This window comes from Thioclava sp. JM3 (assembly GCF_002213185.1).
GTDB classification, from domain to species: Bacteria; Pseudomonadota; Alphaproteobacteria; order Rhodobacterales; family Rhodobacteraceae; genus Thioclava; species Thioclava nitratireducens.
Map to the genome: position 1 here is coordinate 223,316 of NZ_NBOB01000001.1, position 57,671 is coordinate 280,986.

Consider the following 57,671-nt stretch of genomic DNA (forward strand, 5'->3'; position numbering starts at 1 on the left):
TTCGTCCCATGTTCCCTTGCGTCCTTTGGCGAGGAGCGTTCCCGACCATAGGGGAAAATCGCGTTGGACCTAAGACAATTTTCGTCGTCCCGATTCGATGGCCTCATGGAAACAGGAAAAGCGCCGAGCTTGTGGGGGTGTCGGCGAGAGATGCGGCGCAGGGGTGTTTGCCGTCTCGCACAGCCTCCTATGAACCGAGCTTCGGCAATGGGTGTGACACGGACCGCGATGCGCGGGCCGAATTGGTCTTAGGGGGCTACCATGACGATCAAACTGGCCGGAGCCGATCTCGATTATCTGCTGCAACAGGCAAATATCCTGAACGATTATTCGCGACTGACGAGCGCGCTCGACCCGAACGGGGTGCGCGAAGTGTCGGGCCACAACAACAACCTCGCGGGCGGCTATACCGTCGATGAGAACGGCAACGTCGTCTGGACCGGCGGTGGCAACGTGCATCCCGATTGGGGGCAGGCCGATACCGAGTTCCTGCGTATGTTCATGACAAACCACCCGACCGAGCCGGAATACGGCACCTCTTATGCGACCGTGCAGAAGATGTGGGTGACGCTGGTGCTGCCCGACAGCGAGGGCCGTCTGCCCGGCGATCTCGATTATGTCCCGACCTCGAAGCCGGTGCTGGTCGACAACCCGATGTCGATGTCGCCCTCGATGTTCGTGGCCGACTCGAACGGCGTGGCACCGGGTGCACCGGGCTACCTGCCAACCGTCAATGCGACGTCGATGATGACCGCGATGTCGGACGCGCAGCCGGAATACCAGTTCACAAGCGATGGCTCGACGCTGGATATCCTCAACAGCTCTGTCGTGGTGGATTCGACGCCGCGCCTGATCTCGCAGCTGATCAGCAGCTCGAATGTCGACATGACCGATCCGAACTACAACCCGGCTGCGGTCGCGGCGATGAACGCGCTTGGCGGCTCGGCAGTGGATGTGTCGAACTCCGTGGTGGGCGATATCACCACCGCATTCATCCCGAATCCCGGCGTGCTGGGCGGGGTGAGCTATAACGAATGGTTCGTGGCCTTCGGTCAGTTCTTCGATCACGGGCTGGATTTCATCCAGAAGACCGGCGGCGTGGTCATGATCCCGCTGAGCCCGAACGATCCGCTCTACGTTGATCCGATGTATGCGCCGAACCCGGATTACGTGGATGCGGCGACCACGCCGAACGTTCCCGAGATGATCGCGACGAACCCGTCTTACATTCCCGGCGTCTCGAACATGATGATGCTGAGCCGCGGGAAACTGTCGAACCCCGATACGGATTTCGACGATCAGGGCAACCTGCTGCCCGGCGTGACGCCGCTCTACAACAACAATACCGGCCTGATGATCGATCAGAGTCAGACCTACGGCTCGCACGAGTCGGTCAACGCGCTGCTGCGGCACTACGATGCGAATGGCGTCGTCACTGGCAGGCTGATCACCGGATCCGAGGACGGGATCGTCCATCGCCAGGATGCGAATGGAAATCTCGTGGCGCTCGACGTTTCGGACGGCTCGGCAATCGCGCCCGATGGTACGGAGGTCACGGGTAAGGAAGAGCTTGCGACCTGGGCCGACATGAAGGTCAACGCGATGCGGATTGGCGTCGAGCTGATCGACACGGATGTGCTCGATTGCCCGTGGATCAACGCCGATGCGATCGGTCGGCTGAACTTCACGCCGCAGCAGGATTTCCACTTCCGTTCGGATCAGAGCATCGCCGATATCGACGAGATGTTCGCGATGACGCCTGACGGCGTCGATATCGACGGCATGACCTACCACTCCTACGCGCAACTGGAAGCCGCGGGCTACGATCCCTTTGTGCGTTGGACGCTGCAGGATGCAATGGACGGCCATTGCGCGGCGGCTGATATCGGCGAAGTGCGCACGACGAACCAGCCGATCCTGATCGATATCGCGCATGGCGCGACGCCGGGCCTCGACTTCCAGGGCAACGAGCTGAACCCGGCCTCGGATCCGAATTCGGGCGCTTTCACCTATGACGACGCGCTTCTGGCCCGTCACAAGGTCTCGGGCGACGGCCGCGTGAACGAGAACATCACGCTCACCTCGGTCCACCACGTCTTCCACGAAGAGCACAACATCCAGGCCCATAACATCATGATGTCGGCGGTCCGCGATGCGATCGAGACCGGTGACCTCAGTGGCCTGAACGGGACCGACGCGGCCAACGAGGGCTGGCTCGCGGTGGATGTCGATCAGGCGACCTTCGACAGCTGGGCCGGGACCGACCTGACCGACGACGTGGCTGTGCAGGCCATCGTGGACAGCCTCACCTGGGATGGCGAACGCGTCTACCAGGCCGCACGTCTGATCACCGAGAGCGAGTACAACCACGTCGCGGTCGATCAATACATGACGACGCTCTACCCGGCGCTGCCGGAATTCGTGTCCTACTCGGCCGATATCAACCTCAATATCAGCCTTGAATTCGCGCAGGCGGTGTTCCGTCTGGGTCACTCGCAGCTGCGCGAAACCGTGCAGATCGCGGTGACTGACGACGCCGGCGTCCATCCGGGCGAGCCGGGCTACGTGCCGACCTATGTCGAAAGGGGTCTCTTCGACGTCTTCCTCAATCCCGATCAGTTCGACGCCTACGGCGCATCCGGGATCGCTGCGGGTCTGCTGTCCCAGCAAGGCAACGAGATGGACGAATTCGTCACCGCGGCCCTGCAGCAATCGCTGGTCGGCGTGCCGCTCGACCTGGCCGCGCTGAATATCGCGCGCGGTCGCGATGTCGGGCTGCCGACGCTGAACGAGCTGCGCCAGCAGGTCTTCGACGGGCTGATGCAGAATACCTCGAACAACGCCAATGGCGCGGGCATCGCGCCCTATCACAGCTGGGAAGATTTCGGCGCGCATCTGCGCACCCCGGAATCGCTGGTGAACTTCATCGCGGCCTATGGCCGGGACGAAGCGGGCACGTTCAAGCTGCAAGAGGCGCGCGACGCCTATCAGGCGGGCACGGGCGAGCTGTGGCAGATCCGCGAGAAGGCGCAGGCGATCATCGATGCGGCGGCGGATGCGTCCGATCCGCGGCATGACGCGGCGCTGATGTTCATGCGCGGCTCGGGCGAGCCCACTTACACTCCGGGCGAGGGCTGGACGCTCTCGGGCGGTTCGGGCGATCAGGGCTTCTGGGATATCGACCTCTGGGTCGGCGGTTTGGCCGAACAGCCGATGTTCGATGGCCCGCTCGGCACGACGTTCAGCTTCATCATGCTGGACTTCACGCAGCGCCTGCAGGATGGCGACCGGTTCTATTACCTCTACCGGATGCCGGTCGGTCACCATCTGGGCGACCAGATCATCGGCGAGCAATTCGCCCACCTGATCATGCGCACCACCGGGCTGGAGCATATCCCGGATGCCTTCGCGACGCCCTCGGCCACCTATGTGCTCGACGGCGAGACCTCGGCGGGCACATTCAACGACAATGCCCGCGATGGTCTGGTGGCGGATGGCACCGACGCCTACCAATACAACGATTACTTCAACGCCACGCTGGAGCGGCTGCCCGACGAGGTGCGCCAGATCGACGTCGGCAATGGCAGTTTCGAAGATCAGGTCATGGGCAATGGTGTCGGCACGACCAACACGAACGGCACCTACCTGAACGGCGCGCCGCAGGGTTGGCAGCTGACCAATGGCGGCACCTGGGCGCCCGAGACCGAAGTGCTCTCGGCCGATCCCAATCCGCCGGTGGACGGCGCGATGCTGACCGGCGATCAGGTCGCCTACCTCGGCGATGCCGCAATCCTGTCGAAGACGGTGCAGACACCGCTCGTCGAGAACGCGACCTATACACTGACCTTCGACGTGATCGACCGTCTCGACCGTGAAGCGACCGGCGGCGAGGCGAAGCTCTTCGACAGCAACGGAAACCTGCTGGGCTCGGTCATCTTCGACCCGCCGACCGTGAACGGTGGCAAGGTGACGGTGACGCTGGTGAGCGACCCGATCCCGGCTTCCTCTGCGGGACTGGACCTGCGCATCGTGATCGAGAAATTCGATCTCGCGGGCTCGATGGACCAGATCCTGATCGACAATGTCCAACTCACCGAGAGCATCCCCGGCGGTCCGGCCAATGACGGCCATATCACGGTGATCGGCCTCTCCGGCGACGACTTCATCGTCGGCGCTCTGGGCGATGACGTGCTCTACGGCGACGAAGGCAACGACCGCATCGAAGGCGCGCAGGGTAACGATCATATCTATGGCGGCGACGGCGACGATTACATCACCGATTACGAGAACGACGACTTCATTCTCGGCGGACTCGGCAACGACACGATCTTCGCCGGTCCTGGCGTGCTCGATACGGCGCATGGCAACGAGGGCGATGACGAGGTCCATGGCGGCGACGGCATCGACGAGGTCTTCGGCGACGACGGCGATGACCGGCTCTATGGCGAGGGCGACACCGACCTGATGATGGGCGGTGACGGCAACGACTACATGGATGGCGGCGACAGCGTCGACGAGATGTTCGGCGGCAACGGCGCGGACTGGATGGTCGGCGGCGTCGGCGACGACAACATCAACGGCGGCTCGGGCAACGACCTGCTAGAAGGCGGCCTCGGCCCGACCGCGAACGATGGCGACCGCCTCAACGGCGACAGCCCCGCGCAGCTCAACCCGGTGATCGAGTTCAACGGCGACGGCACAGAGGGCGACATGGATATCGGCTCCTACGAGGACGCCTATATCAACGTGATCGCGAACCTGCAGACCTCGAACAACGCAGGCACCGGGTCGGTCCTGATGGACCAGTATGCCTTCCTCGAAGGGCTCGTCGGCTCGCAATACAATGACGAGCTGACCGGCGCGGACGAGAACGGCATCGGCTCCAACGGGATGAACAACTATCTCGTGGGCGGCGGCGGCGATGACAAGCTGACCGGTCTGGGCGATGGGGGCGACGAGACCACGGGTCAGGCCGATTTCATCTTCGGCGACAGCGTGGTCGTGGACTCGAACCTCTACTGGATCGGCGACAACCGTCACGACCAGTCGGTGGTCGAGGTCGACCGGATCGAGAACTGGTACGGCACCGGCGACACCCGTGTGGTGTTCTCGGACGGCTCGCTGGGCCACATCCTCGGCGACACCGGGGCGGAGGGCACCGACACCGCGCTCTATACCGGCAACCGCGACGACTACCGCATCGAGCTGATCGCGATGAACGGCCAGCAGGCGGTTCGGATCACCGATCTACGCAGCGGCACCGACAACCAGGGGAACCCGGTCGCGACCGATGGCGTGGATATCCTCGTCGGCGTCGAATTCGCCAAGTTCGCGAATGGCGAGATGCTCTCGCTCGCGGCGGACCCGATGTCCGACATCATGTGGAATGTGGGCGGCGGCGGCGGCGTTCTGGGGACACTCACCGCAGACGTGCCCTTCGATGGACAAGCGAGCTATCAGCTGGTCTCGGCCTCGACCGGGCTCAGCCTGAGCGGAGCCAACAACGCGGGTGTGCAGCTTGACGGCGGGGTGCAGGACAACTTGAACCTGAGCCTCGAAGTCACCGCCACCGATACCGCCGGTACCCAGGTTACCGAGACCTTCGATATCGTCACGGGCGATCAAAGAAGCAATTTGATCGATCTCTCGATGGCGACCAATGACACCGTGATCTACGGGAAGGGCGGCGGAGACACGATCATCGGCGGCGCGGGCAATGATACCATTGTCTGGCGTGCCGGGGACCGGCGCGACCTCGTCGACGGCGGCGCCAATGGCAAGGCGGGCGACCGCTTCGTGATCAATGGCAACAACGGCTCCGAGACCTTCGTGATCTACACGATGGCGGCGGCGATGCTGGCAAACCTCAATGTGCGAAATCCCTCGGCCGAGATCGTCGTGACCCGCAACGGGAATGTGATCGCGGAATTGAACAATGTCGAAGAGATCACCGTCAACACGCTCGACGTGACCGCTGGCAACGTACCCGAAGGCGGCACGACCGGGGGCGACACGGTCCAGATCGTGGGCGATTTCTCGGGCACGAGCCTCGCCTATTCCACGATCACCATCAATGGCGACGCGGGCGACGACACGGTCGACATCTCGGGACTCACCTCGGATCACCGCATCGTCTTCAACGGCGGCGGCGGAGATGACATGGTGGTCGGCAGCGAACGTCCGCAGGACGAAGTTCACGGTGCCCGATATGGCACGCGCTCGGAGAGTTCCGATCAGGACGGCTCGAACAGCGGCAGCGATGGCGGCGCCGACGACAGTTCCGACGACGCGATGTCCGACGGGGTGGTGCTGGTCGGCGACGACACCGCCGAGACCTTCATCGGAATGGAGGGCAATGACGTCATCTTCGCAGGCGGCGGCGCGGACAATGCGCTTGGCAACGGCGGCGACGACATGATCTTCGGCGATGGCGGGGCGGATCGCCTCTTCGGCGGCGACGGTGACGACGTGATCGAAGCCGGCAAGGGGCATGACATGGTCTTCGCCGATGATGGCGACGACACGGTCATCGCGACCGAGGACGACGGGGCCGACAGCTACTGGGGCGGAGAGGGCTCGGATACGCTCGACTACGCCGCGATCCAGGCCTCGGTCGAGGTCGATCTGGGCCACGGCACCAACGGCCACGGCCAGGTGATGATCGGCGAGACCGCCGACCAGATCTACAGCTTCGAGAACGTCATCACCGGCAGCGGCGACGACACGATCATCGCCAACGGCGCGGTCAACGTGATCGATGGCGGCGGCGGCCACGACACCTTCGTGTTCAACTCCGCAGCCGATGCCGACGGCGACCGGATCAACGGCTTCGCACCGGGCGACAAGATCGACCTGAGCGGGATCGACGCAGATCAGGGCGCGGCCGGTTCGCAATCCTTCGTCTTGTTCGCGGCTGGCGATTTCAGCGCCGCGGGCGAACTGCGGGTCTCCTTCGAGATGCGCGACGATGGCGAGCACACCATCATCGCCGGCAATGTCGACGACGATCTGGATGCCGATTTCGAGATCGACCTCACGGGTCATCACATGCTCGACGCCTCTGATTTCAACGGAGTGAACTAAGGGTTGGCGCCCGGCGGAGGGGTCCGTCGGGCGCTTTGTACATAAGTCTCAAGATCTTGGTGGGAGGATCACATGAGCAACGCACGTCGTCGTTTTCAAGCCAGCGAAGAACTCGTTTCCGAGCGTCTGGGCCGTTATCGCGGTCTGATCGTCTTTCTCCTCGGACTGTCCTTCGTGATCAGCCTGCTCGCGCTGACGGGCTCGTTCTACATGCTGCAGATCTATGACCGGGCGCTGACCAGCGGCTCGGTTCCGACGCTGCTTGCACTCTCTGTTCTGGCCATCGCGCTCTATCTGTTTCAGGGGCTGTTCGATGTGCTGCGCAACCAGATCCTCGTGCGGGTCGGTGCGCGGATCGACAACCGCCTCGCGCCGCTCGCGCATCGGGTGGCAATCGAAATGCCCCGCTTCGGCTATTCCACGTCCGAGGCGTTGGAGCGCGGCCGCGACGTCGACACGATCCGCAGCTTCGTCTCGGGGGCAGGGGCCATCGCGCTTCTCGACCTGCCGTGGATGCCGCTGTTTCTGGGCTTCGTCTACATGCTGCATCCGCTATTGGGTCTGCTGACAATCGGCGGTGCCTGCGTGCTGATCACGCTGACCGTCATCACCGAGATGCTGTCGCGCCGTTCGGGCCGGGAGTTGCAGAAGGCCTCCATCGCCCGCGCGATGATCGCCGATACCAACACGCGCAATGCCGACGTGCTGCACGCGATGGGCTTCGGCCGCCGCGCGGTGGAGCGGTTCGGCACCGCCAATGCGGAGCACCTGCGCCTGCATGCGCGCACCAGCGACATCACCGGCACACTGAGCGGGTTGTCGAAGGTCACGCGGATGATGCTGCAATCGGCGCTTCTGGGCCTCGGCGCGTATCTGACCATCGTGGGCGAGCTGTCGCCCGGTGCGATCATCGCCTGTTCGGTCGCAGCCTCGCGCGCACTCGCGCCGGTGGAAATGGCGATCGGCAACTGGAAGGGCTTCACTGCCGCGCGCCGCAGCCATGCGCGTCTGCGCGACACGCTGGCGACGCTCGAGGATGACGACAGCCTGATCGCTCTGCCCGCGCCGACCGAGAGCTTCACGGTCGAGGGGATGACGGTCGTCGCGCCGGGCTCCGGCGCGGTGCTGCTGGGCGATGTCAGTTTCGATCTCAAAGCCGGCGATGCGCTCGGCCTGATCGGGCCGTCTGGCTCGGGCAAGACAACGCTCGCCAAGGGCATCGTCGGGATCTGGCCGCTGCTGCGCGGGCATGTCCGTTTCGACGGGGCCGCGCTCGACCAGTGGCGCGTGGATCTGCTGGGCGATCATATCGGCTACCTGCCGCAGGAGGTTTCGCTGATGGAAGGCACGGTCGCCGAGAATATCGCGCGCTTTGCGCCGGACGCGACGGATGCCGATGTGGTGGCGGCGGCGAAGGCCGCGGGTGCGCATCAGACGATCATCCATCTGCCCGATGGCTACCAGACGCAGCTGGGCCCCTTCGGCACCTCGCTCTCGGCGGGGCAGCGTCAGCGGGTCGGTCTGGCGCGTGCGCTCTACGGCGCGCCGTTCCTTGTGGTACTGGACGAGCCGAACTCGAACCTCGACGCCGATGGCGAAGCGGCACTCAGCGCGGCCATCGCCTCGGTCCGCGCGCGTGGCGGCATCGTGGTGGTGATCGCGCATCGCCCGAAGGCGCTCGAATCCGTGAATCTCGTGGGCTTCGTCCAGGGCGGCAAGCTGGTGGCCTTCGGCCCCAAAGACGAGATCGTGAACCGCTCCGTCGGGCTCAAACCGCTGCCCAAGGGAAAACCCGCGGCACCGGCGGCGGAGCTGGGAGACAGTATCGAGCAGGCGGTGGGCTGAGCCATGGAACAGGACAAGCTCAAGCTCGGTATCCCGGACGACGAAGCGGCCATCGCGCCGATGCAGAAATACCGTGCGCCGGAACGGCGCTCGGTCTGGCCCGGCCGCGCAGCGGTGGGGCTGGTCGCCATTGCCTGGGCTGCGCTCGCGCGCAAGCTCTTCGGCACGGATGCGGCGCAGGCGGAAGGCGTTCAGGATGGACCGGCCCACCCCCCGGCAGATCCCGACGCCCCCGCCGGCCCGCAGACGCCGAACGCGCATCACATCCCCGAAATGGGGCCGAGTGACGTGCTTACGGAGGAAAACACGCCGCCCGATCCGTTGCCCGACAACGTGATCCTGTTCCCAGGCGCCAATCCCGCGCCCTTCTCGCTCTCGCCGCAGCGATGGCACGCTAAGCACAAGGCGACGGTGGAGGCGCAGGGCGATACGCTGTTCTTCCCGGACGCGATCGAGGTCAAGGAACTCGATCTTCCGAAAGTGCCGGTCTTCACCTCGACCCGTGCAGCTGCACGCAAGGCGCGTGAAAGCCGGGGCGCTCCCGATGAAGCCCGTCCTCCGGACGCGGCGACCGAAGCCCCCCGCAACCGTGCGCCGGAGACGAAGGGCCCGGTTCGGCTGTCGCCCGGACGGCGGGATGAGAGCTTCTTCATCGTGGCGGCGGTCCTGCTGACCGGGGCGAGCGACCCCGATGGCGACCCGCTCTCGATCCTGTCGATGCAAGCGCAAGGCGGCGAAGTGATCGCCCATGGCGCGGGCGAATGGCTGATCAAGCCCGATCAGGGCTTCGAGGGCGAGCTGGTGATCACCTACGATCTCAGCGACGGCGAGTTGTCGATCGGACAGACCGCGACCGCGCTGATCCTGCCACCCGAGTATCACGACGTGATCGGCACCGCCGAAGACGATCTGCTGCTCGGTACGCCCGACCGCGACGCGATGCGGGGCGAGGGGGGCGACGACATCCTCTATGGCCGCGAGGGCGACGACATGCTCGACGGCGGAGAGGGCTGCGACGTGCTGATCGGCGGCGCGGGCGCGGACGTGATCTATGGCGGCGCCGGCAACGACACGGTCTTCGCGGGCGCGGGTGACGACATTGTCTTCGGCGAGGCCGGGGCGGACCTGCTGCATGGCGAGGACGGCAATGACTATCTCGACGGTGGCTCCGGCGCGGACAGCCTAGATGGCGGGGCGGGCAACGACACGTTGGTCGGCGGCGAGGGCTCCGATCTGCTCGACGGTGGCGCGGGCGAGGACCTCGTGACCGGCGGCGCGGGCGAGGACCGCATCGTGGTTTCGCAAATCGCGGAGGCTACGGGCGACAGCTACGATGGCGGCGCGGGCTCGGACACGCTCGATCTGCACCGCATCGCGGAGGCGGTCACCGTCGATCTGTCTTCAGGGACAATGACGAGCGAGACCGGCGAAGCGACGCTCGTCAGTATCGAGAACGTCGCTTCCGGCGCCGGAGATGACCAGCTGATCGCGAGTGATGCCTGCAACCTGTTCAGCGGCGGCGAAGGCGAGGACGTGTTCGTCTTCACCTCGGTCTCTGCGATCCGCAACGCGGGCGCGGGCCATGACCGCATCACCGATTTCGAGCCCGGCGACCGGATAGACTTCTCGCATATCGACCCGATGGGCGAAGGCTATGGTGAAATGCGGCTGTTCTACGCCGGTGCCAATGGCGAGGTCGCCGAGGCGCGTGGAGGCGTTTTCGTGGCTTACGAGATCGAAGACGGCGACGAGGGGCACGAATTCACCATCGTGAAAGCCAAGCTCAGCGCGCAGCACGAGGATGGCAGCGTCGAGGATTACGACTTCGAGATCGAACTCGACGGCCATCACACGCTGGAAGAAGCCAATTTTCTGTTTGACTGCGACGCGACCGTCTGACGGGCGCTCGCGAGTTTTTGGTGGGGGGAACCGAAAATGACCAAGACTTACCATGATCCGGCCCTGTTCTCGATCCGTGCGCGGATCCTGTTCGCGACGGCCTTTCTGGGCGCGCTGATCCTCGTCTTCGGCGGATGGGCGGCGCAGGCGAAACTCTCCGGCGCGGTGATTGCGCAGGGGCAGGTTGCAGTGAAATCGCAGCTGAAGGTCGTGCAGCACCCGGACGGCGGCGTGATCCGCGAGATCCGCGTGGAGAACGGCGATCTCGTGCAGGCGGGGGATGTCGTGCTGAGCCTCGACGACACGCAGCTGCGCTCGGAACTGGGGATCGTCGAGACCCAGATCCGCGAGCTTACCGGCCGCCGCGCGCGGCTCCTTGCAGTGCGCGACAGCGCCGTCGAGATCGTGTTCCCGGAGGGGTTCGATACCACCGAGGAAACCGCCGCGATCGCGGATGGCGAGCGCCAGCTTCTGGCCCATGACCGGGCGATGCAGGACTTGCGCCGCGACCAGCTTTTGTCTCAGGTCGACCAGTTCGACGAGGAGATCCGCGCGCTCGAAGCGCAGCGCCACTCGAACGAGATCGAACGGCGTCTGCGCGGCGAAGATCATGCCCGGCTCGAGACGCTCCTGAAGAAGGGGCTGACCGAGAAAGGCGCGATCACCGAGATCGAGCGCGACATGGCGCGGCTCGACGGGGTCTCCGGAGAGATAGAGGCAAATATCGCGCGGGTGCGGGGCCAGATCAGCGAGTCGAACCTGCGCATCTTGGAACTGGATCATCAGGCGCGCACCGCCGCGCAGAAGGAGCTGCGCGACATCGACGCGCAGATGGCCGAACTGCATGAGCGCGCCGTGGCCGCGCGCGACCGGCTCTCGCGCACCGAGATCCGCGCGCCGATCGCAGGGGTGGTGAACGAGTTGGGCGTGCATACGGTGAACGGCGTGATCGCGCCCGGGGAGCGGGTGATGGCGATCGTCCCCGATGGCGAGCTGATCGTGGAGGCGCGGCTGCGCACCACCGATATCGACCAGGTCATGCCGGGGCAGCCGGTGCGGCTGCGTTTCACCGCGTTCAACCAGCGGACGACGCCGGAAGTGGCAGGCGAGGTGCGCGTCGTCGCGGCCTCGGCCACGAAGGACGAGAGCGGCGGTAACTACTATCTCTGCACCGTCGCACTGACCGAGGCGCCGGTGCTGCCTGACGGGCGGGGCCTGCGCCCGGGGATGCCGGTGGAGGTGTTCTTCCAGACGGGGGAGCGCACCGCGATCTCCTACCTGCTCAAGCCGGTCGCCGATCAGGTGCAGCGCACGATGCGCGAGGACTGAGGGCGCGAGGACTGAGATTTGATCCGGGGCGGGCCAATGTCCGTCCCCGTTTCATTATGGATCAGTTGGCCGCTTGCGCCGCGCCCTTCGGCACCAGATGGGTGATCCCCGTCGCCGCTGCCCGCGCCAGTGCCGGATCGAGCGACATCGGGATATATTCGCCCGAACGCCACAGCTCTGACAGGTCGTCGTAATGGCGGCTCAGCGGATGGCCCGATTGCCCGGTCGAGATGATGAAGACCGAGCTGTCCGGATCGGCGAAATCGAGAACTTCGCGATAGCCCGCCGCATGGACATTGGCGAAGCGATCGGGCCCGTCGCCGCCCTTGGTCCGCCCGCGCATCAGGGTGAAATCGCCACCCGACGTCGATTGCCGGATATTCACGAACCATTTCAGCCCCGGCACCTTGCCCAGCACCGGATTGTCCTGCTCGGCGACATGCGCGTCGCCCCAGCGCCAGCTTTCGATATTCGGCCCGTATTTCTTCGACAGGTCCAAGAGCGCCGCGTCGAGCGATTGCCGCGCGATGTCGCTGCAGGTCTCCTTGGGCGCGGATTGGATGATGTCGCACCAATGGCTCGCGCCTTGGGTGTCGCGGAAGACGCGCTCGATGAACAGCGGCTCCAGGTGGTCGAACTTCTTCGCCAGCGGACCCAGCTCGTCGCGGATCAGCCGGTTTTGCAATTCGCGCATCCAGGCGGCGTAGATCAGCGGCTCGGGCAGATGCTCGGACATCTCGCCATCCCAACTCGCCAGCATCTCCAGCGCGCGCTGACGCATCCGCTCGGGCGTGCCGTCAGGCGCGGGATCGCCGGTATACCACAGGTTCGCGCCCACCAGCGGCAGCAGGCCGCGCGCGGCGGGCGAGACGGTATCGAGCTGCGCCGAGATGAAACTGTCGCGCGAATGCACCTCGCGCTCGCCCATCAGTTTCGACAGGCGCTGGATGCGCTGCGTGTCGCCCCAGTGGAACGAGACGTTATAGGGGAAGGGCCGGTCCACCGTCTTGTTGTTGGTGTTCACGACGATGCCACTTTTGGGCTCCACGAATTGCGGATTGTCCTTGAAGGGCAGGGCGCCTTTCCAGCGGTTTTCGGGTTTCCAGCCCGCGTTGGGCATCCGACCCTGCGTGTCATTCGCCCGGTCGCGCAGCGGGATTTTCCCGGCGGTGACCAGCGCCACACCATCCTTGTCGGCCAGCGTGATATTCTGTGCAGGCGCCACGATCTCTTTTGCGGCGTCGAGCGCCTGCGGGATCGATTTCGCCCGCATCAGGTCCATCGCGCCGGTCATCGTGGTGTCTTTCGGATCGAAGGCCGTCCAGCTGAGCGACATCACCGAATGGGGCGGCGTCACCGTCGCCAGATCGAAATGGCTGCCGGGCAGAACCGGGCCGTTATCGGTCCAGCGCAGGGTGAGTGTCACGGGTTTCGCGTCCTTCACCTCGACGATCACCCGCTTGGTCTTGAAATGCTTCCAGCCATCGGGCGTGCGGTATTTCGTCGGATCGTCGGGGTCGATTTCCTCGATATGCAGGTCCTGATCGTCGACATAGGCCGTGGTCAGCCCCCAGCCCAGATCCTTGTTGCGGCCCGACAGCACGAGCGGCATCCCCGGGATCGTGCCGCCGATCACGCCGCCCGATTGCAGTTGCAGCCGCGCGAGATACCAGATCGAGGGCGCGGTGAGCCCCAGATGCGGATCGTTGGCCAGAAGTGCGCCGCCCGCGGCCGAGCGGTCAGGCCCCGCGGCCCATGCGTTGGACGCCCCGGCAGAGCCGCGCTCGGGGAAGGGCGAGAACGCGCCGGGCGCGCCGTTCTCTGCCGTCTGGATGCCTTTTTGCATTGTCGGGAACAGGCTGGCGTAATCGGGCAGCGCGGCGGTCGCCTGTTGCGGATCGTCGGGCATGATGTCGCGCACGAGATCCTTTCCGGCGAGCGAGACGCGGGCGCGCAGCACCTCGTCCTGCAGCTGGTTCGACAGCTGCACCGCCATCAGCTTCATGATCGCGAGCGAATCCGCGGGCGTCCAGTAGGAGATCTTGCTGTCAAAAAGGAAGAATTCCGGCGCACCGCGCCCCATCGCGCCCTCGTTGACGATCTGGATCCACTGGTTGACGCCGCGCGCATAAGCCTGAAGCGCGGCCTTGGTGTAATCGTCCTGCGATGCCACCGAGTCGACCGCCGCCTGATAGAGGCCCAGTCGCCGCATCAGCTCGTCGGTCTTCAGCGTCTCCTGCCCGAACACCTCCGACAGCCGCCCCTGCACCGTGCGGCGCATCAGCGTCATCTGCCAGAGCCGGTCCTGCGCATGCGCCAGACCGAGGGCGAAGAACACGTCCGGGTCATTCCTGCCGAAGATATGCGGCACGTCCTCGGTGGAGCGCACGATCTCGACCGGGGCGGTGAGGCCAGTGACCTTGTAGGTCGCGTCGTAATCGGGCAGCGAGCGCGAGGCGAAGAAATAGATCAGCCCCCCGATGAGCACCACGCCCACGATCGCGGCCATGATCAGCCGAACGCCCCATCGAAATGCCTTGTACATCGAGCCCTCTGCGCGCCTCACCCGGAATCCCTCCGACCGGCGCATGAGTTGACGCGCCGGGATGGCGCGTTACTAGTTGAGCCCGACGCTACAATCAACGCGCTCGCGCTTCACGGGGCGCGGTTTCGTATTCACGCAAGGGAGAGGTCGATGGCGAAAGTTGCATTTCTGGGGCTTGGGGTGATGGGTTATCCGATGGCGGGGCATCTCGCATCGGCGGGCCACGAGGTCACGGTCTATAACCGCACGGTCTCCAAGGCCGAGAAATGGGTGTCCGAACATGGCGGTTCCGCCGCGCCCACGCCGCGCGAAGCGGCCAAGGGCGCCGATTTCGTGATGTCCTGTGTCGGCAACGACGACGATCTGCGCGAGGTCTGCCTTGGTAAGGACGGCGCATTCAAGGGGATGAAAACCGGCGCGGTCTTCGTCGACCACACCACGGTTTCGGCTGCCGTGACCCGCGAATTGGCGGGCGAGGCGGCTGGCCACGGCGTGGCCTTCATCGATGCGCCGATCTCGGGCGGGCAGGCGGGGGCCGAGAACGGTCAGCTGTCGGTGATGTGCGGTGGCGATGCGGCGGCCTATGACAAGGCCGAGCCGGTGATCGACGCCTATGCCAAGATTTGCCGCCGTCTGGGCGAAAGCGGCGCCGGGCAGGTGACTAAGATGTGCAACCAGATCGCGATCGCGGGTCTGGTGCAGGGCCTCGCGGAAAGCCTCCACTTCGCCGAGAAGGCCGATCTCGACATCGCCGCCGTGGTCGAAGTGATCTCTCAGGGCGCGGCCGGCTCGTGGCAGATGGCGAACCGCTACGAGACCATGGCGAAGGACGAATTCGACTTCGGCTTCGCGGTGGACTGGATGCGCAAGGATCTGGGAATCTGCCTGAAGACCGGCGACGAGATCGGGGCCTCGCTGCCCGTCACCGCGCTGGTCGACCAGTTCTACAAGGACGTGCAGGCGATGGGCGGCAACCGCTGGGACACGTCCTCGCTGATCGCCCGTCTGCGCAAGCTGGGCTGAGCGGGCAGGGCGGCGGGCCATCGGGTCCGCGGCCCGCCCTTGCCGCTTCGGCGCTTGGCCCATAAACCTGCGCCATGCGCATCCTCGAGAACATCATCAGCGACCGCGGCTCGAAATACGCGGTTTCGGGCGGGCCCTGCACCTCCGAGGAGGAGGCCAAGGCCTTCGTCAAGGAACTCTGCCGGAAAAAGAAATATGCCAAGGCGACGCATAACACCTGGGCGCTTCTGACGGCAGACGCTCCGGTTAAGAACGACGACGGTGAGGCAGGCGCCGGCATGGTGATCCTGCGGATGCTCGAGCGCGAAGAGCTCTATGACCACATCATCGTCGTCACCCGCTGGTTCGGCGGCAAGCATCTGGGCGGCGACCGATTCCGTCATGTTCAGGAAGCGGTTCGCATTTATCTCGAGGATCTGCGCGCAGGCTGACATGCGCGCTTATCGCAGCGCCAGAACCGGGATCGCCGACGCGTCAGTGCCGGAGATATGGCCGACCGTCTTGGCCCCGCCGCTCTGGCTCAGCGCCTTCACAACGTCAGAGGCCAGCGGCCCCGCCGCCGACCCGTCGCTCGGCACCAGCCCGTCATCGCGAGTGATCGCCCCCATCCAGAGCCGCGCGCCTGACGCATCGGTATAGCGCGTCTGCCACATTCGCAGCCGCGGCAGCTCGTCGGTCGCGTCACCCTCCGGAACGCGGGTGAAGCCAAGCTCGCTCGGCTTGTTGTTCCAGAAAAGCGGTGCGAGGGCTGCTCCGGGGCGTATCGTGTCGCGCACCGCTCCGAAGGCCGCGCCCGCCAGCGTCTTCAGCGTCACCGGATCGGCGCGCTGCCAGCCGATGGATGTCAGCGCCGCGGTAATCTGATCGGTGTTCGCCGCCCACATCCCGAGCGAAAGCGGGAACTGTTGCTCCGCATCGAGCGTCTGCGCCATCAGCGGCGCGTCGCTCAACGCCTGCGGCTCGGCCCCTTGGGCGATCACGATCAGCGGCTGCGCGACGGGCGGCGGGTTCAGCGCCTTGGAGTAGTCGCGCACCCGAACCATCGTGAAGCCCATAAGCGCGAGCGTCACGACTCCGATCACGCCGATCTGCCAGCGAGGTCGCGTGCGCGGCGCCCCGGCCCAACGCGGATAGAGCCACTCGGCCACGGCGATGCCCACGAGCAGGCACAGCGCGCCGAGAAGCCAGCCGCCCATCACGTCGCTCAGGTAATGCTCGACAAGGTAGAGACGGCTCAGCCCGATCAGCCCGGCGAACAGGAACGCCAGGAAGCTCGCGCTGAGTGCTCCGATCCGGGATAGCCGCCAGAGGAGGAAGACCAGCATCCCGTAAAAGGCGACAGAGAGTGTCGCGTGGCCGGAGGGAAAACTGCCCGAGGTTTCGTGGAAATAGCCGAGGATCGAACGCGGCCGCCCGAAGCCGGCCTTCAGGATTATCACCGAAACCAAATCGAGTCCGAGCGAGACCACGAGCCCCGTGGCGAGATCGAAGCGGCGCAGCCACGCGAGCCAGACGAGGGCCAGCACGAGCAGCGCGGCCACGAGCTGCGTATCGCCGAGCGCGGTGATCCAGGTGAAGACCTGTATGAGACCCGGCGTCCAGAACAGCCGCATCAGAGCCGCCAGCCGTGCGTCGATCTGCACGATCGGATCGCTTTGCAGGAAATCGAGCGACAGCCCGACCAGCACGGAGGCGAGGTAGAGGAAGGCCAGTGCGAGAAGGCTCAGCGGCAGTCCGGAGAATTTAGTCCGGTCGAGCCTGCGCGCGATCCAGGCCGCCGTTTTCGGATGGCGCCCTCCCCAGCTGTCGACGCGGGGGTGGCGCGCGATGTCGTCCATCAGACCGCCCGCCATCGCAAGGAGATAGGGCACCGCCCGGTCGAGTCGGCGCAGAATCCAGAAAAGCACCGCGGCGATCACGACAATGCCAAGCACGAACAAGGTGTTGCGCGTCATCATCGGGCTGAGCTGGGCGAATCCCGCGCCAAGCGCATAACCGAAGCCGACATGGAAGACAGCGTAGGGCAAGCCGCTCAGCAGGTTCCAGATCCGGAAGCGTCGCGTCTCCATCCCGGCGACGGCGGCGGCGAAGGGAACGAAGCCCGCGACGGGACCGAGGAAACGCCCCATGACGATCGCCAAGCCGCCATGGCGGGCAAATAGCTTCTCCGCGCGTCGATAGGCGGCCATGCCTTCGACATTCCAACGCCCAAGCATGCCGCGCCGTGCATGACGACCGAGCCAGAAGGTCGCCTCGCCGCCGAGCACCGAGCCGATCGCGACGAACCACAGCAGGTCGAGCAGGTCGAGCATCCCCCGCTGAACCATCACCCCGCCGGCGTCGACGAGAAGCGTTCCCGGCAGGAACAACCCGGTTGGCAGGAAGGCCTCCAACCCCGCCGCGGCCCCGATCACCCAGTAGCCGAAGATCCCCAGAGCGGCGAGATTCGGGAGCACTTGGTGGATGGCGTCTAGCATGTCAGTCCTTTGTCAGCAGGTTGCGCGCACCGCCGGAGATCAAGAGCGCGATCTCGGTCAGCGCGAGATAGGGCGAGGTGCCGGGCGGCAGCGCCACGTAATGCGGCCGCCATTCGGGGCGGAATTTCTGTTTGAACCGGCGCAGCCCCTCGAAATTGTAGAAGCTTCCGCCGTGACGATAAATCAGGTTTCCTACCCGGCTCGTGAGCCGCGCGGAGGCGCGATCGGGCAGCCCCGCCAGCGGTGCGAGGCCGAGGCTCAGCTCGGTCGCGCCGCGATCGCGAAGTGCCTCGATCAGGCCGAGGAACAGGAATTGCATGACGCCGTCGGCGGCTTCCGGGCGATATCGCATCAGGTCGATCGCGAAATGTTGCGCTCCGTTGCCGCCCAGAAGGTTCGCGAAGCCGAGGATCTCTCCCTCGCAGCGGATCAGGGCGATCTCGCAGTGGTTGAGGTAGCGCGGATCGAAGCGTCCGATCGAGAAGCCTTTCTCGCGGCCTTTCTGACCGGCGAGCCACGCATTGGAGATTTCCTGCAGCGTCGACAGCAGCTCGGGCGCATGCGGCGGAGCGGCGAGTTCGAGCGTGTATCCTTCGCGCAGGGCGCGGTTCTGCTCGGCCCGCATCGTTTTGAATTTCGACCCCGAAAGCGAGAACTTCTGCAGGTCGATCACGGCCTCTTCGCCGATCTTGTGCAGCGCGTAGCCCATCTCGATCCAGAGCGGCAGATTGCGCGTCGAGACCTCGTAGAAGACGGGGGTGAGCCCCTCGCTCACGGCGCGTTCGTGAAACTCCCATGCCAGTTGCCGCGCAACGTCCGGCGGGCCGACGGGATCACCAAGGACGACCCGCATCCCGCCGCGCTGCGCATACATCAGGAAAGCGGAGCGGTCGGAGGAGAACATCACGCATTTGTCGCCCGTCAGCGCGAACCAGCCCTGCGGCACGTCCTGCGCGGCGAGGATCGCGGCGACCGAGGCATCCTGCTCGGGATCCACGGAGAAGGCGAAGTGGCGTATCGGGCGCAGCATCAGCCAAAGCAGGAAGCCCAACAGCAGTGCGCTGATCAGAAGACCTGCGCGAAGCGCCCGCGGTGTCGGCGAACGTGCGGTGAAATCGAGCCAGAGCGCGTTCGAATAAGGATGCGCGGCATAGGCGAGGAAGAAGAAAACCGCCGCCGAGGCCACCATCCCCACGATCACAGCCAGCCAGAGCGGGCCGTAGCCCCCTTCGGTGAGCGCGACCTGCCGGTGGAATGCGCGGCGAAACGGCAGAAGCACCAGCGCGGCAAGTGACAGGACGATGGCGTTGTCGATGTCGAGATCGGCCGCCAGCACCGAGATCACACCGAGCACGAGCCCGGCGAGCGCCAGCCAATAGGCGAGCCGCACCCGGCGAACCAGACCATGCGAGAGGACGATCAACAGCACGCCCGCCAAGGCGCAAAGCTGGGTGCCGCCCTCGGCCAGAACCGCCGTGATCAGCCCCGGCTCGCCGCCTTGCTGGCCCAGTACGGGCATCAGCGCGACGATAACCATCCAGAAACCGAGGCCAAGCACCGCGACCCCGGCGATCCTTGGCGCGATACCCTCGATGCCGCTGATCACCGGGCGCATCGGCTCGGATATCTCGCCGAAGACACGGGTGGCCCAGCCGCCTGCGAGACGCGCCTCGTTCAGCGAGACCACCACGAAGGCGATCACGAAGGGCAGCAGGAAATAGATCATCCGGAAGGCCAGCAGGCCCGCCGCGGCATCGCCGAGCGGCACGCCTGCGGGCAGGGCGGCGATCACCACCGTCTCGAACACGCCGACCCCGCCGGGCACGTGACTGAGAATGCCGACCATGCTGGCCGCAGCGTAAATCGCGACGAAGCTCGCGAAAGGTGGCGTGCCTGCGGGCATCAGCACCCAAAGCGCGCCCGCCGCCATCGTCGAGTCGAAGAGCGCCACGCCGAGTTGCCCGACAAGGATACGCGGGGCCGGCATCGCGATCTCGCGGTCGCGGATGCGCAGGGCGCGCCCCGTATAGGAAAGGTAGAAGGCGCCGCCCAGGATCAAGGCCGTCGCGGCCAGCGCGCCGACGCGGATCACTGACTCGGGCGCCGAGATGACGCCGGCGAGCGCAGCAGGATGCACGGAAAGCGCCAGAACGCCCACCATCGTCAGCCCGAGCCCCATCGCGATCGCGATATAGGAGGACAGCGCCGCGACCTCGAACGCGTTCAGCCCGGCGGCGGAGTAAATGCGGTAGCGCACGGCGCCGCCCGAGATCACGCTGATCCCGACCGTGTTGCCGAAGGCGTAGCCAAGGAACCCGCCAAGCGCGACGGTGCGCAGGGGCAGTTTTTTGCCGAGGTAATGCAGCGCCCAGAAATCATAGCCGACAAGCGCCACGTAGCCCAGCGAGGTCGCCCCCACGGCCGCGCCGAGCGTGGGCCACGGCGTCGCCCTGATCTGCGCGATTACCTGGCGCACGTCGATGCTGGCGAGCAGATGATGCAGCGCCCAGAGCCCCATCAGGAACAGCAGCAGCCCCAGCGCGATCGGCCAGAGTATCTTGACGCGCGACGAGGCAGGGGCGGCTTGCGCCGGATCAACGTGAACCATCTTGTATTTCCAAGTTTTTCCAATCTCTGGCGGAACGATCGCAGAAGGAATTTATGTCCTTCTTAAAATTCCGTAAGAAATCGCTTCCGATGGCATCTTATCGACCGAGACGGCGCGGCTGACCAGAGGCAGAACACCGGAATGCGAACGGCGTCGAGAGCAAACGCTCCCGACGCCGTCGCGGGTCCGAGACGTGGCGGCAGGCTGCAATTCGGGGCCCGCGCGCCGCGTTTTTCCGGTTTGGTTAGATCTTCAGCCAGGCGGCGCCGTTCGGGCCGAGCGACAGGGTGCCGTCCTCCAGCGTCGCGGCGAGGCAGGGGCCGACAAGCTCCCCGTCCGCGTCGAGCGTCACCGGATCCGGGCCGAGGTTGAAGTAGCAGGCGAATTTCGTCTCGCCATCGTCGCGGATGAAGCCGAGGATCGGGTCCGGCAGGTCGAGGAAGGTCGACGCGCCCTTGCGCAGCACCGGGTTTTCCTTCCGGAAGGCCAGCACACGACGGTAATAGGCCAGCACAGAGTGCGCGTCGGCCTCCTGCACCGAGACCGCCCGGGCGGCTTGCGGCGGTTTCACCGGCAGCCACGGCTTGGCCTTGGAGAAGCCCGCATTCGTGCTTTCGTCCCAGACCATCGGCGTGCGGCAGCCGTCGCGGCCCTTGTTCTCGGGCCAGAAGCGCAGACCGGGCGGGTCGGTGAGCTCGTGATATTCCATCTCGGTCTCGGTCTGGCCGAGTTCCTCGCCCTGGTAGATACCGATCGTGCCCTGGAACGAGGCGAGCATCGCGATGGCCAGCCGTGCGATGCCGTCCTCGGTGCCGTATTTCGCCCAGCGGGTCACATGGCGCTGCACGTCGTGGTTCGAGAAGGACCAGCTCGGCCAGCCGTCGGGGGCATTCTCGAAGAAGCCTTCGATCTTGCCGCGGAAATGCGCGGGCGAGAATTTCGGTCCCAGCATGTCGAAGCTGTAGGCCATGTGGAGGCGATCGACGCCGCGCGTGTATTCCTCCATGAGCCCGAGCGCGCGATGCGGCGCTTCGCCGACTTCGCCGATCAGAGTCCGGTCTTCGTATTCGTCCATCACCACGCGCATCTTCTTGAGGAAGGTGATGTTCTCGGGGCGGTTCTTGTCGAACTCGTGATCCTGCATGTCGTAGGTCGAGACCGGCGGCCAACGCTCCGGGTCGGGTTCCATCGCCGGGTTGTCGCGCAGCTTGGGGTCGTGGAAGTAGTAGTTCACTGTATCGAGCCTGAAGCCATCGACGCCGCGATCGAGCCAGAAACGGAAAATGTCGAGCAATTCCGCCTGCACCTCGGGATTGTGCAGGTTCAGGTCGGGCTGTTCGATGAGGAAATTGTGCAGGTAATACTGGCCGCGCTCGGGGGCGTATTCCCAGGACGAGCCGCCGAACACCGCCTGCCAGTTGTTGGGCGGGCTGCCGTCGGGCTTGGGATCGGCCCAGACATACCAGTCCTTCTTCGTACCGCCTTTCTTGGAGTCCTTGAACCACGGGTGCTGATCGGAGCTGTGCGAGATCACCTGATCGATCACGACCTTCAGGCCCAGTTCATGCGCCCGCGCGACCAGCGCGTCGAAATCCTCCAGCGTGCCGAATTGCGGATCGATACCGCGATAATCGGACACGTCATAACCCATATCGGCCATTGGCGAGGTGAAGATCGGCGACAGCCAGATCGCATCGACGCCCAGCGAGGCGACATGATCGAGCCTGCGCGTGATCCCCTTGAGATCGCCGATCCCGTCGCCCGAGTCGTCTTGAAAGCTACGCGGATAAATCTGGTAGATAACCGCTCCGCGCCACCAATCCTTCGCCATGAATCGCTCCTCTTTCAGTTTCCTGTTGCCCGTTAACGCGGCAAGGGTAGACTTGTTAGCGCAAACGGCAACAGCTGCTCAGATGGTTTCTACGCCGTCGCTTGACCTTGAACAGGGGGCGGCTCATCAATCAATTGCTATCTGAAGAGATCCGGAGACCTCCCCCTTGAAAGACACCCAATTGCCCAGTGCCGAGACGGTTCGCGAAGAAATTTTGCACCACATCACATTTTCGATGGGCAAGGATCCCGATCACGCCTCGGTCTATGATTGGCGCATGGCACTCAGCCTCGCGATACGCGACCGGGTCGTGGCACCGTGGTTCGCGGCCACCCGCCGCACCTGGGAGGAAAAGCGCAAGCGGGTCTACTATCTCTCGATGGAATTCCTGATCGGGCGGATGCTGGAAGATGCCGCGATCAATCTCGGGCTGCGCGCGATCTGCCGCGAGGCGATCGAAGGGTTGGGGCAGGACTGGGAGACGGTGGTCGAGAACGAGCCGGATGCCGCGCTTGGCAATGGCGGGCTGGGGCGGCTGGCGGCGTGCTACATGGAGAGCATGGCGACGCTGGGCTGCCCGGGCTACGGCTACGGCATCCGCTACGAGCACGGCCTCTTCAAGCAGCGCTTCGAGGGCGGGCGTCAGGTCGAGACGCCGGAGGATTGGCTCAAGCAGCGTCATCCGTGGGAATTCGAGCGTCCCGAGGCGGCCTACGAGATCGGCTTCAAGGGCCATGTCGAGACGCTGGACGGCAAGCCGCATTGGATCCCCGGCGAGACGGTGCTGGCCGAGGCCTATGACATGCCGATCATCGGCTGGGAGGGCAAATGGGCGAACACGCTGCGGCTGTGGTCGGCCAAGCCCACCGAGCTCTTCGACCTCGCGCGGTTCAATCACGGCGATTACGCCGCCGCGGCCGAGCCCGAGGCGCTGGCGCGGACGTTGAGCCGCGTGCTTTACCCGGATGACACGACCTATGCGGGCAAGGAGCTGCGGCTCAAACAGGAGTATTTCCTGACCTCCGCCGCGCTGCAGGACATCATGCGCCGGCATCTGGCTTCGGGCTATACGCTCGAAGAGCTGCCGGACTATGTCGCGATCCAGATGAACGACACGCATCCGGCGATCGCCGGGCCGGAACTGATCCGCATCCTCGTCGATCTGCATGACATGGAGTTCGAGACCGCGCTCGAGATCACGATGCAATGTCTGGGCTATACCAACCACACGCTGCTGCCTGAAGCGCTCGAACGCTGGGCGACCTATCTGATGGGCACGGTGCTGCCGCGCCATATGCAGATCATCGAGAAGATCGACAGTTGGCACCGCCGCACCTATCCGAAACGCGCGCATTTCGTGGGGATCGTGAAGCATCAGGAAGTGCGGATGGGCGAGCTGGCCTTCATCACCTCGCACAAGGTGAACGGCGTCTCGGCGCTGCATACCGAGCTGATCAAGCGCAACCTCTTTCCCGAGCTCGACGCGCTGCATCCGGGGCGGATCATCAACCAGACCAACGGGATCACGCCGCGCCGCTGGCTGCGGATGGCGAACCCGGCGTTGTCCCACCTCATCATCGACGCGATCGGCGAGGGCTGGGAGGCCGATCTCGACAAGCTGCGCACGCTGGAGCCTTACGCCGATGACGCGGGCTTCCGCGAGGCCTTCATGGGCGCGAAACGCCATAACAAGGTGCATCTCGCGGAGTGGGTGCATGAAAGCCAAGGGATCACCATTGACCCCGACGCGATCTTCGACATTCAGGTCAAGCGCATCCATGAATACAAACGCCAGCTGCTGAACATCCTGCAGACCATCGCGGACTGGCATGCGATCCGCGAGAACCCGCAGGCCGATTTCCAGCCGCGCGTGAAATTCTTCGGCGGCAAGGCCGCGCCGGGCTATCACACCGCGAAACAGATCATACGGCTGATCAACGACGTGGCGCGGGTGGTGAACAATGACCCTTACGTCGATGGGCGCCTCAAGATCGTCTATCCGCCGAATTACAACGTCTCCATGGCCGAACGACTGATCCCGGCCGCCGATCTGTCAGAACAGATCTCGACTGCGGGCAAGGAAGCCTCCGGCACCGGCAACATGAAGTTCGCATTGAACGGTGCGCTGACCATCGGCACGCTCGATGGCGCGAATGTGGAAATCCGTGAACAGGTCGGCGCGGAGAACTTCTTCCTCTTCGGCATGACCGCCGACGGGGTGATGGAGCGCCGCCGCGATCCCGAACATGCGCGCAACGCGATCCTTGCAAGCCAGCCTTTGCAGGACGTTTTGCAGATGATCGCCGAGGGACGTTTCTCTCCGGAGGAACCAGAACGCTATCACGATCTTGTTCATAACATGTGGCACAGCGATTATTTCCTCGTTGCCTCCGATTTCGAGGCCTACCGGACCGCCCAGAAAGAGGTGGACACGGCCTTCGCCGATCGCGCAGGCTGGGCGAAGATGGCTGTTTTGAACACCGCGCGGATGGGGTTCTTCTCTTCCGACCGGGCAATCAAGGGCTACATGGACGAGATTTGGACCACGCGATCTGCCCTGTGAACCAAGGAGCGATATGACACTTTCCCGCGACGAGGCCGAAGCGCTGATCGAAGCGCATCATCCCGACCCGTTTTCCGTGCTGGGTCTTCATGACGGGAAAATCGTGGCACTCGTGCCCGGGGCGGACGAGGTCTGGGCGCTCGGGAAAAAGGACGTCGCGCTGGAGCCTGTGGTGCCCGGGGTCTTCGCCGGAAATTGGAGCGAGAAAACCTATTGTCTCCGCGCGCGACGCGACCAGACGACATGGGATTTCGACGACCCTTACAGCTTCGCGCCGGTGCTTGGACCGATCGACGAGTATCTGATCGGGGAGGGGACGCATAAGCGTCTCTGGGAGAAGCTCGGCGCCCATGCGATCACCCACCAAGGCGTCGAAGGCGTCCATTTCGCGGTCTGGGCGCCCAATGCGCGCCGGGTCTCGGTCGTGGGTGAGTTCAATTTCTGGGACGGGCGGCGCCACCAGCTGCGCCGGATCGGTGCGTCCGGTGTGTGGGAGATCTTCGTCCCCGGCATCCATGAAGGCGCGCTCTACAAGTACGAATTGCTCGACGCCGCGGGCACGGTGCTGCCGCTGAAGGCGGACCCGGTCGGCTTCGGCGCGGAGCATCCGCCTGCGCAGGCCTCGATCGTGCGCAAGCTGGGGCTGCACCGCTTCGGTGACAGCGCATGGTGCCAGACCCGGGCCGAGGCGCAGGAACGTCACGCGCCGATCTCGGTCTACGAGGTACATCTAGGTTCGTGGATGCGGATCTGGGACGATGGGGGCAGGCCGCTCTCGTACCACGAGTTGGCCGAGAAGCTGGTCGATTACGTCTGCGACATGGGTTTCACCCATATCGAGTTGCTTCCCATTACCGAACACCCGTTCGACGGCTCCTGGGGCTATCAGCCGATCGGGCTTTACGCCCCGACGATCCGCCACGGCCGCCCCGAAGAATTCGCGGAGTTCGTCGATGCCGCACACCGGAAAGGGCTCGGCGTCATCCTCGACTGGGTGCCGGGCCATTTCCCGACCGACGATCACGGGTTGAGACATTTCGACGGCACGGCGCTTTACGAGCATGCCGACCCGAAAGAGGGCTTCCATCAGGACTGGAATACGCTGATCTACAATTACGGGCGGCGGGAAGTGTCCAACTACCTGCTTGCCAACGCATTGTTCTGGCTGGAGGAATATCACCTCGACGGGCTGCGCGTCGATGCGGTGGCCTCGATGCTCTACCGCGATTACTCACGGTCGGCGGGCGAATGGGTGCCCAACAAATATGGCGGGCGCGAGAATCTCGAGGCGATCGAATTCCTGCAGAACATGAACGCGGCCTCTTACGGCGGCGCGGAAGGCATCATGACGGTGGCCGAGGAAAGTACCGCCTATCCCGGGGTCACGCAGCCCGTGCATGAGGGCGGGCTCGGTTTCGGCTACAAGTGGAACATGGGCTGGATGAATGACAGCCTGCGCTATTTCGCGCGCGATCCGCTATATCGCAAATTTCACCATAACGAGCTGACCTTCGCGAGCTCGTACGTTTACAGCGAGAATTTCATTCTGCCGATCAGCCATGACGAGGTCGTGCACGGCAAAGGCTCGATGCTGGGCAAGATGCCGGGAAGCGAGCCCGAGAAATACGCCAACCTTCGGGCCTTCTACGCCTTCCAATGGGCGCATCCGGGCAAGAAGCTTCTCTTCATGGGGCAGGAATTTGGCCAGTGGTCGGAATGGAGCCACGAGCGCGAACTGGACTGGTATCTTCTGAACGATCCGCGCCACGAGGGGCTGCGCGCGCTGGTGCGTGACCTCAACCGGCTCTACCGCGACACGCCCGCGCTGCATTGGGGCGATTGCGAGCCGCAGGGTTTCGAGTGGATCGCGGCCAACGATTCCGAGGCCTCGGTCTTCATCTTCGAACGCCGCGCGCCCGGCTCCGATCCGGTCGTGGTCGTCGCGAACCTGACCCCGGTCGAACGCAGCTACCGCATCGGTCTGCCCCAGAGCGGCGAATGGTGCGAGATTTTGAACACGGATTCCGAATTCTATGGCGGTGGCAACCGCGGCAATCTCGGCGCGATCGCCGCTGAAGACCACGCCCATGGCCGCTGCGCCCATAGCGCGGAGGTATATTTGCCGCCGCTGTCAGTCGTGATGTTCACGCCCGCATAAGCGGTGCCCAGAGGAGGGGGAGGATTATGAAACCACAGCCCAACACGCGCCTGAGCGCACAGGCCATGGCCTTCGTGCTGGCGGGCGGCCGCGGGAGTCGCCTCAAGGAGCTCACCGACAGGCGCGCGAAACCCGCGGTCTATTTCGGCGGCAAGACCCGGATCATCGATTTCGCTCTGTCGAACGCGCTCAATTCCGGCATCCGCAAGATGGCCATCGCCACGCAATACAAGGCGCATTCGCTGATCCGCCACATCCAGCGCGGCTGGGATTTCTTCCGCGCCGAGCGGAACGAATATCTCGACATCCTGCCCGCAAGCCAGCGCGTAGCCGATAGCCGCTGGTATGCGGGCACCGCCGATGCGGTCGCTCAGAACATCGATATCGTTGAAGATTACGGCGTGAAATACGTCATCATCCTTGCCGGCGACCATATCTACAAGATGGATTACGAGGTGATGCTGCGCCAGCATGTCGAGACCAAGGCCGATGTCACCATCGGCTGCCTGACGGTGCCGCGCATGGAAGCGACCGCCTTTGGCGTGATGGCCATCGACAAGACCGGCCAGGTCACCGATTTCCTCGAAAAGCCCGCCGACCCGCCCGGCATGCCCGGCGATCCCGATCACGCGCTGGCCTCGATGGGAATCTATGTCTTCGACTGGGAATTCCTGCGCGAATTGTTGATCCGCGACATGGAGGATCCGAATTCAAGCCACGATTTCGGTCATGACCTGATCCCGCAGATCGTCAAGCACGGCAAGGCTATGGCGCATAAGTTCTCGGATAGCTGCGTCACGACGGGACTGGAGACCGAGCCTTACTGGCGCGACGTCGGTACGGTCGATGCGTTCTGGCAGGCCAATATCGACCTCACGGATTTTACGCCGAAGCTAGACCTCTATGACACCGAATGGCCGATCTGGACCTATGCCGAGATCGTGCCGCCCGCGAAATTTATCCACGATGAGGACGGACGACGGGGCTCTGCGATCTCCTCGCTGGTTTCTGGCGATTGCATCGTCTCGGGTGCGGAGGTGCGCAATTCGCTGCTTCATACGGGCGTGCGTGCGCATAGTTTCGCAAGCCTCGAGGAGGCGGTGGTGCTGCCTTACGTCGATATCGGGCGACATGCGCGGCTCAGCCAATGCGTGATCGACCGCGGCGTGCAAATCCCCGCAGGCCTTGTCGTGGGCGAGGATCCGGAAGAAGACGAGAAGTGGTTCCGCCGGTCGGAAGGCGGGGTCGTGCTGATTACGCAGGCGATGCTCGACAAACGCGCGGCGGCATTGGACTAACTGGGGTGGATAGCGGGGCGCTGCCCCGCACCCCGGGATATTTGGAAAGAGCGAAGACATGAAACGCGTGCTCTCGGTTGCGTCAGAAGCGGTTCCACTGATCAAGACGGGCGGTCTGGCCGATGTGGCAGGCGCGTTGCCCGCCGCTCTCAAAGGGCAGGGCTGGGAGATGCGGGTGATGATCCCGGCCTATCGCGGAATCCTGAAAAAGCTGAAATCGCCGAAACCAGTATGGGAAAGCGAGAGCCTCTATGGCGGTCCGGCGCGGCTGGTGCTGGGCAAGGCGGGCGGCATGGAGGTTCTGGCGCTGCAGGCCGACCATCTGTTTGACCGTGACGGGGGCCCGTATTCCGAAGACGGGCGCGACTATCCCGACAATGCCGAACGCTTCGCAGCCCTCAGTTTCGTCGCCGCCGAGATCGCGCGCGAGGGCGCGGGCAAATGGCAGCCCGATCTGGTGCATTGCCACGATTGGCAAACCGGGCTCGTGCCATGGTATCTGCGCGGCACCGGGATCCCGACCGTGATGACAATCCACAACATCGCGTTTCAGGGCCGGTTCGGCCGCGACAAGCTGGCAGCCCTCGGGCTGCAGGCGTGGGATTTCACCCGCGAAGGCGTGGAGTTCTGGGGCGACATCTCGACGCTCAAGGCTGGGTTGGTTGCGGCGAGCGCAATCACCACGGTCAGCCCGCGTTATGCCGACGAGTTGATGCGCGGCGAGTTCGGCATGGGTTTGGAAGGTGTCATTCAGGCCCGCGCGGGCGATCTGCACGGTATCCTCAACGGCATCGATCTGGAGGTCTGGAATCCTGAGGCCGATCCGGAGGCGACGTCTTTCTCGGCTACGAAGCTCGGTGGGAAATCTAATAATCGCAAGGCCTTGGAAGCCGAGTTTGAACTGGATGCGCCGGGGCCGCTTGCGATTCTGATTTCGCGCCTGACAGCGCAGAAGGGGATGGATCTGATCGCCCCGGCGCTCGAGCCCTATCTCGAAGCGGGCGGTGGCCTTGCCGTGCTTGGATCGGGCGATGGCTGGGCCGAGGATGCGATGCGCGAGCTTGCTGCGCGCCATCCCGGTCGGGTTGGCGTGAAGATCGGCTATGACGAGGCGCTGAGCCACCGGATGTATGCGGGCGGCGACGCGGTGCTGGTGCCCTCGCGGTTCGAGCCCTGCGGGCTGACGCAGCTTTACGGGCTGCGTTATGGCTGTATCCCGGTGGTCTCTGCCGTCGGCGGTCTGGCCGATACGGTGGTGGGCGCAACGCCCGCGACAGAAGCCGCGGGCGCATCGACCGGCATCGTATTCCATCCCGTCGACGATCTGGCGCTGCGGCAGGCGCTGATGAAGTTGATCGCGCTTTACGGCGATCGAAAAGGCTGGTCCGCGATGCAGCGCCGCGCGATGAAAACCGACTGGGGCTGGGAGCGGTCAGCCGCGCGCTATGCCGCGCTGTATGACGACCTTGTCGCTCGATGAAGATCACCCCAGGGAAACCGGACCCGCTGGGCGCGACGCCCTGCGAAGGTGGCGTGAATTTCGCGCTTGCCTCGGCCCATGCCGAGAGGGTGGAGATATGCCTGTTCAACGGCGAGAAGGAAGAACGCATAGACTTGCCGGGACGGTCGGGGCCGATCTGGCATGGCCTCGTCGCGGGGCTCAATCCGGGCGCACGCTATGGCTACCGCGTGCATGGGCCCTGGGCCCCCGAAGCTGGACATCGCTTCAACCCGGCGAAGCTGCTGATCGACCCTTACGCGCGGCAGATCGACTCGAAGATCAGCTGGCAAGCACCTATGCAATATGGAAAATCCAGGCCAGACCGACGAAACAGTGCGAGCGTTGTGCCGAAGTCGGTCGTGACCGATATCGAGCGGCCCAAATGGGATCGCCCGCGCCACAGCTGGTCGGAAACAGTGATCTACGAGGCCCATCCCAAGGGGCTGACGATGACCCATCCGGACGTGCCCGTGGCGCTGCGCGGCACATGGGCAGGGCTCGCCTCTGATCCGATCCTGTCGCATCTCGCCGATCTTGGGATCACCGCGATCGAGCTGCTGCCGAGCTGCGCCTATCTCGACGACCGCTTCCTGGTCGAGAAGGGGTTGAGCAACTACTGGGGCTACCAGCCGATCGCCAATTTCGCGCCCGAGCCGCGCTATTCCGGGCCAGATCCGCGCGGCGAATTCCGCGACATGGTGCGGCGCTTCCATGGCGCCGGGATCGAGGTGATCCTTGATGTCGTCTACAACCATACGGGTGAGGGCAACGCGGTCGGGCCGATGCTCAGCCTTCGCGGCCTCGACAATGCGAGCTATTACCGCCTGACACGAGACGGCACCTATATCGACGAGACCGGAACGGGCAATACGCTGGACCTGTCGAACCCGCTTTGCCTGCGTCTGGTGATGGATTGCCTGCGCCATTGGGTCGAGGAGATGGGCGTCGATGGCTTCCGCTTCGATCTGGCCGCGACGCTCGCACGCGGATCGTCGGGGGCCGTCGAGGCGCATTCGCAATTTCTCACCGCGATCGAGCAGGATCCCGTCCTGCGGAATGTGAAGCTGATCGCGGAGCCGTGGGATATCGGGCCGGGCGGCTATTACCTCGGTGGCTTCCCGCATCCGTTCACCGAATGGAACGACCGTTTCCGTGACGACGCGCGGCGCTTCTGGCGCGGCGATCGTGGGATGGCGGGCGATCTGGCGCGACGCGTCGCGGGCTCGGCGGAGATCTTCGACCAGATGGGACGGCCCGCGACGGCATCGGTGAATTTCATCACCGCGCATGACGGATTTACGCTGCAAGACCTCGTCTCCTATGGCGAAAAGCAGAACCTCGCGAATGGCGAGGAAAACCGCGATGGCCATGATGCGAACTTCTCTGAGGCGCTCGAGGACCCTGAGGCGCAGGCTTTGCGCAAACGCGCGTTGCTCGCGACGCTGCTGATGAGCCAAGGCGTTCCGATGCTGCTGGCGGGCGACGAGATCGGCAATTCTCAGGGCGGCAACAACAATGCCTATGCGCAGGATAACGAGGTCGGTTGGATCGACTGGAGTGGACCTGACGAGACTTTAACAAAATTCGTCAAACGCTTGATAGAGATACGAAAAAATCACCGCGTCTTGCGACAGAACCGCTATCTGCATTCGCTGATCCGCAAGCAGGACGGGATGCGCGATCTGATCTGGCGGCTCGCCTCGGGGCACGAACCCGAGCCGCATGATTGGAACGATCCCGAACTGCGCTGCATCGGTGTCGAGATCCGTGGCGCCGCCGAGGGGCCGGCAGGCGAGGCCGGGAGCGAAGCGGTCTATGTGATCCTCAACGCAGGGCCCAAACAACAGGTGCGGTTACCTCCCGGTCGCTGGACCTGCTTGATCGATTCCGCGTTTCCTGAACGGGAGGCGGAACAATTGGGCGCCCCTGAGGCTTGCCTTGCCGCACAATCCGTTCAAGTCTTTACCCGCGCAACAGTGCAGGAGAAATCATGACCCGCCACGCGACCCAGCCCATCGACGGCCAGAAACCCGGAACCTCGGGGCTGCGCAAGAAAACCCGCGTTTTCATGCAGCCGAACTATCTCGAGAACTTCGTGCAATCGACCTTCGACGCGATCGGCGGCGTGCGAGGCAAGACTTTGGTTCTTGGCGGAGACGGGCGCTATTTCGGGCGTGAAGCTGCGAGTACGATCCTGAAAATGGCGGCTGCCAATGGGGCCGCGCGGATGATCGTGGGGCAGGGTGCGTGGCTCTCGACGCCCGCCGCCTCGAACCTGATCCGGCAGCGTCAGGCGAACGGCGGCATCATCCTCTCGGCCAGCCACAATCCGGGCGGCCCGGACGAGGATTTTGGCGTCAAATACAATAGCTCCAATGGCGGTCCAGCGCCGGAATCGATCACCTCGGCGATCCACAAACGCACGCAGGAGATCACCGAATATCATCTGCTCGACGCGGCAGACCCGGATCTGGACAGCGTCGGTGAGACGAAACTGGGAGAGATGACCGTCGAAGTCGTCGACCCCGTGACCGCCTATGCCGACCTGATGGAAACGATATTCGATTTCAACGCTTTGCGCGATGTCTTTAAGGCGGGCTTCCGGATGCGGATGGACTCGATGTGCGCCATCACCGGACCTTACGCGGTCGAGATCTTCGAGAACCGTCTCGGTGCGCCGGCGGGGACCGTGACCCATGGCACGCCGTTGCCGGATTTCGGCGGTATGCATCCCGATCCGAACCCGACCTGGGCGCATGAGTTGATGGACGAGATGATGGGCGAAAACGCCCCGGATTTCGGCGCGGCGTCGGATGGTGATGGCGACAGGAACATGATCCTTGGCGCGGGCACTTATGTCTCGCCGTCGGACAGTCTTGCTGTGCTGGCCGCAAATGCGCATCTCGTGCCGGGCTACAAGGACGGGCTGAAGGGCGTCGCGCGCTCGATGCCGACCTCTGCGGCGGCGGATCGGGTGGCCGAGGCGCTCGGCCTCGATTGCTACGAGACGCCGACGGGCTGGAAGTTCTTCGGCAACCTGATGGATGCGGGGCGCGTGTCGCTCTGTGGCGAGGAGAGCTTCGGCACGGGCTCCGACCATGTGCGCGAGAAGGACGGGCTCTGGGCGGTGCTGATGTGGCTCAACATCCTTGCCGTGCGGAAGATGTCGGTGGCCGAGATCATGGCCGATCATTTCGCGCGTTATGGCCGCAACTACTATTCGCGCCACGATTACGAGGCGCTGCCGACCGAGCAGGCAGAGGCGATGCTGGACGATCTCCGTGGCCGCCTTGGAGAGCTGAAAGGGACGCAGGTCGAAGGGCTTACGGTCGAAAGCTCAGACGAGTTTTCCTATACTGATCCGGTCGATGGCTCGGTCGCGGAAGGTCAGGGTTTCCGTATTCTGTTCGAAGGCGGCTCGCGCGTCGTGCTGCGGCTGTCAGGCACGGGCACCGAGGGCGCGACGCTGCGCGTGTATCTCGAGCGCTATGCGCCGGGACCGGACGGTTTGGACCATGATCCGCAAGAGGCGCTGGCACCGATCATCCGGGCGACAGAGGCGCTGGTGGGGATCCGAGAGCGCACGGGGCGAGAGAGGCCCGACGTCATCACCTGATCCCGTCAGGGGGTAAATCCGGCCGCAAAACAAAGTCGGGGGGCTGAAATCGCCCCCCGTTTTCATACTGCATTAATACCTATAATCGGTATTATGTAAATTCGGAATGCGATTTGACGCCCATTATGGGGTCAAAACCGTGCTCCCGACCGTTTTCCGGCCCTCCAGCGCCTCATGGGCTGCAGCAACATCCTCCAGAGAAAATGTCTGTGGCACGTCGATCTTGATGTCGCCTTTTCCAATCATCTCAAAGAGTTCTGCGGCGGAGTTGCGCAACCACCCCGGTTGATCCGTGTGTTGGAACAAGGTCGGCCGCGTCAGGAACAGCGAGTTACGCGCAAGATCGCCGATCTTGAACTGATCCGCCGGTCCCGAGCTTTGTCCGAAGCACACCAGCGTGCCGAAGCGCTTGAGCACATCGAGCGACGTCATCACCGTGTCGGCGCCCACCGAGTCATAGACCGCCGCGACGCCTGCGCCGTCGGTGAGCCGTTTGACCTCTGCGCCGAAATCCTCAGTCCGGTAATCGATCACCGCGTCATATCCGTGCTCAAGAGCACGCGCGCATTTCTCAGGCCCGCCAGCCGTACCGATCGCGCGTACGCCCTTGGCCTTGAGCCATTGACCCGCGATCGAGCCGACGCCACCAGCCGCCGCGTGGAAAAGCACGGTGTCACCGGACTTTACAGGATACGAGTGATGAATCAGGTAATGCACGGTCAGACCTTTAAGCATCACCGCTGCCGCGACTTCGTCGGAAATATCGTCCGGGATCGGCACCACGTTTTTCGCCGCGATCACCCGGTGGCTCGCATAAGCGCCGTTGGGCTGCGTATAGGCCACGCGCTGTCCGACCTGCAGATCGACGCCGTTGCCGACCGCCTCGATGACGCCCGCCGCTTCACCGCCGGTGATCAGATCGCTCTCGACGGGCCACGGATAGAGGCCGGTACGGAAGTAAACATCAATGAAATTCAGACCGATAGCGGTATGTCTTAAGGTGATTTCACCGGGTCCGGGCTTGGGAACCTCTATTTCGATCTTGTGGAATTGGTCGCGCCCGCCGGGGCGCGCGATTGCCATCGCATAGGCCATGATATCCTCCCTGTTGCCGCGCAAAGGTACTCCGCGCGGCCCCGGCGTCAATCCGGGATCGGATGCGGAAGGAAGGCGCCGTTCATCTCGACGATCTCATCCCAGACGCGCAGCGCCAGTTCGCGCGGGCGTTCGCTCTCGCGGCGCACGAGGAACCAATGACGCATCAGCGGCAAACCAGGCGCCGGGATCAGCGCCAGGCGTCCGGTCTCCAGTTCGTCCGTCACCGTGTGCAGGCTAAGAAACGCGATGCCGAGACCCGCCATCACCGCCTGCTTGATCGTCTCGTTGCTGTCCATCTCCAGCGTGTCATAGAGCCGCCCGTCGCCGACCCGGTCGAGCCAGCGCGACATCAGGATCCGCGTCCCCGATCCTTCCTCGCGCGAGATGAAGGTCTCGCCGAAAAGCTGCTCCAGATCGTCGGCCTTGGCGATCAGCGGATGGCCCGGCGGCGCGACCAGCGCATGCGGATGCTGGCCGATCGGTTCGGCCACAACGGGCGGATGGCGCGGCGGTCGGCCCATCACGGCGATGTCGAAACTGCCGCGCTCGATCCCCTCGATAATGGCCGAACGGTTGCCCACGCGCAGTGCGACCTCGATCTCGGGATGTGCGTCTTGCAGCATCTTCACCAGCCGCGGCGCGAAATACTTGCCGGTGGAGACGACGCCGAGCGTGATCCGACCCACCTGCCCCCGTGCGATGGCGCTCAGCGTCGCTTCGGCCTGCGACAAGTTGTCCTCGATCCGCAGCGCGCTCTCGCGCAGCGCTTTGCCTGCTTCGGTCAGCTCGGATCCGGCGCCATCAGCGGCACGCTGGATCAGCTTCATCCCGATCGCGTCCTCCAGTCCCCTGATTTGCGTATGAATTGCTGGGGTTGTGAGGTTCAGGCTCTCTCCGGCAGCCGTCAGCGAACCGCCGCGAGCCACCGCATCGAGCGCGCGTAATTGCTTCAGCGTCACAGCATTCATCCGCATTGGGTTTCAAATTTCCTTAACGCACATTCCCTTTATTTAAATTTCATAAAAAACAGATCCGGGCAATGGTCTGGCTCACAAGAACATCGTCTTTGGAGGAGGAGAAGATGTCCGTGAGTTTCGACGGCCTCGGTATTTCTGCCGATCTTGCCGACACCATGACCCGCTTGACCAGCGTCGGCGCCCAGCTTGCCCGCATGATTGCGCGCAACGGGCTGGACGGAAATCTGGCGGAAGCGGCTGGCACCAATGCCGGTGGCGACGGGCAGAAAGCGCTCGACGTGATCGCGGACGAGGCCTTCATGGCCGCGCTGCGCGGTGGTGCGGTGCGCCATTACGCCTCGGAAGAGCAGGACGAGGTGGTCGATTTCGGGACCGGCACGCTCGCGCTCGCCATCGATCCGCTCGACGGGTCTTCCAATATCGACGTGAATGTCTCGATCGGCACGATCTTCTCGATCTTCGAGGCAGCCGACGACACGGAGGCCAGCTTCCTGCGTCCGGCGAACGAGCAGATCGCGGGCGGCTACATTATCTTCGGACCGCAGACCGCCCTGGTCGTGACCTTCGGGAAGGGTGTGCAGCAATGGGTTCTCGAGCCCGGAAGCGACATCTGGCGCCGCGTGGCCGATCCGAAGCCCCTGCCCTCCGAGACCTCGGAATACGCGATCAACGCCTCGAACTACCGCCACTGGCCGCAGCCGATCCGCGCCTTCATCGACGATCTCGTCGCCGGCGCCGAAGGCCCGCGCGGGCGCAACTTCAACATGCGCTGGATCGCGTCGCTGGTGGCCGAGACCCACCGCATCATCTCGCGCGGCGGCGTGTTCCTCTATCCCGGTGACGACCGCGAAGGCTACCAGCGCGGACGCCTGCGGCACGTCTACGAATGCGCGCCAATCGCGATGCTGATCGAGCAGCTCGGCGGCGAGGCCACCGACGGCGCCGATCCCATCATGTCCGCGACGCCCGACCGGCTGCATGCCCGCACGCCCTTCGTATTCGGCTCGGCCAGCAAGGTCGCCCGCGTCGCCGCCTATCACGACTTGCCGCAGGATGAAGCCCACGCGCTCTTCAATACCCGCGGCCTCTTCCGGAGCTGATACATGTCCAAGAAACACCCCATCATTTCCGTCGTCGGTTCCTCCGGTGCAGGTACCTCGACGGTGAAATCGACCTTCGACCAGATCTTCCGCCGCGAGGGAATTTCGGCGGTCTCGATCGAGGGAGACGCCTTCCACCGCTACAACCGCGCCGACATGAAGGAAGAGCTGCAGAAGCGCTATGACGCCGGCGATCAGGGCTTCTCCCACTTCTCCTACGAAGCCAATGAACTCAAAGAGTTGGAGCGCGTCTTTCGTGAATATGGCGAGACCGGCAAGGGCAAGACCCGCCATTACGTCCATGACGATGCCGAGGCCGAGAAATGGGGCACGCCTCCCGGTCATTTCACCGACTGGAGCGATTTCGCCGACGAGTCCGATCTGCTTTTCTACGAAGGTCTGCACGGCTGCGTGGTCAATGACGAGGTGAACCTCTCGGCGCTTGCCGATCTGAAGATCGGCGTGGTGCCAGTGATCAACCTCGAATGGATCCAGAAGATCCATCGCGACCGGGCCTCCCGCGGCTATTCGACCGAAGCCGTCACCGACGTGATCCTGCGCCGCATGCACGCCTATGTGCATTGCATCACGCCGCAATTCACCGAGACGGATATCAATTTCCAGCGCGTGCCGGTCGTCGACACTTCGAACCCGTTCATCGCGCGCTGGATTCCGACCGCGGATGAGAGCCTCGTGGTGATCCGCTTCAAGAACCCGCGCGGGATCGATTTCCCTTATCTCACCTCGATGATCAACGGCTCGTGGATGAGCCGCGCCAACTCGATCGTCATTCCCGGCAACCGTCAGGATCTGGCCATGCAGCTGATCCTCACCCCCCTCATCGAGCGCCTCGTGCGCGAAGCGAAGCGGGCTTGAGAAGGATGAACAAGGCGATGAAAGATATTCAAATTACGCAAGAAACCCGGATGGCGAATGCGATCCGCGCGCTCGCGATGGATGCGGTGCAAAAGGCCAATTCTGGCCATCCCGGCATGCCGATGGGCATGGCCGATGTGGCGACGGTTCTGTTCAACCGCTTCATCAATATCGATCCCACCGCGCCGAAATGGCCCGATCGCGACCGCTTCGTGCTGTCGGCCGGGCACGGTTCGATGCTGCTCTACGCGATCAACCATCTGCTGGGCTATGAAGACATGGGCATGGACCAAATCAAGGCGTTCCGCCAGCTGGGTTCGCGCACCGCTGGTCACCCGGAATACGGCCATGCCGACGGGATCGAAGTGACCACCGGGCCGCTTGGTCAGGGTGTCGCGACCGCCGTGGGAATGGCGATTGCCGAGAAGATGAAGAACGCGCGCTATGGCACCGATCTGGTTGATCATTTTACCTATGTCATCGCGGGCGACGGCTGCCTGATGGAAGGGATCAGCCACGAGGCGATCGACCTCGCGGGTCATCTGGCGCTCGGCAAGTTGATCGTGCTGTGGGACGACAATTCGATCACCATCGACGGCGACACCGATCTCTCCACCTCGATGGATCAGAAGGCGCGTTTCGCCGCCGCCGGCTGGCATGTCGTCGACTGCGACGGCCACAGCCCGACCGAGATCGCCGCTGCGATCGAGGCCGCGCGTCAGGATCCGCGCCCGTCGATGATCGCCTGCCGCACCATCATCGGCTTCGGTGCGCCCAACAAGCAAGGTGGCCACGATGTCCACGGCGCGCCGCTGGGTGACGCCGAGATCGCTGCCGCGCGCAAGCAACTGCATTGGGACCATCCGCCGTTCGAAATTCCGGCCGCGATCTACGAGGAATGGGGCCGGATCGCCTCGCGCGGCGCGCGGGCGCGGGCGGAATGGGAGACGAGGCTGAACGCCGCGCCCGCTCGCGCCGACTTCCTCGCCGCAGAAGAGGCCGACACCAGCGCCCTGCCCGCCGCGATCGCCCTCTACAAGCGCAAGCTGTCGCAGGACAGGCCCAAGGTAGCGACCCGCAATGCGAGCCAGATGGCGCTGGAAGTGGTCAACGCCACCCTGCCCTTCACCGTGGGCGGCTCGGCCGATCTGACCGGCTCGAACCTCACGAAATCCTCGGGCATGAAATCGATCACGCCTACCGATTTCACCGGCGATTACATCCATTACGGCATTCGCGAGCACGGCATGGCCGCTGCGATGAACGGTATCGTGCTCCATGGCGGGCTGCGGCCCTATGGGGGCACCTTCCTGGCCTTCGCCGATTACTGCCGCCCCGCAATTCGTTTGTCGGCACTGATGGGCGTGCCGACCTGCTATGTCATGACCCATGACTCGATCGGCCTCGGCGAGGACGGTCCCACCCATCAGCCGGTAGAGCATCTGGCCTCGCTCCGGGCCATTCCTAACCTGCTCGTCCTCCGACCGGCCGATGCGGTGGAGACCGCCGAGGCCTGGGAAATCGCCATGACCTCGACGGCCACGCCGACGATGATCGTGGCCTCGCGTCAGGGTTTGCCGACGGTTCGCATCGAACATACGGACGAGAACCTCACCGCACGCGGCGCCTATCTGCTGCGCGCACCCGAGGCCCGCGACGTGACGCTGATCGCCACCGGGTCCGAAGTTGAGATCGCAATGGCCGCTGCCGAACAACTGGCCGAGCAAGGGATCAAGGCCGCGGTCGTCTCCGCGCCGTGTTTCGAGCTTTTCGAGAAACAGGACGCGGCCTATCGCGCCGAGGTTCTCGGCGATGCCCCGCGCGTCGGCTGCGAAGCCGCGATCCGTCAGGGCTGGGATCTCTTCCTGCGCCCCGAGGACCGCTTCGTGGGCATGACCGGTTTCGGAGCCTCGGCCCCTGCCCCGGCGCTCTACGAACACTTCAACATCACGTCCGAAGCGATTGTTTCGGATGCAAAAGAACTGATCTGAGGGACTAACGAGAATGACGGTTAAAGTTGCCATCAACGGGTTTGGACGTATCGGCCGCAACGTGCTGCGCGGGATCATCGAGTCGGGTCGCACCGATATCGAGGTAATTGCGATCAACGATCTGGGCCCGGTCGAAACCAACGCCCATCTGCTGCAATTCGACAGCGTCCACGGCCGCTTCCCGCAGGAGGTCACCACCGGCGAGGACTGGATCGACGCAGGCCGCGGCAAGATCAAGGTCACCGCGATCCGCGACCCGAAGGAGCTGCCCTGGGGCGACGTGGACATCGCGATGGAATGCACGGGCATCTTCACCGCGCGGGAGAAAGCTGCCTTCCACCTGGAGAACGGCTCGAAGCGCGTGCTCGTCTCGGCCCCGGCGGCCGGTGCTGACAAGACCATCGTTTACGGCGTGAACCACGGTGCGCTGACCAAGGACGATCTGGTCGTGTCGAACGCGTCCTGCACGACGAACTGCCTTTCGCCGGTCGCCAAGGCGCTCAACGACGCGATCGGCATCTCGAAAGGCTTCATGACGACGATCCACAGCTATACCGGCGACCAGCCGACGCTCGATACGATGCATTCCGACATGTATCGCGCCCGCGCCGCCGCGCTGTCGATGATCCCGACCTCGACCGGGGCTGCGAAGGCCGTGGGTCTGGTGCTGCCGGAGCTCAACGGCAAGCTGGACGGAGTCGCGATCCGCGTGCCGACGCCGAATGTCTCGGTCGTCGATCTGGTCTTCGAGGCCGCGAAAGAGACCACTGTGGAAGAGCTCAACGCGGCTATCCGCACCGCCGCTGACGGCCCGATGAAAGGCATCCTCGGCTACACCGACAAACCCAATGTTTCCAGCGACTTCAACCACGATCCTCACTCTTCGGTCTTCCACATGGACCAGACCAAAGTGATGGACGGCCGGATGGTGCGCATCCTCAGCTGGTACGACAACGAATGGGGCTTCTCCAACCGCATGGCCGACACCGCCGTCGCGATGGGAAAGCTCCTCTGACCGCGGCGCGACCGGTTAGGCCCGCAACGTAAGGCCCACAACGTAAGGAACACCTGATATGGCACTGATTACGCTCAGACAATTGCTCGATCACGCCGCGGAATACGGCTACGGCGTGCCGGCGTTCAACATTAACAACATGGAACAGGGTATCGCCATCATGAAGGCGGCGGCGAAATGCGACGCGCCCGTCATCATGCAGGCCTCGCGCGGCGCGCGCAGCTATGCCGGCGACATCATGCTGCGCCACATGATCCAGGCGCTGTCGGAGATGTATCCCGATATCCCGCTGTGCATGCATCAGGACCACGGCAATAATGAGGCCACCTGCCTCACCGCGATCCGCCACGGCTTCACCTCGGTGATGATGGACGGCTCGCTGAAAGAGGACATGAAGACCCCCGCCGATTGGGATTACAACGTCGCGATTACCAAGCGCGTGGCCGATATGGCTCATTGGGTGGGCGCTTCGGTCGAGGGCGAGCTGGGCGTGCTCGGCAATCTCGAGACCGGCGAAGCGGCGGAGGAAGACGGCTCGGGCGCGGTTGGCAAACTCAGCCACGACCAGCTGCTGACGGATCCCGACGAGGCGCTGGATTTCGTCAAGCTGACCAAGGTCGATGCGCTGGCGATCGCCTGCGGCACCAGCCACGGCGCCTACAAGTTCTCGCGCAAGCCCACGGGCGACATCCTCGCGATCAGCCAGATCGAGAAGATCCATGCGAAGATTCCGAACGTCCATCTGGTCATGCACGGCTCGTCCAGCGTGCCGCAATATCTGCAGGACCTGATCAACGAGTCCGGCGGCGAGATGCCCCAGACCTACGGCGTGCCGGTCGAAGAGATCGAGCGCGGCATCAAGTCGGGCGTGCGCAAGGTGAATATCGACACCGACAACCGAATGGCCCTGACGGCTCAGTTCCGCAAGGTCGCGCAAAGCAAGCCGACGGAATTCGACCCGCGCAAATTCATGATCCCCGCGATGGAAGAGATGGAGAAGCTCTGCCTCGACCGCTTCCAGCGCTTCGGCACCGCCGGGAATGCCAGCAAGATCAAGGTGATCGACCTCGACGACATGGCCAAGCGCTATGCCGAGGGATCGCTCGACCCGGTGATTTCCGCGGCCAAGGCCGCCTGACACACCCGCGATCCCGGCAGTCGAGCGCCCGGGGCCGCAGTTATCGGATTTAGGGAGACAAGGAGACCCCGATGAACCAGCATGCAAATCCCGGTAAATACAGCGCCGGCGTCAAGGAATACCGTGAAACCTATTGGGAGCCGAACTACACCCCCAAGGACAGCGACGTGCTCGCCGTCTTCAAGATCACGCCGCAGCCCGGCGTCCCGCGAGAGGAAGCCGCAGCCGCCGTCGCCGCAGAAAGCTCGACCGGCACCTGGACCACCGTCTGGACCGACCTGCTGACCGATCTCGACTACTATAAGGGTCGTGCCTACGCGATCGAGGACGTGCCGGGAGATGACGAGAGCTACTACGCTTTCATCGCTTACCCGATGGGTCTGTTCGAAGAGGGCTCGGTCGTCAACGTCTTCACCTCGCTCGTGGGCAACGTCTTCGGCTTCAAGGCCGTGCGGGCCCTGCGTCTGGAAGACGTGCGCTTCCCGCTGTGGTTCGTGACGACCTGTGACGGCCCGCCCCACGGCATTCAGGTCGAGCGCGACAAGCTCGACAAATACGGCCGTCCCTTCCTGGGGTGCACGATCAAGCCGAAGCTGGGTCTCTCGGCCAAGAACTACGGCCGCGCGGTCTACGAGGCGCTGCGGGGGGGACTCGACTTCACCAAGGATGACGAGAACATCAACTCGCAGCCCTTCATGCGCTGGCGTGACCGTTTCGAGTTCTGTCAGGAAGCGATCGACAAGGCCGAGCGCGAAACCGGCGAGCGCAAGGGCCACTACCTGAACGTCACCGCGCCGAACATCGAAGAGATGTACAAGCGCGCCGAGTTCGCCAAGGAGATCGGGTCGCCGATCATCATGTCGGACTACCTGACGATGGGCTGGGCCGCGCAGGCCTCGCTGAGCCGCTGGTGCCGCGATAACGGCATGCTGCTGCACGTGCACCGCGCGATGCATGGCGTGATCGACCGCCACCCCAAGCACGGCATCAACTTCCGCGTTCTCGCGAAGATGCTGCGCCTTCTGGGCGGCGACCACCTGCACTCGGGCACCGTCGTCGGCAAGCTCGAAGGCGACCGCGAGGCGACGCTCGGCTGGATCGACCTGATGCGCGACAAATACGTCAAGGAAGACCGCTCGCGCGGCATCTTCTTCGATCAGGACTGGGGTCAGATGCCGGGCGTGCTCCCGGTGGCTTCGGGCGGCATCCACGTCTGGCACATGCCCGCGCTGGTCAACATCTTCGGCGATGACAGCTGCCTTCAGTTCGGCGGCGGCACGCTGGGCCACCCCTGGGGCAACGCCGCGGGCGCAGCGGCCAACCGCGTCGCGGTCGAGGCCTGCGTCAAGGCACGCAACGAGGGCCGCGATCTCGAGAAGGAGGCGAAAGACATCATGACCTCGGCCGCCAAGCACTCGCCCGAACTCAAGATCGCCATGGAGACGTGGAAAGAGATCAAGTTCGAGTTCGACACCGTGGACAAGCTGGACGTGGCGCACCGCTAAGGCGCGCCCCTCCCACAAACGCCTGAGAAAGGACTGACACCATGAGTGAAATGCAAGATTACGGCTCCCGCATCTCGGACCCGAACAGCCGCAAGATGGGCACCTTCTCCTATCTGCCCCAGCTCAGCGATGACGAGCTGCGCAAGCAGGTGGAATACATCGTCTCGAAAGGCTGGAACCCGGCCATCGAGCATACCGAGCCCGAGAATATGCGCTCGAACTTCTGGTACATGTGGAAGCTGCCGATGTTCGGGGAAACCGATGTCGATGCGATCTTCCGCGAGATCGAGATGTGCAAGAAGGCCAACCCGGGCAACCATGTCCGCCTCGTCGGCTACGACAACTTCAAGCAGACGCAGGGCACCTCGATGGTGGTGCACCGCGCCGACATGTCGGCCTCTGCCTGATCTGATACCGGGGCGGGCTGCCGATCGCGGCGGCCCGCCCTGCCCCATTTTTCCGGATTTTCCAGCGCGACGGAGAGCCACCCATGAGCGATATCGACCCAGACCAGTTCCGCGTGAAGACCGAGCCCTACTACCGGCCCGTCGGCAACGAGATCGAACAATACGCCGCCGCCTATGACGTGCGGATGCCGGTGATGCTCAAGGGCCCCACGGGCTGCGGCAAGTCGCGCTTCGTCGAATATATGGCGTGGAAATTGAAACGCCCCCTGATCACCGTGGCCTGTAACGAGGACATGACCGCGTCCGACCTGATCGGGCGGTTCCTCCTCGATATCAACGGCACGAAATGGCAGGACGGCCCGCTGACCGTTGCCGCGCGGATCGGCGCGATCTGCTATCTCGACGAGGTCGTCGAGGCCCGTCAGGACACCACCGTCGTCATCCACCCGCTGACCGATCACCGCCGCCAGCTGCCGCTGGAGAAGAAGGGCGAGCTAGTCGACGCGCATCCCGATTTTCAGGTCGTGATCTCGTATAACCCCGGCTACCAGTCGATGATGAAGGACCTCAAGCAATCGACCAAGCAGCGTTTCGGCGCGATGAGCTTCGACTACCCGCAGGCCGCGACCGAGGCCGAGATCGTCAGCCACGAGGCCGAGATTGACCTCAAGACCGCCGAAAAGCTCGTGCAGGTCGCCCAACGCTCGCGCAACCTCAAGGGCCACGGGCTCGATGAGGGCATGTCGACGCGCCTTCTCGTTTATGCAGGCCAGTTGATCTCGCAGGACATCCCCGCGCCAGCCGCCTGCCAGATGGCGCTGGTGGAGCCGCTGACAGATGACGCGGATATGCGCGACACGTTGCAGGCGGCCGTCCAGACCTTCTTCCCCGAGATCACCGACAGCTCGAAGGTGGCGTAAGGAGCGCGTCCGATGAAGGTCGATCTCGACGATTACGCCGCCGATCTGATCAAATCCGCGCCGGAGCTGGAGGAGACCCTCGACGGGCTCTTCCACGAGGCGGCGCGGATGATGTCGCCCGCCGGGCTGAAGGATTACATGGACGGTGCGAAGGCGATGACCTCGCTCGGCAAGGGGCCGCGGCTGCTGATCTCCTATCTCGACGAGATGCCGCAGGTCGCCAAGGAATGCGGCGAGGACGTCATTCGGGACGTGGTGGGCGCGGTGCTGAAGCTGGCCTCGATGGTGTCGGGCGAAATCCTGGTGCTGATGCTCGACACGCTGCCCGGCGCCGCCAACCGCTTCGGCGATCCGGAACTGCTGCGCGGCTATCTGGCGCTGCTGCACCGGCTGGCGGCCCGTGCGCCACGGGGACTGCGTCCGATGTTCGGCGTGCTCGAAGAACTGCTGGCGAAACTCACGCTCTCGGGCCTGCGCCGCTGGGTGGATTTCGGCGCCGAAGCCTATCGCCGCGACCTGCCGAAACAGGCGGATTACTTCGGGCTCGTCTCGGAAGACAGCCGTGCGGTGCTCAAACAGGAACGCCGCGGCACGTTGTTCATCGACAGCCAGCGCCGATTGAACTTCTACCTCCGCGCCTTCTGGGCCCGCGATTTCTTCCTGCGTCCCTCTGCCGCCGATTTCGAGGGGTTCCGCCCCTTCATCGAGGACGGCGCGCTGCATCTGCCCGATGCGGTGGACGGGATCAACGGCGCCTCCGGCCTCGATCTCTACCGCGCGATGTGCGCCCATATGGCGGCCCATATCGTCTATTCCGATCACGGGCTGGGGCAGGAAGCGCTCAATCCGGCGCAGATTTTCCTGATCGGCATGATCGAGGATGCCCGCGTCGAATATTGCGCGACGCGGGCCTTTCCGGGGCTGCGCGCGATGTTCGACCGGCTGATGCCGGACACGCCACCCGGCGCTTACGAGCACGAGACGATGTATCTGCTGGAAAAAGTCGCCCGCGCGCTCAACACGCCCGGCACCCGCACCGGCGATCTGGAAATAGACAATCTCGTCGAGACCTTCCACGGCGAGATCGCGGGCAATGCGCGCGAGACGATGTTCTCCTGGTCGCTGGGCGTCGAACTTTACAACCTGCTGGCGCAGCGCCGCGCGGTGCCGTCCCTTCGCATTCTCGAATCTCTGAAAATTCCGTATCGCGACGACAACCGCTTCATCTGGTCGCTCTCGGATTACGACTGGTCGAACCAGAACGCCTATCAGCCCGCGCAGGGTCAGGTGCGCAAGCGCGTGGGCCTGATGGAATTCGTCAACGAGGTGGATGTCGAGACCGCGGGCGACGATGCGCAGGAGGTCTGGGTGCTGTCGTCAGAGCTGTTCCCCTACGAGGATGAGGGCGTCAGCTATAACGAGATGGAGGGCAAGGCCCCGATCTCCGACCCGTTCCATTACGGTGAATGGGATTACAAGGTGCAGTTGATGCGCCCGTCGTGGTCGACTGTCTACGAACACCGCCCGCCGATGGGCGACCCGGACGAGATCGACACGATCCTGACCGCGCATCGCGGCATCCGTCACCGGATCAAGCAGATCGTGGACCGGCTGCGCCCGCAGGGCATCTCGCGCCAGCGGCGGCTGGAGGATGGCGACGAGCTGGATATCAACGCCGCCGTCGATGCGATGGTGATGCAGCGCATCGGCATGCAGCCCGACATGCGGATCACCATGCGCAACGTCATCAACCGGCGCGATCTGGCGGTCTGCATCCTGCTCGACCTGTCGGAGAGCACCAACGAGACCGTGCGCGGCTCGGACAAGACCGTGCTGGAGCTGACGCGCGAAGCCTCGGCGCTGGTGGCCGCGGCGATCGAAGGGATCGGCGACCCGTTCGCGATCCACGGCTTTTCCTCGGATGGCCGCCATGACGTGCAATATCAGCGCTTCAAGGATTTCGAACAGAAGCTCGATTCCGAGGTCAAAGGCCGCCTTGCGGGCATGAAGGGCGGGCTCTCGACCCGCATGGGGGCCGCGATGCGCCATGCCGCCCATCATTTGTCCCTGCGCCCGGAAGCCCATAAACTGTTGCTGATCGTCACCGATGGCGAACCGGCCGATATCGACGAGCGCGACCCGCAATATCTGCGCATGGATGCCAAGAAGGCGGTTGCGGAACTCCAGCAGATCGGCATTAACAGCTATTGTCTGACGCTGGACCCCGAAGCCGATGCCTATGTGTCGCGCATCTTCGGGACCAATAATTACACCGTGATCGATCAGGTCGAGCGCCTGCCCGAGAAACTGCCGACCCTGTTCGCGCAACTGACGAAATGAGCCGCCAAGGAGGCCCCCATGAGCTTTGACCGTTCCATCAAGATCGCGCCCTCGATCCTGTCGGCCGATTTCGCCAATTTCGGCGCCGAGATCCGCGCCATCGAAGATCAGGGGGCCGATTGGGTCCATGTCGACGTGATGGACGGGCATTTCGTGCCGAACCTCACCTTCGGCCCGCCCGCCGTGAAAGCGTTCCGCCCGCATGTGAAGACCTTCATGGACGTCCACCTGATGATCGCGCCGGTCGACCCTTACATCGAGGCCTATGCCGAAGCGGGTGCCGACATGATCGTGGCGCATTGGGAGGCCGGTCCGCACCCGCACCGCACGCTGCAGGCGATCAAGGCGCAGGGCGTGAAATGCGGCATCTCGCTGAACCCCGGCACGCCCGCCAACGTGATCTCGGAACTGCTAGACCTCGTCGATATGGTTCTCGTGATGAGCGTTAATCCCGGTTTCGGCGGCCAAAAATTCATCCCCTCCAGCATAAACAAGGTCCGCCAAGTGCGCGAAATGATTGGCGATCGGGAGATTCACATTCAGGTGGATGGCGGCGTCGATCCGACTACGGTCGGCCCGCTGGTCGAGGCTGGTGCGGATTGCTTCGTCGCGGGCTCCGCCGTCTTCAAGGGCGGCTCGGTCGATAGGCCGGAGGTGTATGGCCAGAATATGCGCGCGATCCGCGAAGCGGCGGAGGGTGCTCTCAAAGCCGCGCAGTGAGAAACTGCCAAGCTGCAAGGAGATCGGTCGCGATCTCGTGATCTGACCGCTTGCCCTGCCGCTGCCTCTCGTTCATATTCGTGGAATTGAATACCAGCTAGGGAGGACTGGCATGACATTCACGCGACGCACCATTCTGCGCGGAGGGCTGGCCATGGGCGCCATGACAGCCCTTCCCCGGCTCAGCTTCGCCGCCCAGACCCTCGAGATGGGTTCGGCCCGGCTCGACACGCTGTCCGATGGCAATCTCGTGCTGCCGATCGGCTTTGTGACCGACAATCCGGAGGCTAAGCCGATCCTCGAGAGCTACGGCATCACCGGAGACTCGGTCGAACCGCCCTGCAACGTCACGCTCTATCGCGACGGCACCAACACCGTGCTGTTCGACGTGGGGTCGGGCAATGACTTCATGCCGTCTGCGGGTAAGCTGATGGAAGCAATGGGCGCGCTCGAAGTCGCCCCCGAGGACGTGACCCATGTCGTCTTCACCCATGGCCACCCGGATCACCTCTGGGGCGTGCTCGACGATTTCGACGAGCCGTTCTTCGCCAACGCCGAGCACATGATGGGCAAGGACGAATTCGAATATTGGCTCAACCCGGAGACGCTCGACACGATCGATCAGGGCCGCAAGACCTTCGCGGCAGGCGCGCTGCGTCGCCTCCAGATCCTTGAAGACCAGATTGCAACCTTTGGAGATGGCGAGGAAATCCTCCCCGGCATCTTGGCGCAGATGACGCCCGGCCACACGCCCGGTCACATGTCCTTCCACGTCAAGAACGGCGAGACGCAGGCCTTCATCATCGGCGATGCGATCGTGAACCACTACCTCGCCTTCGCCGCGCCGGGCATGGCGGCAGGCTCCGACCAAAACCCCGATCTGGGCGCGGAGACCCGTGTCGCGTTGCTCGATCAGCTGGCGACCGACAAGCTGCCGATCATCGGCTATCACCTGCCCGAAGGCGGCCTGGGCCGGGTCGAGCGCGACGGCGACGCCTATCGCTACGTGCCGGAGGTCTGAGGGTGAAAAAACTCCTTTTGACCAGCGTCTTGGCGGGACTTCTTCATCTGAGCCCCGTACTCGCCTCTGAAGACGTGCCGGATATGTATCCCGGTTCGGTTCTCTACTCTAAGCCCTATGAGGTGATCCCCGGCGTCTGGACCGCGATCGGGGCCACCGCGCCGCCGACCTATGAGAATTCGGGTCATAACAACAATCTCAGCTTCATCGTCACCGGCGATGGCGTGGTCGTGGTGAATTCCGGCGCGTCCTATCAGCTCGCCAAGGCGCTGCATGACGAGATCAAGGCGGTCACCGATCAGCCGGTGAAGCTGGTGATCAACGAGAACGGTCAGGGCCATTCGATGCTCGGCAACAATTACTGGATCGAACAGGGCGTGCCGGTGCTCGCCCATGTCGATGCGGCGGCCGAGTTCGAACATGACGCCGGCGGCGCCTTCGAGGCGCTCAAGAGCTACGGTAAGGAAACCGCCGAAGGCACCGATCCGAAGCTGCCCACCGAGACTTTCGAGGACAAGCGCGTCATCGAGATGGGCGATATGACCATCGAAGTGATGCATCTGGGCCCCGCGCACAGCCCCGGCGACACGCAGGTCTGGCTGCCGGAACAGAAATTCATGATCGCGGGCGATATCGCTTTTTCGGAACGGATGCCGCCGATCTTCTCGGGCACCTGCACGAGCTGCTGGATCGAGACCTTCGAGACCAAATTCGCGCCGCTGGAGCCTGCCTTCATCATCCCCGGTCACGGCCATCCGACGAACCTCGAGAAGGTCACGCGCGGAACGACGGGCTACCTGAAATATCTGCGCGGAAAGATCGCCGAACATCTCGACAATGGTGGCGATCTGGCCGAGGCCTACTACGTGGATCAGAGCCCCTACAAAAACCTCGACACGTTCGAGGAACTGGCGACGAAAAACGCGGGCGTCGTCTACGAGGAAATGGAATTCGAATAGGAGGCCGCATGGCTGTCACTCCCCCCGTCTGCGATTTCGGCTGGAAGGCTCCGGGCTTCACCCTGCCCGGCACCGACGGCAAGCAATACAGCTTTGACGACATCCGTGGTCCCAAGGGCACGCTCGTGATGTTCATTTGCAACCATTGCCCCTATGTCCAGTCAATCCTCGACCGCATCCTGCGCGATGCGGCGGAGTTGCAGAAGGCGGGGATCGGCGTCGTTGCGATCTCGGCCAACGATGTCGACGAATATCCGCAGGACAGCTTCGAGAACATGGCCAAGCTGGCCGAGGAGAAGGGCTTCCCCTTCCCCTATCTCTATGACGAAACTCAGGCGGTCGCGAAGGCATACGGGGCCGCCTGCACCCCGGACTTCTTCGGTTTCAACGCCGAGGACGGGCTGCAATATCGCGGCCGTCTCGATGCCTCGACCAAGCAGGCCGCCGCGGTCGACGCCAAGCGAGAACTCTACGAAGGCATGATGTTGGTCGCCGAGACCGGCGAAGGCCCGCGCGACCAGATTCCGTCGATGGGCTGCTCCATCAAATGGAAATCGGCATGAGCGATGCGCCTTCCGTCATCTTCGATCTCGACGGAACGCTGATCGATTCCGTGCCCGCGATCCATGCCGTTTCGAACGCCGTTCTGACCGATATGGGCTTCGAGCCGCTCTCGCTTCCGACGGTCCGAAGCTTCGTCGGCAAGGGCGTGCCCAACCTCGTGCGCCAGTTGCTGATCACCTCGGGCGAAGACCCGGACGGGCCGCTCTTCAATCGGGTGGAGCACGCCCTCGTCGCGCGCTACGAGACCGATGTGGAGGGCAACGTGCCCTACCCCAACGTGATCGCCGCGCTCGACCGGCTCACGGAGATGGGCTGCCGGATGGCGGTCTGCACGAACAAACCGGTCCGCCCCGCAGAAGCCGCGCTGCGCCATGTCGGTTTATGGGACTATTTCGAGTTGACGCTGGGCGGGGACTCCATGCCCACCCGCAAGCCCGAGCCTGAAATGCTGCATCATTGCCATCGGGCCCTGGGCGGCGGACAGATGATCTATGTCGGCGACAGCGAGGTCGATGCGGAAACGGCGGCGAATGCGCAGGCCCCGTTTGCGATCTATTCCGAGGGCTATCGCAAGACGCCCTTGACCGACGTGCCCCATGACGTCGCCTTCTCGGATTGGGCGATGCTGCCCGGTCTGGTGGAGGGCTGGAAATGGTAAGCGCGCTGATCTTCGACGTCGACGGAACGCTGGCCGAAACCGAAGAAGCCCATCGCCGTGCATTCAACGAGACCTTTGCTGCACGGCGCGTGGACTGGAACTGGTCGCAGGAGACCTATCGCGAACTGCTGAAGACCGCCGGCGGCAAGGAGCGCATGGCGCGCCACCGCGAGGTCATGGGCTTCGGCCCGACCGACGACGAGATCGCCATGCTGCACGAGATCAAGACCCGCCGCTATGTCGAGATCATCACCGGCGGGCAGGTCCCGCTGCGCCCGGGCGTGGCGCGGCTGATCGCAAATGCGCGTGCCGCCGGGATGAAGCTCGCCATCGCCACGACGACGAACCGTCCCAATGTCGATGCGCTGATCCGCGCGCAGCTGGGTGCCGACCCCGATCACCTGTTCGATGCGATCGCGGCAGGCGACGAGGTCGCCGCCAAGAAACCCGCGCCCGACGTGTTCGAACTCGCGCTGAACCGGCTGCATCTGCCGCCCGAGGCCTGCATCGCCTTCGAGGATAGCGAGGTGGGCCTGCGCTCTGCGCAAGCGGCCGGGCTGCGCGTGGTCGTGACGCCCTCGGCCTATACCGATGGCGGCGATTTCTCGAGCGCGGAGTGGGTGCTCCCCGATCTCTCGCACCCCTTACCGCCCGAGATCACGGAAGGGCTGGGACAGAGTGCCGCAATTTCATAAGATCGGACTCGGCTACATATGCTGGGCAGGTTAACGGAGGCCGCCATGATCAAACCGGACGTCAAAGCTTTTTTCGACACCGCGACTTTCACCGTCTCCTACGTGGTGAAAGATCCCGGCAGCAAAGCCTGCGCCGTTGTCGATAGCGTGCTCGATTTCGACTATTCCTCGGGCCGGACGGATACCAAATCCGCCGACGAGGTGATCGCCTATGTGCAGGAGAACGGGCTTGAGGTGGAGTGGATCCTCGAGAGTCACGTCCATGCCGACCACCTTTCCGCCGCGCCCTACATTCAGGAGCGCGTCGGCGGCAAGATCGGCATCGGCGACCGCATTCAGGTCGTGCAGGACACCTTCGGCAAGATCTTCAACGAAGGCACCGAATTCCAGCGCGACGGTTCGCAGTTCGACAGGCTCTTCAAGGAAGGCGACACTTTCAGCGTCGGCGCGCTGGAGGGTCGCGTTCTGCACACGCCGGGCCATACGCCCGCTTGCCTTACCTACGTCATCGGCGATGCGGCCTTCGTGGGCGATACGCTCTTCATGCCCGATTTCGGCACCGCGCGCTGCGACTTCCCCGGCGGCTCGGCGGAGACGCTCTACGCCTCGATCCAGAAGATCTTGTCGCTGCCCGACGAGACCCGCATTTTCGTGGGCCACGACTACAAGGCACCGGGCCGCGACGAATTTGCGTGGGAGACGAGCGTGGCCGAGGAAAAGGCCCGCAACATCCATATCGGCGGCGGCAAGTCCGAGGCCGAGTTCGTCAAGATGCGCACCGAGCGCGATGCGACTCTGGCGATGCCGAAGCTCATCATCCCGTCGCTTCAGGTAAACATGCGCGCGGGCCAGATGCCTCCGAAGGACGAGGACGGCAAGACCTACCTCAAAGTGCCGGTCAACGGGCTTTGAGACGATAAACCGAGAGGGCGGGAAACCCCGCCCGTCTCCACCTAGAAGGCAGGATAACAGGACAGATCATGGAATTGCGCAAACTTTCCGACGAGTTCTCCGTCGCCCCGCAGATCGAACCCGAAGACGTGCCGAAGCTTGCCGAGATGGGCTTTCGCACGCTGATCATCAATCGTCCCGACGAGGAGATCGAGGACGCAGATCAGCGCTCGGACGCGATCGCCGCGCTTTGCTCGACGCATGGCCTCACGCCTTACTACCTGCCCTACTATCCCGGCGAACTGAGCCTCGAACTGGTCGACAATTTCGCGACGATCATGGGCGCGGCAGAGAAACCCGCCTTGGGCTATTGCCGCTCGGGCACGCGCTCGTCGCATTTGTGGGGCGTCAGCCAGGCGGGCGAGATGGAAATCGACAAGATCGTCGCGACCGCCGCCGAAGCGGGCTATGACCATTCCACGCTGGTGCCGGTGATGCAGTATTACGCCAGCCGCCGCGATCAGGCCTGATCCAGCCCTTTCGCGACGTGCCAATGCTCAAACGCTACCTGCCGATCCTAAGCTGGGGGCGCGACTACGATCGCCCGACCTTCGAGGCCGATCTGATCGCGGCGGTGATCGTCACGATCATGCTGATCCCGCAGTCGCTGGCCTATTCGCTGCTGGCCGGGATGCCGCCGGAATACGGGCTCTACGCTTCGGTACTGCCGCTGCTGATCTACGCAGTCTTCGGCACCTCGCGCCCGCTGGCCGTCGGCCCGGTCGCGGTGATCTCGCTGATGACGGCCGCCGCGGTTGGCAGGGTCGCGGCGCAGGGTACGCCCGAATATATCGCCGCCGCAGTGGCGCTGGCGTTTCTCTCGGGCGTGATGCTGGTGGTGATGGGCTTCCTGCGCATGGGCTTCATCACAGCCTTCCTCAGCCACCCGGTGCTGTCGGGCTTCACATCGGCTGTCGGTATCCTGATCGCCGCGGGCCAGATGAAGCATTTCTTCGGTATTCCGGCGGAGAGCGGCGGGATTCTCGATATTCTCGGCGGCCTCTGGGCGCATCTCGGCCAGACCAATCCCTACACGGTCGTCATCTCGATCCTGTCGCTGGTCTTCCTGTTCTGGGCGCGACGTGGGCTTAAGCCGCGCCTGCTAAAGGCGGGGCTGTCCGAGCGGCTTGCGGCCATCCTCACCCGCGCCGCGCCGGTTTACGCAGTCGCCGCGACCATCCTGATCACCTGGTCGTTCGGGCTCGAGGGGCGCGGGGTCCGCGTCGTCGGCACCGTGCCGCTCGGCTTCCCGACCCCGAGCCTGCCGCCCGCCGATATCGCGCTCTGGAAAGAACTCTTCGTCCCGGCGCTCCTGATCGCGATCATCGGCTATGTCGAGACGATCTCGGTCGCCCAGACATTGGCCGCTAAGAAACGCCAGCGCATCGACCCGGACCAAGAATTCATAGCCCTCGGCGGCGCCTCCATCGGCTCCGCGATCTCTGGATCCTTTCCGATCACCGGGGGGTTCGCGCGCTCTGTCGTCAGCTTCGAGGCCGGCGCTACGACGCCCGCCGCTGGCGCCTTCACCGCTATCGGGGTGGCGCTCGCGACCTTCACCCTGACCCCGGCCCTCTATTACCTGCCGCAAGCGACGCTCGCGGCCACGATCTTCGTCTCGGTGCTGACGCTGGTCGACATCAAGGCGCTCAAGCGCACGTTCAAATACGCCCCCCGCGAAGGCGTCGGCATGGCGCTGACGGTGCTCGTCACGCTGATCTGGGGCGTCGAGGACGGCATCGCCTTCGGTGTCATCCTCTCGATCGCGCTGCGGTTGTGGCAAAGCTCGCGCCCGCATGTGGCCGAGCTGGGCCAGGTTCCCGGCACCGAGCATTTCCGCAATATCCGGCGCCACCGGGTGAACTGCGCGCCGGGCATCCTCAGCCTGCGCATCGACGAGAGCCTGTGGTTCCCGAATGCCCGCTTCGTCGAGGAGATGATCTACGACCGGATCGCGAGCGACGAGTCCATCAAGCATGTCGTGCTGAATTGCCCCGCGATCAACCATATCGACATGTCCGCGCTCGAGGCGCTGGAAGAGGTGAACGACCAGCTCAACGACGCGGGCGTGCGATTGCACCTGTCCGAGGTTAAAGGCCCGGTGATGGACCGCCTGACGCGCTCGGACCTGATCACCCAACTAACCGGGCAGATCTACCTTACCCATTACGACGCGCTGGCGACGCTCGCCCCCGAGACCACCCAAGGTTGCGCACACGAGAGCCGTGTCGAGACCCACCGCTAAGCGTCTTCGTGCCCCACGTGGGTTGCCATGGCGCGCGAAACATAAGACATTTGAACAGGGTCTCCGGCGCGGGGAAACATGCGCCTCCGGAGTAGTGTTAATGAGCTACGCGAACTAACCGATTGTGGGGTGAAACGCGATGTTATCCTTCTGTGAGGCGGTCTTACGCGCAAAATCCGTGCAGGAAATTTGGTCCCGCCATTGCCGCGAAATGGAGCGGTTCGGCTTCGACCGTTTGATCTATGGGTTCACGAGTTTCCGAAAGGGAAACAATTTCGGCCACGAAGACGATTTGTTGATCCTCTCGAACCACCAGAAGGAATATCTCGACCTCTTCATCGGAGAGGGAAAATATCGCCACGCGCCGATGGTGCAATGGGCCGCGAAGAATGACGGGCCCTGCTCGTGGCGCATTGTCGCGGACCGCGCAATGCGGGGAGAGCTGACCCCGGCAGAGATCGACGTGATCGACATCAACCACCGTTTCGGCATCCGCGCGGGTTATTCGATCGGTTTCTCAGACCCGCTCTCCTACGCGCGCGGCGCTATCGGACTCGTGGGGCGGCCGGGGCTGAGCCAGGACGACGTCGACCGCATCTGGCGCGAGAACGAACGCGAATTGATGGTGATGAACAGCCTCGTTCATCTGCGCATCTCGACCATGCCCTATTCCACCGGGCGACGCCCACTGACGGATCGGCAGCGCGAAGTCCTCGAATGGGTGGCGGAGGGCAAGACGACCGCCGATATCGCGATCATCATGGGGCTGACCCCTTCGACGGTGGAGAAACACCTGCGACTGGCGCGCGAGGCGCTGGACGTGGACACCACCGCGCAGGCGGTCATGAAAGCCTCGGTGCAAAAGCAGATTTTCCTGAACGCCTCACACGCGGCGGCGCGTTAGGTTCGCATCCCAGACCCCTGCCCCACAATGAAAAACGCCGCCCCGATCAGGGCGGCGTTTCCTGTTTCAAAGAAGAGGCGCGGGCTTAGTTGCCAGCTGCGGTCTTCGCCACTTCAGCGGCGAAATCTTCTTCTTTCTTCTCGATGCCTTCGCCGACTTCCATCCGGACGAAGCCAGTGATCTCGACGCCAGCTTCTTTCGCGGCCTGACCGACGGTGAGGTCGGGATTGACGACGAATTGCTGGTTCAGCAGCGTGACTTCCGCGGTGAATTTCTTCATGCGGCCTTCGATCATCTTCTCGATCACCTGCTCGGGCTTGCCCGATTCACGTGCGATGTCGATCTGAACCTGCTTTTCCTTCTCGACGACAGCCGGGTCGAGATCGGATTCGGACAGCGCGGCCGGGTTGGTCGCGGCGATGTGCATCGCGATCTGCTTGCCGATGCCGTTGTCTTCGCCCTTCAGCGCAACGAGCACACCGATCTTGCCCATGCCGTCGGCGGCAGCGTTGTGCACGTAATGCACCAGCGTGTCGCCTTCGAGGATGTGCATGCGGCGCAGGTTCATGTTCTCACCGATACGTGCGATTGCGTCGGTGATCACGTCTTCGACCTTCTTGCCGTTGAGATGCGCAGCCTTGACGACTTCGACATCTTCACCGGTTTCCAGCGCGACTTCCGCGATGTCGGAGACGAGCTTCTGGAAATCGGCGTTCTTCGCGACGAAGTCGGTTTCCGAGTTCATCTCGATCGCGACGCCCTTGCCATTGTTGACGGCGAGCGCGACGAGACCTTCGGCAGCCACGCGGCCCGATTTCTTCGCAGCCTTCGCAAGGCCCTTGGTGCGCAGCCAGTCAACGGCGGCGTCCATGTCGCCATCGGTCTCGGTCAGCGCTTTTTTCGCGTCCATCATGCCTGCGCCGGTAGCTTCGCGCAGTTCCTTCACCTGAGCGGCGGTAATCGCCATGGTCGGATCTCCTTCAAGAACTCTGCGAGGGCGGGATACCCCGCCCTCATGTCATCTGGGTGACGGTCGCGGCCTTACTTGGCCTCGGCCTCGGCCAGCGCCTCTTCAACCGGGGTCTCGGTGAGGGCACCGACATCGACGCCCGCCGCGCCCATCTGGGCCGACATGCCGTCGAGAGCTGCGCGCGAAGCGAGGTCGCAGTAGAGCGCGATCGCACGGGCCGCGTCGTCGTTGCCCGGGATCACGTAATCCACGCCGTTCGGCGAGCAGTTGGTGTCGACCACAGCCACGACCGGGATGCCGAGCTTCTTGGCTTCCGCGATGGCGAGGTCTTCCTTGTTCACGTCGATCACGAACAGGAGGTCCGGCAGACCGCCCATTTCGCGGATACCGCCGAGCGACGCCTGCAGCTTGGCCTGGTCACGCTCCATGCCGAGACGCTCTTTCTTGGTCAGGCCTTCAGCGCCCTGCTCGAGCTTCTCGTCGATCTCGTTGAGACGCTTGATCGACTGGGAGACGGTCTTCCAGTTGGTCAGCGTGCCGCCGAGCCAGCGGTGGTTCATGTAATACTGTGCGCATTTCTCGGCCGCTTCGGCGATCGGGCGCGCAGCCTGACGCTTGGTGCCGACGAAGAGAACGCGGCCGTTTTTCGCAACGGTGTCGCGGATGACCTGCAGAGCCTGGTCGAGCAGCGGAACGGTCTGCGTCAGGTCGACGATGTGGATGCCGTTACGCTCGCCGTAGATGTACTGACCCATACGGGGGTTCCAACGCTGGGTCTGGTGGCCAAAGTGAACGCCAGCTTCCAAGAGCTGACGCAGGGAGAATTCAGGAAGCGCCATGT

Annotated in this window: 40 protein-coding genes (1 of these 40 cut by a window edge); 31 read left to right on the forward strand and 9 right to left on the reverse strand. The window is 63.9% G+C overall.

What is annotated here, in order from left to right:
- Positions 1 to 10: the 5' end (the start) of an ATP-binding protein gene (locus tag B6V73_RS01125; protein ID WP_168174845.1), read on the reverse strand. The gene continues 1,475 nt to the left of window position 1, outside the view; only the first 10 of its 1,485 coding nucleotides appear in the window; its start codon is at positions 8 to 10; its stop codon lies beyond the left edge, outside the window.
- A 251-nt stretch (positions 11 to 261) separates the two neighbouring features.
- Between B6V73_RS01125 and B6V73_RS01130 the strand changes: the two genes are divergently transcribed.
- The 4 genes from B6V73_RS01130 to B6V73_RS01145 all read left to right on the forward strand — a co-directional run bounded on the left by B6V73_RS01130 (position 262) and on the right by B6V73_RS01145 (position 12,156).
- Complete coding sequence (locus tag B6V73_RS01130; RefSeq protein WP_088724299.1) at positions 262 to 7,083, forward strand: peroxidase family protein; 6,822 nt, start codon at positions 262 to 264, stop codon at positions 7,081 to 7,083.
- Positions 7,084 to 7,155: 72 nt separating this feature from the next.
- Positions 7,156 to 8,928 carry a type I secretion system permease/ATPase gene (locus tag B6V73_RS01135; RefSeq protein WP_075774791.1) on the forward strand — a complete coding sequence of 591 codons (1,773 nt, stop codon included), beginning with the start codon at positions 7,156 to 7,158 and terminating at the stop codon, positions 8,926 to 8,928.
- Positions 8,929 to 8,931: 3 nt separating this feature from the next.
- Complete coding sequence (locus B6V73_RS01140; protein ID WP_088724300.1) at positions 8,932 to 10,827, forward strand: cadherin-like domain-containing protein; 1,896 nt, start codon at positions 8,932 to 8,934, stop codon at positions 10,825 to 10,827.
- Positions 10,828 to 10,863: 36 nt separating this feature from the next.
- Positions 10,864 to 12,156, forward strand: coding sequence for an HlyD family type I secretion periplasmic adaptor subunit (locus tag B6V73_RS01145; RefSeq protein ID WP_088724301.1), 1,293 nt, complete (start codon positions 10,864 to 10,866; stop codon positions 12,154 to 12,156).
- A gap of 61 nt (positions 12,157 to 12,217) precedes the next feature.
- On the opposite strand, the gene B6V73_RS01150 is transcribed toward B6V73_RS01145, so the two are convergent.
- Complete coding sequence (locus B6V73_RS01150; protein ID WP_088724302.1) at positions 12,218 to 14,701, reverse strand: penicillin acylase family protein; 2,484 nt, start codon at positions 14,699 to 14,701, stop codon at positions 12,218 to 12,220.
- 48 nt (positions 14,702 to 14,749) lie between these two features.
- Between B6V73_RS01150 and B6V73_RS01155 the strand changes: the two genes are divergently transcribed.
- Both B6V73_RS01155 and B6V73_RS01160 read left to right on the forward strand, forming a co-directional pair.
- The gene (locus B6V73_RS01155) at positions 14,750 to 15,724 is read left to right on the forward strand and encodes an NAD(P)-dependent oxidoreductase (protein WP_341865708.1); all 975 of its coding nucleotides are present in this window, start codon (positions 14,750 to 14,752) and stop codon (positions 15,722 to 15,724) included.
- Positions 15,725 to 15,798: 74 nt separating this feature from the next.
- On the forward strand, positions 15,799 to 16,155 hold the full coding sequence (locus tag B6V73_RS01160) for a YigZ family protein (RefSeq protein ID WP_088718618.1): 357 nt from the start codon (positions 15,799 to 15,801) through the stop codon (positions 16,153 to 16,155).
- Positions 16,156 to 16,164: 9 nt separating this feature from the next.
- On the opposite strand, the gene B6V73_RS01165 is transcribed toward B6V73_RS01160, so the two are convergent.
- From B6V73_RS01165 to B6V73_RS01175, 3 genes are all read right to left on the reverse strand, one after another.
- Positions 16,165 to 18,201, reverse strand: a complete 2,037-nt coding sequence (locus tag B6V73_RS01165) for a bifunctional DedA family/phosphatase PAP2 family protein (protein WP_088724303.1) — start codon at positions 18,199 to 18,201, stop codon at positions 16,165 to 16,167.
- Position 18,202: 1 nt separating this feature from the next.
- Complete coding sequence (gene mprF / locus B6V73_RS01170) at positions 18,203 to 20,809, reverse strand: bifunctional lysylphosphatidylglycerol flippase/synthetase MprF (RefSeq protein WP_088724304.1); 2,607 nt, start codon at positions 20,807 to 20,809, stop codon at positions 18,203 to 18,205.
- A gap of 244 nt (positions 20,810 to 21,053) precedes the next feature.
- Positions 21,054 to 22,640, reverse strand: coding sequence for an alpha-amylase family glycosyl hydrolase (locus tag B6V73_RS01175; RefSeq protein WP_088724305.1), 1,587 nt, complete (start codon positions 22,638 to 22,640; stop codon positions 21,054 to 21,056).
- 166 nt (positions 22,641 to 22,806) lie between these two features.
- Here B6V73_RS01175 and B6V73_RS01180 point away from each other — a divergent pair, with 166 nt between their 5' ends.
- From B6V73_RS01180 to B6V73_RS01205, 6 genes are read left to right on the forward strand one after another with little or no spacing between them, the layout of a single operon-like run.
- Positions 22,807 to 25,203, forward strand: coding sequence for a glycogen/starch/alpha-glucan phosphorylase (locus B6V73_RS01180; RefSeq protein WP_206185549.1), 2,397 nt, complete (start codon positions 22,807 to 22,809; stop codon positions 25,201 to 25,203).
- Between the two features lie 13 nt (positions 25,204 to 25,216).
- Positions 25,217 to 27,361: a 1,4-alpha-glucan branching protein GlgB gene (glgB, locus tag B6V73_RS01185; RefSeq protein ID WP_088724306.1), complete on the forward strand. Its 2,145-nt coding sequence runs from the start codon at positions 25,217 to 25,219 to the stop codon at positions 27,359 to 27,361.
- A gap of 26 nt (positions 27,362 to 27,387) precedes the next feature.
- A complete protein-coding gene (gene glgC, locus B6V73_RS01190) occupies positions 27,388 to 28,659 on the forward strand; it encodes a glucose-1-phosphate adenylyltransferase (protein WP_075774802.1) in 1,272 nt (423 codons plus the stop codon).
- Between the two features lie 58 nt (positions 28,660 to 28,717).
- A complete protein-coding gene (gene glgA, locus B6V73_RS01195) occupies positions 28,718 to 30,139 on the forward strand; it encodes a glycogen synthase GlgA (RefSeq protein ID WP_088718611.1) in 1,422 nt (473 codons plus the stop codon).
- Entirely contained in the window at positions 30,136 to 32,154 is a 2,019-nt protein-coding gene (glgX, locus tag B6V73_RS01200; protein WP_088724307.1) for a glycogen debranching protein GlgX, read from the forward strand. Before glgA ends, glgX begins: the two co-directional genes overlap by 4 nt.
- Positions 32,151 to 33,776: an alpha-D-glucose phosphate-specific phosphoglucomutase gene (locus tag B6V73_RS01205; RefSeq protein ID WP_088724308.1), complete on the forward strand. Its 1,626-nt coding sequence runs from the start codon at positions 32,151 to 32,153 to the stop codon at positions 33,774 to 33,776. The genes glgX and B6V73_RS01205 overlap by 4 nt, the downstream gene beginning before the upstream one ends.
- 123 nt (positions 33,777 to 33,899) lie before the next feature.
- Here the strand turns inward: B6V73_RS01205 and B6V73_RS01210 are convergent, their stop codons facing one another.
- Positions 33,900 to 34,871 carry a quinone oxidoreductase gene (locus tag B6V73_RS01210; RefSeq protein WP_088724309.1) on the reverse strand — a complete coding sequence of 324 codons (972 nt, stop codon included), beginning with the start codon at positions 34,869 to 34,871 and terminating at the stop codon, positions 33,900 to 33,902.
- Between the two features lie 47 nt (positions 34,872 to 34,918).
- Complete coding sequence (locus B6V73_RS01215) at positions 34,919 to 35,848, reverse strand: LysR substrate-binding domain-containing protein (protein WP_088724310.1); 930 nt, start codon at positions 35,846 to 35,848, stop codon at positions 34,919 to 34,921.
- Between the two features lie 107 nt (positions 35,849 to 35,955).
- Between B6V73_RS01215 and B6V73_RS01220 the strand changes: the two genes are divergently transcribed.
- From B6V73_RS01220 to B6V73_RS01310, 19 genes are all read left to right on the forward strand, one after another.
- Positions 35,956 to 36,951: a class 1 fructose-bisphosphatase gene (locus B6V73_RS01220; protein ID WP_075774808.1), complete on the forward strand. Its 996-nt coding sequence runs from the start codon at positions 35,956 to 35,958 to the stop codon at positions 36,949 to 36,951.
- A gap of 3 nt (positions 36,952 to 36,954) precedes the next feature.
- Positions 36,955 to 37,827, forward strand: coding sequence for a phosphoribulokinase (locus tag B6V73_RS01225; RefSeq protein WP_088722779.1), 873 nt, complete (start codon positions 36,955 to 36,957; stop codon positions 37,825 to 37,827).
- A gap of 17 nt (positions 37,828 to 37,844) precedes the next feature.
- Positions 37,845 to 39,818: a transketolase gene (tkt, locus tag B6V73_RS01230; protein ID WP_088724498.1), complete on the forward strand. Its 1,974-nt coding sequence runs from the start codon at positions 37,845 to 37,847 to the stop codon at positions 39,816 to 39,818.
- Positions 39,819 to 39,831: 13 nt separating this feature from the next.
- A complete protein-coding gene (gap, locus tag B6V73_RS01235; RefSeq protein ID WP_088724311.1) occupies positions 39,832 to 40,833 on the forward strand; it encodes a type I glyceraldehyde-3-phosphate dehydrogenase in 1,002 nt (333 codons plus the stop codon).
- Positions 40,834 to 40,891: 58 nt separating this feature from the next.
- Complete coding sequence (fba, locus tag B6V73_RS01240) at positions 40,892 to 41,971, forward strand: class II fructose-bisphosphate aldolase (RefSeq protein ID WP_088724312.1); 1,080 nt, start codon at positions 40,892 to 40,894, stop codon at positions 41,969 to 41,971.
- Positions 41,972 to 42,042: 71 nt separating this feature from the next.
- Positions 42,043 to 43,476, forward strand: a complete 1,434-nt coding sequence (locus B6V73_RS01245) for a form I ribulose bisphosphate carboxylase large subunit (RefSeq protein ID WP_088724313.1) — start codon at positions 42,043 to 42,045, stop codon at positions 43,474 to 43,476.
- Between the two features lie 41 nt (positions 43,477 to 43,517).
- Positions 43,518 to 43,883 (forward strand): ribulose bisphosphate carboxylase small subunit, encoded by a 366-nt coding sequence (locus B6V73_RS01250; protein WP_075774814.1) that lies wholly within the window; start codon positions 43,518 to 43,520, stop codon positions 43,881 to 43,883.
- 83 nt (positions 43,884 to 43,966) lie between these two features.
- Positions 43,967 to 44,803, forward strand: a complete 837-nt coding sequence (locus B6V73_RS01255) for a CbbQ/NirQ/NorQ/GpvN family protein (protein ID WP_088724314.1) — start codon at positions 43,967 to 43,969, stop codon at positions 44,801 to 44,803.
- A gap of 12 nt (positions 44,804 to 44,815) precedes the next feature.
- On the forward strand, positions 44,816 to 47,143 hold the full coding sequence (locus B6V73_RS01260; RefSeq protein ID WP_088724315.1) for a VWA domain-containing protein: 2,328 nt from the start codon (positions 44,816 to 44,818) through the stop codon (positions 47,141 to 47,143).
- Between the two features lie 18 nt (positions 47,144 to 47,161).
- Positions 47,162 to 47,863 carry a ribulose-phosphate 3-epimerase gene (rpe, locus tag B6V73_RS01265; protein ID WP_088722783.1) on the forward strand — a complete coding sequence of 234 codons (702 nt, stop codon included), beginning with the start codon at positions 47,162 to 47,164 and terminating at the stop codon, positions 47,861 to 47,863.
- A 112-nt stretch (positions 47,864 to 47,975) separates the two neighbouring features.
- Complete coding sequence (locus B6V73_RS01270; protein ID WP_088724316.1) at positions 47,976 to 48,884, forward strand: MBL fold metallo-hydrolase; 909 nt, start codon at positions 47,976 to 47,978, stop codon at positions 48,882 to 48,884.
- Positions 48,885 to 48,967: 83 nt separating this feature from the next.
- Entirely contained in the window at positions 48,968 to 49,843 is an 876-nt protein-coding gene (locus B6V73_RS01275) for an MBL fold metallo-hydrolase (protein WP_077701221.1), read from the forward strand.
- Between the two features lie 8 nt (positions 49,844 to 49,851).
- On the forward strand, positions 49,852 to 50,406 hold the full coding sequence (locus B6V73_RS01280; RefSeq protein WP_075774820.1) for a thioredoxin family protein: 555 nt from the start codon (positions 49,852 to 49,854) through the stop codon (positions 50,404 to 50,406).
- Positions 50,403 to 51,065, forward strand: coding sequence for a phosphoglycolate phosphatase (locus tag B6V73_RS01285; RefSeq protein WP_075774821.1), 663 nt, complete (start codon positions 50,403 to 50,405; stop codon positions 51,063 to 51,065). The genes B6V73_RS01280 and B6V73_RS01285 overlap by 4 nt, the downstream gene beginning before the upstream one ends.
- Positions 51,059 to 51,760 carry an HAD family hydrolase gene (locus B6V73_RS01290; protein ID WP_088718596.1) on the forward strand — a complete coding sequence of 234 codons (702 nt, stop codon included), beginning with the start codon at positions 51,059 to 51,061 and terminating at the stop codon, positions 51,758 to 51,760. The genes B6V73_RS01285 and B6V73_RS01290 overlap by 7 nt, the downstream gene beginning before the upstream one ends.
- A 48-nt stretch (positions 51,761 to 51,808) precedes the next feature.
- Positions 51,809 to 52,672: an MBL fold metallo-hydrolase gene (locus B6V73_RS01295; RefSeq protein ID WP_075775107.1), complete on the forward strand. Its 864-nt coding sequence runs from the start codon at positions 51,809 to 51,811 to the stop codon at positions 52,670 to 52,672.
- A 68-nt stretch (positions 52,673 to 52,740) separates the two neighbouring features.
- Positions 52,741 to 53,181: a TIGR01244 family sulfur transferase gene (locus B6V73_RS01300; protein WP_088724317.1), complete on the forward strand. Its 441-nt coding sequence runs from the start codon at positions 52,741 to 52,743 to the stop codon at positions 53,179 to 53,181.
- Between the two features lie 23 nt (positions 53,182 to 53,204).
- Positions 53,205 to 54,956 carry a sulfate permease gene (gene sulP, locus B6V73_RS01305; RefSeq protein WP_088724318.1) on the forward strand — a complete coding sequence of 584 codons (1,752 nt, stop codon included), beginning with the start codon at positions 53,205 to 53,207 and terminating at the stop codon, positions 54,954 to 54,956.
- A 139-nt stretch (positions 54,957 to 55,095) separates the two neighbouring features.
- Positions 55,096 to 55,860 carry a LuxR family transcriptional regulator gene (locus B6V73_RS01310; RefSeq protein WP_075774825.1) on the forward strand — a complete coding sequence of 255 codons (765 nt, stop codon included), beginning with the start codon at positions 55,096 to 55,098 and terminating at the stop codon, positions 55,858 to 55,860.
- Between the two features lie 85 nt (positions 55,861 to 55,945).
- Here the strand turns inward: B6V73_RS01310 and tsf are convergent, their stop codons facing one another.
- Both tsf and rpsB read right to left on the reverse strand, forming a co-directional pair.
- Positions 55,946 to 56,827 (reverse strand): translation elongation factor Ts, encoded by an 882-nt coding sequence (tsf, locus tag B6V73_RS01315; protein ID WP_075774826.1) that lies wholly within the window; start codon positions 56,825 to 56,827, stop codon positions 55,946 to 55,948.
- A 74-nt stretch (positions 56,828 to 56,901) separates the two neighbouring features.
- The gene (gene rpsB, locus B6V73_RS01320; protein ID WP_075774827.1) at positions 56,902 to 57,669 is read right to left on the reverse strand and encodes a 30S ribosomal protein S2; all 768 of its coding nucleotides are present in this window, start codon (positions 57,667 to 57,669) and stop codon (positions 56,902 to 56,904) included.
- Between the last annotated feature and the right edge of the window lie 2 nt (positions 57,670 to 57,671).

Coding starts and splice junctions, on each gene's coding strand:
- B6V73_RS01160 (WP_088718618.1), top strand. CDS start 15,799: ATGCGCATCCTCGAGAACATCATCAGCGACCGCGGCTCGAAATACGCG.
- B6V73_RS01205 (WP_088724308.1), top strand. CDS start 32,151: ATGACCCGCCACGCGACCCAGCCCATCGACGGCCAGAAACCCGGAACC.
- B6V73_RS01210 (WP_088724309.1), bottom strand. CDS start 34,871: ATGGCCTATGCGATGGCAATCGCGCGCCCCGGCGGGCGCGACCAATTC.
- B6V73_RS01145 (WP_088724301.1), top strand. CDS start 10,864: ATGACCAAGACTTACCATGATCCGGCCCTGTTCTCGATCCGTGCGCGG.
- B6V73_RS01165 (WP_088724303.1), bottom strand. CDS start 18,201: ATGCTAGACGCCATCCACCAAGTGCTCCCGAATCTCGCCGCTCTGGGG.
- glgX (WP_088724307.1), top strand. CDS start 30,136: ATGAAGATCACCCCAGGGAAACCGGACCCGCTGGGCGCGACGCCCTGC.
- glgC (WP_075774802.1), top strand. CDS start 27,388: ATGAAACCACAGCCCAACACGCGCCTGAGCGCACAGGCCATGGCCTTC.
- sulP (WP_088724318.1), top strand. CDS start 53,205: ATGCTCAAACGCTACCTGCCGATCCTAAGCTGGGGGCGCGACTACGAT.
- B6V73_RS01300 (WP_088724317.1), top strand. CDS start 52,741: ATGGAATTGCGCAAACTTTCCGACGAGTTCTCCGTCGCCCCGCAGATC.
- fba (WP_088724312.1), top strand. CDS start 40,892: ATGGCACTGATTACGCTCAGACAATTGCTCGATCACGCCGCGGAATAC.
- B6V73_RS01275 (WP_077701221.1), top strand. CDS start 48,968: ATGTATCCCGGTTCGGTTCTCTACTCTAAGCCCTATGAGGTGATCCCC.
- B6V73_RS01135 (WP_075774791.1), top strand. CDS start 7,156: ATGAGCAACGCACGTCGTCGTTTTCAAGCCAGCGAAGAACTCGTTTCC.
- B6V73_RS01225 (WP_088722779.1), top strand. CDS start 36,955: ATGTCCAAGAAACACCCCATCATTTCCGTCGTCGGTTCCTCCGGTGCA.
- B6V73_RS01150 (WP_088724302.1), bottom strand. CDS start 14,701: ATGTACAAGGCATTTCGATGGGGCGTTCGGCTGATCATGGCCGCGATC.
- B6V73_RS01220 (WP_075774808.1), top strand. CDS start 35,956: ATGTCCGTGAGTTTCGACGGCCTCGGTATTTCTGCCGATCTTGCCGAC.
- B6V73_RS01175 (WP_088724305.1), bottom strand. CDS start 22,640: ATGGCGAAGGATTGGTGGCGCGGAGCGGTTATCTACCAGATTTATCCG.
- B6V73_RS01290 (WP_088718596.1), top strand. CDS start 51,059: ATGGTAAGCGCGCTGATCTTCGACGTCGACGGAACGCTGGCCGAAACC.
- B6V73_RS01255 (WP_088724314.1), top strand. CDS start 43,967: ATGAGCGATATCGACCCAGACCAGTTCCGCGTGAAGACCGAGCCCTAC.
- tsf (WP_075774826.1), bottom strand. CDS start 56,827: ATGGCGATTACCGCCGCTCAGGTGAAGGAACTGCGCGAAGCTACCGGC.
- mprF (WP_088724304.1), bottom strand. CDS start 20,809: ATGGTTCACGTTGATCCGGCGCAAGCCGCCCCTGCCTCGTCGCGCGTC.
- B6V73_RS01285 (WP_075774821.1), top strand. CDS start 50,403: ATGAGCGATGCGCCTTCCGTCATCTTCGATCTCGACGGAACGCTGATC.
- B6V73_RS01280 (WP_075774820.1), top strand. CDS start 49,852: ATGGCTGTCACTCCCCCCGTCTGCGATTTCGGCTGGAAGGCTCCGGGC.
- glgB (WP_088724306.1), top strand. CDS start 25,217: ATGACACTTTCCCGCGACGAGGCCGAAGCGCTGATCGAAGCGCATCAT.
- B6V73_RS01245 (WP_088724313.1), top strand. CDS start 42,043: ATGAACCAGCATGCAAATCCCGGTAAATACAGCGCCGGCGTCAAGGAA.
- tkt (WP_088724498.1), top strand. CDS start 37,845: ATGAAAGATATTCAAATTACGCAAGAAACCCGGATGGCGAATGCGATC.
- glgA (WP_088718611.1), top strand. CDS start 28,718: ATGAAACGCGTGCTCTCGGTTGCGTCAGAAGCGGTTCCACTGATCAAG.
- B6V73_RS01215 (WP_088724310.1), bottom strand. CDS start 35,848: ATGCGGATGAATGCTGTGACGCTGAAGCAATTACGCGCGCTCGATGCG.
- B6V73_RS01260 (WP_088724315.1), top strand. CDS start 44,816: ATGAAGGTCGATCTCGACGATTACGCCGCCGATCTGATCAAATCCGCG.
- B6V73_RS01310 (WP_075774825.1), top strand. CDS start 55,096: ATGTTATCCTTCTGTGAGGCGGTCTTACGCGCAAAATCCGTGCAGGAA.
- rpe (WP_088722783.1), top strand. CDS start 47,162: ATGAGCTTTGACCGTTCCATCAAGATCGCGCCCTCGATCCTGTCGGCC.
- rpsB (WP_075774827.1), bottom strand. CDS start 57,669: ATGGCGCTTCCTGAATTCTCCCTGCGTCAGCTCTTGGAAGCTGGCGTT.
- B6V73_RS01250 (WP_075774814.1), top strand. CDS start 43,518: ATGAGTGAAATGCAAGATTACGGCTCCCGCATCTCGGACCCGAACAGC.
- B6V73_RS01270 (WP_088724316.1), top strand. CDS start 47,976: ATGACATTCACGCGACGCACCATTCTGCGCGGAGGGCTGGCCATGGGC.
- B6V73_RS01140 (WP_088724300.1), top strand. CDS start 8,932: ATGGAACAGGACAAGCTCAAGCTCGGTATCCCGGACGACGAAGCGGCC.
- B6V73_RS01130 (WP_088724299.1), top strand. CDS start 262: ATGACGATCAAACTGGCCGGAGCCGATCTCGATTATCTGCTGCAACAG.
- gap (WP_088724311.1), top strand. CDS start 39,832: ATGACGGTTAAAGTTGCCATCAACGGGTTTGGACGTATCGGCCGCAAC.